Annotated in this window: 49 protein-coding genes (1 of these 49 running past the window's edge); 30 read left to right on the top strand and 19 right to left on the bottom strand. The window is 43.7% G+C overall.

What is annotated here, in order from left to right:
* Positions 1 to 255: the 5' portion of a RidA family protein gene (locus tag L4C33_RS03395; RefSeq protein WP_428811060.1), read on the bottom strand. The gene continues 93 nt to the left of window position 1, outside the view; 255 of the gene's 348 nt are visible here — the first part of the coding sequence; it begins with the start codon at positions 253 to 255; the stop codon falls past the left edge of the window.
* An 88-nt stretch (positions 256 to 343) separates the two neighbouring features.
* Here L4C33_RS03395 and L4C33_RS03390 point away from each other — a divergent pair, with 88 nt between their 5' ends.
* Positions 344 to 607 (top strand): DUF3624 domain-containing protein, encoded by a 264-nt coding sequence (locus L4C33_RS03390; RefSeq protein ID WP_428811044.1) that lies wholly within the window; start codon positions 344 to 346, stop codon positions 605 to 607.
* Between the two features lie 163 nt (positions 608 to 770).
* On the opposite strand, the gene argH is transcribed toward L4C33_RS03390, so the two are convergent.
* The 4 genes from argH to argC all read right to left on the bottom strand — a co-directional run bounded on the left by argH (position 771) and on the right by argC (position 6,097).
* Positions 771 to 2,645, bottom strand: coding sequence for an argininosuccinate lyase (argH, locus tag L4C33_RS03385; protein ID WP_428811043.1), 1,875 nt, complete (start codon positions 2,643 to 2,645; stop codon positions 771 to 773).
* 306 nt (positions 2,646 to 2,951) lie between these two features.
* Positions 2,952 to 4,163 carry an argininosuccinate synthase gene (locus L4C33_RS03380; RefSeq protein ID WP_428811042.1) on the bottom strand — a complete coding sequence of 404 codons (1,212 nt, stop codon included), beginning with the start codon at positions 4,161 to 4,163 and terminating at the stop codon, positions 2,952 to 2,954.
* A 128-nt stretch (positions 4,164 to 4,291) separates the two neighbouring features.
* Positions 4,292 to 5,080, bottom strand: a complete 789-nt coding sequence (argB, locus tag L4C33_RS03375) for an acetylglutamate kinase (protein WP_428811041.1) — start codon at positions 5,078 to 5,080, stop codon at positions 4,292 to 4,294.
* A 12-nt stretch (positions 5,081 to 5,092) separates the two neighbouring features.
* Positions 5,093 to 6,097, bottom strand: coding sequence for an N-acetyl-gamma-glutamyl-phosphate reductase (gene argC, locus L4C33_RS03370; RefSeq protein ID WP_428811040.1), 1,005 nt, complete (start codon positions 6,095 to 6,097; stop codon positions 5,093 to 5,095).
* Between the two features lie 154 nt (positions 6,098 to 6,251).
* On the opposite strand from argC, the gene argE reads away from it, so the two are divergent.
* The 3 genes from argE (at position 6,252) to L4C33_RS03355 (ending at position 11,167) form a co-directional block, all read left to right on the top strand.
* On the top strand, positions 6,252 to 7,388 hold the full coding sequence (gene argE / locus L4C33_RS03365) for an acetylornithine deacetylase (RefSeq protein WP_428811039.1): 1,137 nt from the start codon (positions 6,252 to 6,254) through the stop codon (positions 7,386 to 7,388).
* A 257-nt stretch (positions 7,389 to 7,645) separates the two neighbouring features.
* Complete coding sequence (ppc, locus tag L4C33_RS03360; RefSeq protein WP_428811038.1) at positions 7,646 to 10,276, top strand: phosphoenolpyruvate carboxylase; 2,631 nt, start codon at positions 7,646 to 7,648, stop codon at positions 10,274 to 10,276.
* 351 nt (positions 10,277 to 10,627) lie between these two features.
* Positions 10,628 to 11,167 (top strand): PadR family transcriptional regulator, encoded by a 540-nt coding sequence (locus tag L4C33_RS03355; RefSeq protein WP_428811037.1) that lies wholly within the window; start codon positions 10,628 to 10,630, stop codon positions 11,165 to 11,167.
* A 126-nt stretch (positions 11,168 to 11,293) separates the two neighbouring features.
* On the opposite strand, the gene metF is transcribed toward L4C33_RS03355, so the two are convergent.
* From metF to L4C33_RS03340, 3 genes are all read right to left on the bottom strand, one after another.
* A complete protein-coding gene (gene metF, locus L4C33_RS03350; RefSeq protein ID WP_428811036.1) occupies positions 11,294 to 12,193 on the bottom strand; it encodes a methylenetetrahydrofolate reductase in 900 nt (299 codons plus the stop codon).
* A 273-nt stretch (positions 12,194 to 12,466) separates the two neighbouring features.
* Positions 12,467 to 14,878, bottom strand: a complete 2,412-nt coding sequence (locus L4C33_RS03345; protein WP_428811035.1) for a bifunctional aspartate kinase/homoserine dehydrogenase II — start codon at positions 14,876 to 14,878, stop codon at positions 12,467 to 12,469.
* On the bottom strand, positions 14,878 to 16,062 hold the full coding sequence (locus tag L4C33_RS03340; RefSeq protein WP_428811034.1) for an O-succinylhomoserine (thiol)-lyase: 1,185 nt from the start codon (positions 16,060 to 16,062) through the stop codon (positions 14,878 to 14,880). The genes L4C33_RS03345 and L4C33_RS03340 overlap by 1 nt, the downstream gene beginning before the upstream one ends.
* Positions 16,063 to 16,271: 209 nt before the next feature.
* Here L4C33_RS03340 and metJ point away from each other — a divergent pair, with 209 nt between their 5' ends.
* Positions 16,272 to 16,592, top strand: a complete 321-nt coding sequence (gene metJ / locus L4C33_RS03335; RefSeq protein ID WP_428811033.1) for a met regulon transcriptional regulator MetJ — start codon at positions 16,272 to 16,274, stop codon at positions 16,590 to 16,592.
* 163 nt (positions 16,593 to 16,755) lie between these two features.
* Here the strand turns inward: metJ and L4C33_RS03330 are convergent, their stop codons facing one another.
* Together L4C33_RS03330 and rpmE are read right to left on the bottom strand one after the other, a co-directional pair.
* Positions 16,756 to 18,030 (bottom strand): malic enzyme-like NAD(P)-binding protein, encoded by a 1,275-nt coding sequence (locus L4C33_RS03330; protein ID WP_428811032.1) that lies wholly within the window; start codon positions 18,028 to 18,030, stop codon positions 16,756 to 16,758.
* Between the two features lie 213 nt (positions 18,031 to 18,243).
* Positions 18,244 to 18,459, bottom strand: a complete 216-nt coding sequence (rpmE, locus tag L4C33_RS03325; RefSeq protein WP_428811031.1) for a 50S ribosomal protein L31 — start codon at positions 18,457 to 18,459, stop codon at positions 18,244 to 18,246.
* 320 nt (positions 18,460 to 18,779) lie between these two features.
* On the opposite strand from rpmE, the gene priA reads away from it, so the two are divergent.
* From priA to rraA, 7 genes are all read left to right on the top strand, one after another.
* A complete protein-coding gene (gene priA / locus L4C33_RS03320) occupies positions 18,780 to 20,981 on the top strand; it encodes a primosomal protein N' (protein WP_428811030.1) in 2,202 nt (733 codons plus the stop codon).
* 215 nt (positions 20,982 to 21,196) lie between these two features.
* The gene (gene cytR, locus L4C33_RS03315; protein ID WP_428811029.1) at positions 21,197 to 22,204 is read left to right on the top strand and encodes a DNA-binding transcriptional regulator CytR; all 1,008 of its coding nucleotides are present in this window, start codon (positions 21,197 to 21,199) and stop codon (positions 22,202 to 22,204) included.
* Positions 22,205 to 22,316: 112 nt separating this feature from the next.
* Entirely contained in the window at positions 22,317 to 22,865 is a 549-nt protein-coding gene (locus L4C33_RS03310; protein ID WP_428811028.1) for an SPOR domain-containing protein, read from the top strand.
* 144 nt (positions 22,866 to 23,009) lie between these two features.
* Complete coding sequence (gene hslV / locus L4C33_RS03305) at positions 23,010 to 23,558, top strand: ATP-dependent protease subunit HslV (RefSeq protein ID WP_428811027.1); 549 nt, start codon at positions 23,010 to 23,012, stop codon at positions 23,556 to 23,558.
* A gap of 84 nt (positions 23,559 to 23,642) precedes the next feature.
* Positions 23,643 to 24,980, top strand: coding sequence for an ATP-dependent protease ATPase subunit HslU (gene hslU / locus L4C33_RS03300; RefSeq protein WP_428811026.1), 1,338 nt, complete (start codon positions 23,643 to 23,645; stop codon positions 24,978 to 24,980).
* A gap of 154 nt (positions 24,981 to 25,134) precedes the next feature.
* Positions 25,135 to 26,052: a 1,4-dihydroxy-2-naphthoate polyprenyltransferase gene (locus L4C33_RS03295; RefSeq protein ID WP_428811025.1), complete on the top strand. Its 918-nt coding sequence runs from the start codon at positions 25,135 to 25,137 to the stop codon at positions 26,050 to 26,052.
* Between the two features lie 73 nt (positions 26,053 to 26,125).
* Positions 26,126 to 26,644 carry a ribonuclease E activity regulator RraA gene (gene rraA / locus L4C33_RS03290; RefSeq protein ID WP_428811024.1) on the top strand — a complete coding sequence of 173 codons (519 nt, stop codon included), beginning with the start codon at positions 26,126 to 26,128 and terminating at the stop codon, positions 26,642 to 26,644.
* Positions 26,645 to 26,729: 85 nt separating this feature from the next.
* On the opposite strand, the gene zapB is transcribed toward rraA, so the two are convergent.
* Positions 26,730 to 26,972, bottom strand: a complete 243-nt coding sequence (zapB, locus tag L4C33_RS03285) for a cell division protein ZapB (RefSeq protein ID WP_428811023.1) — start codon at positions 26,970 to 26,972, stop codon at positions 26,730 to 26,732.
* Between the two features lie 320 nt (positions 26,973 to 27,292).
* Here zapB and glpX point away from each other — a divergent pair, with 320 nt between their 5' ends.
* The 3 genes from glpX to L4C33_RS03270 all read left to right on the top strand — a co-directional run bounded on the left by glpX (position 27,293) and on the right by L4C33_RS03270 (position 29,575).
* Positions 27,293 to 28,300 (top strand): class II fructose-bisphosphatase, encoded by a 1,008-nt coding sequence (gene glpX / locus L4C33_RS03280; RefSeq protein ID WP_428811022.1) that lies wholly within the window; start codon positions 27,293 to 27,295, stop codon positions 28,298 to 28,300.
* A gap of 193 nt (positions 28,301 to 28,493) precedes the next feature.
* Positions 28,494 to 29,111 carry a helix-turn-helix transcriptional regulator gene (locus L4C33_RS03275; protein ID WP_428811021.1) on the top strand — a complete coding sequence of 206 codons (618 nt, stop codon included), beginning with the start codon at positions 28,494 to 28,496 and terminating at the stop codon, positions 29,109 to 29,111.
* A gap of 128 nt (positions 29,112 to 29,239) precedes the next feature.
* The gene (locus L4C33_RS03270; protein WP_428811020.1) at positions 29,240 to 29,575 is read left to right on the top strand and encodes a DUF3135 domain-containing protein; all 336 of its coding nucleotides are present in this window, start codon (positions 29,240 to 29,242) and stop codon (positions 29,573 to 29,575) included.
* A gap of 62 nt (positions 29,576 to 29,637) precedes the next feature.
* On the opposite strand, the gene L4C33_RS03265 is transcribed toward L4C33_RS03270, so the two are convergent.
* Both L4C33_RS03265 and L4C33_RS03260 read right to left on the bottom strand, forming a co-directional pair.
* Positions 29,638 to 30,063: a DUF805 domain-containing protein gene (locus L4C33_RS03265; RefSeq protein ID WP_428811019.1), complete on the bottom strand. Its 426-nt coding sequence runs from the start codon at positions 30,061 to 30,063 to the stop codon at positions 29,638 to 29,640.
* A 48-nt stretch (positions 30,064 to 30,111) separates the two neighbouring features.
* Positions 30,112 to 30,459: a 5-carboxymethyl-2-hydroxymuconate Delta-isomerase gene (locus L4C33_RS03260; RefSeq protein WP_428811018.1), complete on the bottom strand. Its 348-nt coding sequence runs from the start codon at positions 30,457 to 30,459 to the stop codon at positions 30,112 to 30,114.
* Between the two features lie 249 nt (positions 30,460 to 30,708).
* On the opposite strand from L4C33_RS03260, the gene tpiA reads away from it, so the two are divergent.
* Positions 30,709 to 31,482, top strand: a complete 774-nt coding sequence (gene tpiA / locus L4C33_RS03255; protein WP_428811017.1) for a triose-phosphate isomerase — start codon at positions 30,709 to 30,711, stop codon at positions 31,480 to 31,482.
* Positions 31,483 to 31,659: 177 nt separating this feature from the next.
* Here tpiA and pfkA read toward each other — a convergent pair whose 3' ends face one another.
* The 3 genes from pfkA to L4C33_RS03240 all read right to left on the bottom strand — a co-directional run bounded on the left by pfkA (position 31,660) and on the right by L4C33_RS03240 (position 34,464).
* Positions 31,660 to 32,622 carry a 6-phosphofructokinase gene (gene pfkA / locus L4C33_RS03250; protein WP_428811016.1) on the bottom strand — a complete coding sequence of 321 codons (963 nt, stop codon included), beginning with the start codon at positions 32,620 to 32,622 and terminating at the stop codon, positions 31,660 to 31,662.
* A 318-nt stretch (positions 32,623 to 32,940) separates the two neighbouring features.
* Complete coding sequence (fieF, locus tag L4C33_RS03245) at positions 32,941 to 33,849, bottom strand: CDF family cation-efflux transporter FieF (RefSeq protein ID WP_428811015.1); 909 nt, start codon at positions 33,847 to 33,849, stop codon at positions 32,941 to 32,943.
* A 120-nt stretch (positions 33,850 to 33,969) separates the two neighbouring features.
* Positions 33,970 to 34,464: a CpxP family protein gene (locus L4C33_RS03240; RefSeq protein WP_428811014.1), complete on the bottom strand. Its 495-nt coding sequence runs from the start codon at positions 34,462 to 34,464 to the stop codon at positions 33,970 to 33,972.
* A 199-nt stretch (positions 34,465 to 34,663) separates the two neighbouring features.
* Between L4C33_RS03240 and L4C33_RS03235 the strand changes: the two genes are divergently transcribed.
* The 4 genes from L4C33_RS03235 to trmL all read left to right on the top strand — a co-directional run bounded on the left by L4C33_RS03235 (position 34,664) and on the right by trmL (position 37,995).
* On the top strand, positions 34,664 to 35,350 hold the full coding sequence (locus L4C33_RS03235; protein WP_428811013.1) for a response regulator: 687 nt from the start codon (positions 34,664 to 34,666) through the stop codon (positions 35,348 to 35,350).
* Positions 35,350 to 36,732, top strand: a complete 1,383-nt coding sequence (cpxA, locus tag L4C33_RS03230) for an envelope stress sensor histidine kinase CpxA (protein WP_428811012.1) — start codon at positions 35,350 to 35,352, stop codon at positions 36,730 to 36,732. The genes L4C33_RS03235 and cpxA overlap by 1 nt, the downstream gene beginning before the upstream one ends.
* 73 nt (positions 36,733 to 36,805) lie before the next feature.
* Positions 36,806 to 37,417, top strand: coding sequence for a superoxide dismutase (locus tag L4C33_RS03225; protein ID WP_428811011.1), 612 nt, complete (start codon positions 36,806 to 36,808; stop codon positions 37,415 to 37,417).
* Between the two features lie 98 nt (positions 37,418 to 37,515).
* Positions 37,516 to 37,995, top strand: coding sequence for a tRNA (uridine(34)/cytosine(34)/5-carboxymethylaminomethyluridine(34)-2'-O)-methyltransferase TrmL (trmL, locus tag L4C33_RS03220; RefSeq protein WP_428811010.1), 480 nt, complete (start codon positions 37,516 to 37,518; stop codon positions 37,993 to 37,995).
* Between the two features lie 109 nt (positions 37,996 to 38,104).
* On the opposite strand, the gene L4C33_RS03215 is transcribed toward trmL, so the two are convergent.
* On the bottom strand, positions 38,105 to 38,620 hold the full coding sequence (locus L4C33_RS03215) for an FxsA family protein (RefSeq protein WP_428811009.1): 516 nt from the start codon (positions 38,618 to 38,620) through the stop codon (positions 38,105 to 38,107).
* A 285-nt stretch (positions 38,621 to 38,905) separates the two neighbouring features.
* On the opposite strand from L4C33_RS03215, the gene aspA reads away from it, so the two are divergent.
* The 10 genes from aspA to L4C33_RS03165 all read left to right on the top strand — a co-directional run bounded on the left by aspA (position 38,906) and on the right by L4C33_RS03165 (position 53,388).
* Positions 38,906 to 40,357, top strand: coding sequence for an aspartate ammonia-lyase (gene aspA / locus L4C33_RS03210; protein WP_428811008.1), 1,452 nt, complete (start codon positions 38,906 to 38,908; stop codon positions 40,355 to 40,357).
* A 178-nt stretch (positions 40,358 to 40,535) separates the two neighbouring features.
* Positions 40,536 to 41,843: an anaerobic C4-dicarboxylate transporter gene (locus L4C33_RS03205; RefSeq protein WP_428811007.1), complete on the top strand. Its 1,308-nt coding sequence runs from the start codon at positions 40,536 to 40,538 to the stop codon at positions 41,841 to 41,843.
* Between the two features lie 163 nt (positions 41,844 to 42,006).
* A complete protein-coding gene (locus tag L4C33_RS03200; protein ID WP_428811006.1) occupies positions 42,007 to 45,537 on the top strand; it encodes a hypothetical protein in 3,531 nt (1,176 codons plus the stop codon).
* Between the two features lie 114 nt (positions 45,538 to 45,651).
* Complete coding sequence (locus L4C33_RS03195) at positions 45,652 to 47,463, top strand: protein-disulfide reductase DsbD (protein ID WP_428811005.1); 1,812 nt, start codon at positions 45,652 to 45,654, stop codon at positions 47,461 to 47,463.
* A 185-nt stretch (positions 47,464 to 47,648) separates the two neighbouring features.
* The gene (locus tag L4C33_RS03190; protein WP_428811004.1) at positions 47,649 to 48,284 is read left to right on the top strand and encodes a response regulator transcription factor; all 636 of its coding nucleotides are present in this window, start codon (positions 47,649 to 47,651) and stop codon (positions 48,282 to 48,284) included.
* Between the two features lie 171 nt (positions 48,285 to 48,455).
* Positions 48,456 to 49,079: a MarC family protein gene (locus tag L4C33_RS03185; RefSeq protein ID WP_428811003.1), complete on the top strand. Its 624-nt coding sequence runs from the start codon at positions 48,456 to 48,458 to the stop codon at positions 49,077 to 49,079.
* Between the two features lie 372 nt (positions 49,080 to 49,451).
* Positions 49,452 to 49,718 carry a DUF4212 domain-containing protein gene (locus tag L4C33_RS03180; RefSeq protein WP_428811002.1) on the top strand — a complete coding sequence of 89 codons (267 nt, stop codon included), beginning with the start codon at positions 49,452 to 49,454 and terminating at the stop codon, positions 49,716 to 49,718.
* 11 nt (positions 49,719 to 49,729) lie between these two features.
* Positions 49,730 to 51,433 carry a sodium:solute symporter family protein gene (locus tag L4C33_RS03175; RefSeq protein ID WP_428811001.1) on the top strand — a complete coding sequence of 568 codons (1,704 nt, stop codon included), beginning with the start codon at positions 49,730 to 49,732 and terminating at the stop codon, positions 51,431 to 51,433.
* A gap of 176 nt (positions 51,434 to 51,609) precedes the next feature.
* A complete protein-coding gene (locus L4C33_RS03170) occupies positions 51,610 to 51,990 on the top strand; it encodes a hypothetical protein (RefSeq protein WP_428811000.1) in 381 nt (126 codons plus the stop codon).
* 12 nt (positions 51,991 to 52,002) lie between these two features.
* Positions 52,003 to 53,388 carry a class II fumarate hydratase gene (locus L4C33_RS03165; RefSeq protein WP_428810999.1) on the top strand — a complete coding sequence of 462 codons (1,386 nt, stop codon included), beginning with the start codon at positions 52,003 to 52,005 and terminating at the stop codon, positions 53,386 to 53,388.
* A 62-nt stretch (positions 53,389 to 53,450) separates the two neighbouring features.
* On the opposite strand, the gene L4C33_RS03160 is transcribed toward L4C33_RS03165, so the two are convergent.
* Entirely contained in the window at positions 53,451 to 56,882 is a 3,432-nt protein-coding gene (locus tag L4C33_RS03160; protein ID WP_428810998.1) for a hybrid sensor histidine kinase/response regulator, read from the bottom strand.
* Positions 56,883 to 56,978: 96 nt separating this feature from the next.
* Positions 56,979 to 57,671 (bottom strand): 3-phenylpropionate MFS transporter (locus tag L4C33_RS03155; protein WP_428810997.1); only part of this gene is annotated, 693 nt, incomplete at its 5' end.

Raw genomic sequence — 57,671 nt, 5'->3', positions numbered from 1 at the left:
TGGTACCCATGCATCCCACACAGCGTTCATTTCTTGGAAATCTTTCATATCTTTAAGGTAGATGGTGGCTGACAGCATGTGTTCTTTGTCGCTACCGGCTTGCTCAAGCAATGCTTCCACTTTATCCAACATTGTTTGCGTTTGCTCTTGAATGCCTTTCGTTGCATCGGCACAAACTTGGCCACATAGGTAAATAGTACCGTTATGCTTAACGATACGGCTCATACGTTGTTTAGTTTCTTGACGAACAATCATGCTGGTTCTCTTCATTTCTTCTAATGCCAGAATAGGCATTCGACATGTTATAATTGGATAGATAAGGATAACGCGAATTGAGCCAAAGATGACATGCATTCATTGCAATAAAGAGAACAAAATTAGCCAAAAGCTCGGGCGCTGCCATCGCTGTATGATTCAGCTAGCGATATTGTCGGTGATCGGCTGGGCTCTTTGGTGGGGCTTACTCAAAGAGTCACCGAAAAGTATTAATTCAATTGCCCTGGTCATGGCCAATCTTGCCTTCAATGGCCTGCTTGTTCTCCACCTATTAATGAAATTCATCTTCATTCCGCTATCAAAGCCCAAACGACGCTCAAATCGCAGATAGAAAAAAGCCCCAAAACCAATCGGTTTTGGGGCTCTCCTAGATATAATTCTAAGAAAAAGCAGTGGTACTCTAATAGACCTAGCTCTTTCTTATTAGTTCCAAAAAAGATCGATCTTTTTTAATATTTTTTGGAACCTAGCATTTCAGATTTTAAATCAGCTCGTTACGCCACATTTACTTTCGCAATCACTTGTTCAACAAGGTTCACTTCTAGAGCAACTTCATCACAAGCATGCTGACGAGGACACTGGTCACAATCTTTTAGAACTTTCTCTGGCAACAGTGATTTCGACGTTGGTAAGAAATCATGCTTCATAAAGAACTCTGGAGTACGAGTCAGTACGAAGACTTTCTTAATCGCCATCTGACGAGCTTTATCAACTAAATGCTGAACAATCGCCGTGCCCTGACCTTGCCCCTGCCAACCAGCTTCTACACCCAGTGAGCGAATTTCAGCTAAGCCAGAGTCATACACGTAAAGTGATGCACAACCCGTTACCTCACCATGATGTTCGGCAACCGCAAACGAACCAATATCACGTACCAACTCATTACGAGAACGAGGCAGGTTTTCACCCATGTTAGCCCAGTAAGCCACCATGCCTTCCAACGCTTCGATATCCGTCAGACGAGCAGGACGAACCTTAACGATAGACGTATCACGCTGTGATAAACGTTTCTCTGCTTGGTCAACAGCGTAAGCTACCTGTTTAGGAGACACACCGCCCAGTGCGCTACGTTTTTCTAAACAAGATTCAATAGTTAAGATGTCATAAACATCGTCTTCAATCACTTCAGAGAATTCTTTCATCTCTGCGATGGTTAATTCTTCTAGTGCACAACCTTTCGAAATTGCAGCGACTACCGTTACACCAACAATATGGTGAGCTTCACGGAAAGGAATTCCCTTCGCTACTAGGTAATCAGCGAGTTCTGTAGAGTTTGCATAACCCTGTTTCGCCGCTTCCAGTGTACGTTCACCGTTCACTTTAATGCCGTCAAAACACAATGCCGCCATTTCCATACAATCGTTCCAAGTGTCTAAAGCGTCAAACAGACCTTCTTTATCTTCTTGCATATCTTTGTTGTAAGCCAAAGGCAGCGCTTTTACCGTCATCATCATTGCAGCTAATGAACCATAAACACGGCCGGTTTTGCCACGAATCAGTTCTAGCGCATCTGGGTTTTTCTTTTGTGGCATCAGAGATGAACCTGAAGTCACAGTGTCAGCTAACTCGATGAAATTCGATTCACCTGAGTTGTAAAAAATCATATCTTCCGCTAGACGCGAAAGGTGCAACATTGAAATAGAAGCAATCGACATTAGCTCCATAACGTGGTCACGGTCTGATACTGAATCTAAAGAGTTACGCGTCGCACGACGGAAACCAAGGTTGTGAGCTAGCTCTTCACGATCCATCGGATAAGCAGTACCCGCTAGAGCGCCAGAACCTAATGGACACGTATCTAAACGTTTAATAGCATCACTTAGACGAGAGTAATCACGTTCTAGCATTTCTACATACGCTAGACACCAGTGTGCAAATGTCACAGGTTGAGCACGTTGTAAGTGCGTGTAACCTGGAAGCACGGTTTCTTGGTGTTGAGAAGCAACATTAACCATCTGACTTTGAAGACGATCAAGTGCAAGCAGTAATTGATTACCTTGCTGACGACACCATAGTTTCAGGTCTGTCGCCACTTGGTCATTACGAGAACGGCCAGTGTGAAGCTTTTTGCCTAGATCGCCGACTTTACCGATAAGCTGTTGCTCAACCCAACTATGAATATCTTCAGCATCCGAACGAAGGATCTGCTCAGGGTCTTCCATTACTTCTAGCTTCAGTTCATTCAGTGCTAGTTCAAGCTTCTGCTGCTCTTCTTCTGTCAGAACGTTAACGGAGTGCAGAGCTTTAGACCAGGCAATTGAGCCAACAATGTCTTGCTCAGCCAATCGGTAGTCAAAACGAAGTGAATCGTTAAAGTCTTTAAACCGGGTGTCTGCTGCTTGGGTAAATCTTCCGCCCCATAATGCCATTGTGTCTCTCCTAAATGCTCAGTGCTAACTGTCTAGTGCAATGCTTAATTCTGATTATGAATTCAGTATTTTTCTGATGGTTCAAACTTACGGTAATTTTTGAGAAAAAGAAAGAATTAATTCATTATTTTTACATATTTATTCAAAATAATATCATTTAAACTCATTATACAGTCTAGGATGCGAAATGAAGACTGCAGACATAAAAAAACGAAGCCCATTTGATACTGTAAAAGTATTCAAACGGGCTTCGTTAGTCTCAGAGCCACTGGTTAGTGGCTCTGTAAGTAGTCGATATGTAAGCGATTACTTTTGGCTGTTCAATGCACGGATACGGCTTGATAGAGAGTAAAGACGGATGAAGCCTTCTGCATGGCTTTGGTCGTACACTTCATCTTCACCGAACGTTGCAAACTCTTCTGAGTACAAGCTGTTGTCAGAACGTTTTTGAGTAACAGTTGCATGACCTTTGTAAAGTTTAATCACTACTTCACCGTTTACATCTTGAGCAAGTTCTTCGGTCGCTGCAAGAATTGAGTTACATAGTGGAGTGAACCAACGGCCATCGTATACAAGGTGTGAAGCCTTCACGCCTAGCTCTTCACGGAATTCAAATGCTGCTTTATCAAGTACCAGCTGCTCTACTGCACGCAGTGCTTCCATCATGATAGTGCCACCCGGAGTTTCGTAACAACCTCGTGATTTCATACCTACTAGACGGTTTTCAACGATATCGATACGACCAACACCGTGTTTAGCACCTTTTTCATTCAAGTAAACCAGTGCGTTGTATGGCGTCATTGTTTCACCATCAACAGCTACCACTTCACCTTTTTCAACTTTCAACGTAACAGTCTCAGATTCATTTGGTGCTTGCTCTGGGTCTACAGTCCAAGCCCAGCAATCATCGTTAGGTGCATTCCATGTATCTTCAAGAACACCACCTTCTGTTGAGATATGCCATGCATTAGCGTCACGAGAATAAATCTTTGTAAGAGATGCAGTACAAGGAATGTTGCGCTCTGCTAGGTAATCTAGACACTCTTCACGGCTTACTAGATCCCACTCACGCCATGGTGCAATTACGTGTAGGTCTGGTGCTAGTGCTGCAAATGCACCTTCAAAACGCACTTGGTCGTTACCTTTACCAGTACAACCGTGACACAGTGCGTCAGCTCCAACTTTACGTGCAACTTCAACTTGTGCTTTAGCAATAATTGGACGAGCCATTGAAGTGCCTAGTAAGTATTTACCTTCATAGTAAGCACCCGTTTTTAGCGTTGGGTAAATGTAATCTGCAACCATTTCTTCTTTCAGGTCAGCGATGTAACACTCAGAAGCACCAGATGCTTTTGCTTTCTCTTCGATGCCGATAAGCTCTTCATCACCTTGGCCAACATCCGCAACAAACGCGACTACTTCACAGTCATAGTTTTCTTTCAACCATGGAATAATCACTGATGTGTCTAGACCGCCAGAGTAGGCTACTACAACTTTCTTTACGTTAACTTTGCTCATTTTCTTTCTCCTAGTTTCCATACTGCACATGGCGGTCAGCGTTGGAAATGACTTTAATCGTTACTTGCTAAAAATAGTGTGTTCAATTTATTTGTCTAAATTCTTTAAGTAGTGACTCGTTGTGAGACCTACTGAGGTAAAAACTGTGTTCCTATGCTCTTACCTGAAAACAGTTGTGTTAGCTTTTCTGGGTATCGCCAAGTTGCGACTTCAATTGGTCGTCCTAGGTCGTTAGCTGCTTCTAATGCTGCTTGAACTTTAACGATCATGCCGTCGGTAATCACTTTGCCTGCAATTAGGTCATCGGCTTGTTGTTGGTTGAGACTTGGAATCAAGTGACCTTTACCATCCAACACACCACTTACATCAGAAAGCAGTACCAACTCAGCATCAAGCGCTCCTGCTACAGCAACAGCGGCTTGATCAGCATTAACATTCATCAGCTGACCTTGCTCAGTCAGACCAATCGAACTAATGATTGGCAGTGCACCAGCGTTAAGGATGGCTTGCAGAACGGTTGAGTCACCCGGCTCAGCTTTACCTACCGCACCCAACTCTGGGTTTAGCTCACTGACTTTACATAAGCCACCGTCTGCTAGGCTCAAACCAACGGCATTAATACCGTCTTTAATCGCCTGACCTTGCAGTAATTTGTTAGCTGTGCCCGCTAGTGCACCAGCGATCAGAGGAATCTGGTCGTAAGGGGTAACACGTAGCCCTTCTTTCTTAACCGTTTCAAGGTTCAGCTTGTTCATCAAGTCATCGACAAGATAGCCACCACCGTGAACAATCACGATTGGTCGCTGTGCCTGTGTTTGGTAAGCAGAGATAGCACCGAATAACTTGCTAAGTGTTTCACCACAAGATAGCGCAGCGCCACCTAACTTTATGATTAATGGTTGATTATTAAGGCTCATATTTAGATTTCCTTACACTAGCGCAGTTAATGACTGAAAGCCATACCGTAAATTTAAACACTGCATCGCTTGGCTGGATGCACCTTTCAATAAATTATCAATCGCAGATACTACGATGATGTGTTGGCCTTGAACCTTCCACCCTAGGTCGCAAAATGGAGTGTTTTCAACATCTTGAATTCTTGGCAGCTTATCTGTTAGCAAACGTACTGCAGGTTTACCTTGGTAAGCTTGAGTAAAGGCTTGCTCGATTTGTTGCTCTGTTACGCCGTCAGCCAACTTCATCGTGATTGTCGCTAAGATACCTCGTTTGAAATTGCCCAGATGCGGTGTAAAAATCACATCGCAACCTAAGTGCGCTGCAATTTCAGGTTGATGACGATGATTAAATACACCGTAAGGTTGCAAGCTCACTTCACAAAAGCTATTCACCATACTCGCTTTGCGCCCTGCACCTGTTACACCGCTTGTCGCATTAATCACAGGCCATTGGTTTTCATCTAATAAGTTGCCTTCCACCAGCGGTTTAATTGCAAGCTGAGAAGCTGTTGGGTAACAACCTGCCACTGCAATTAACTGAGCTTGTTTTATTTCTTGTTCGTTCCACTCAGCTAAGCCATATGCCGCTTTATCTAGCCATTGTTCGTGTTGGTGTTCAAAACCATAAAATTCTTGGTAAAAGTTTTCACCCTTTACTCTAAAAGCACCGGATAGGTCGAAAACCTGACAATCGTTCTCAAGGAAAATCGGAGCTAAGTCATGACTAACTTCATGAGCTGTTGCTAAAAAAACCACATCAGAGTCTTGTGCGACTTGTTCCGGATTAACCAAAGGTTGAACTGGCATATCAATCAGACCAGCTAATTTACCGTGCAACGCTGCAATTGGTTTTCCCGCATCAACACTATTGGCGGATACATACAAACCTGATAGCGTGAGTTCAGGGTGTTTATTTATCATGAGAGCCAGTTCTGCTCCCGTGTAGCCGCTTGCGCCAATGATCGTGGTTTTCAACATCTCAACACATCCAATTTCTTGAGGTTATTCGTATTTAACTTTGACTATTCATACTTAATTTTTAGCTTTATTTGATTTTTTATTCATTAAATATGATTTAATATGTGTTTTACAGCCTTGCGGTTTTTCTGTCAATAGTAGAAGTGAAGATATTATGCAATTACCAAGTTTTCTTGAGGTCTATAAGGGCCTAATTTCCACCGACTCCATAAGTTCAACCGATCCTAGTTGGGATCACGGTAATGAAAAAGTCATCGAAAAGATGGCAACTTGGTTCAAAGATCTCGGCTTTAGTGTTGAAGTTGTTGAAGTTGAACCTGGTAAACACAACATGATTGCTAAGAAAGGCGAAGGTGAAGGTGGTTTACTGCTAGCTGGCCACAGCGATACTGTTCCGTTTGACGAAGGGCGTTGGAATTTCGATCCTCATGCTCTTACAGAATCGAACAATCGCTTTTATGGTTTAGGCACCGCCGATATGAAAGGCTTTTTTGCGTTTATTTACGAAGCCGTAAAGAAGATAGATTGGAGCAAGCAGACTAAGCCAGTGTATGTATTGGCAACCTGTGATGAAGAAACGACGATGCTTGGCGCTCGTCATTTCACTGAAAACGCCCCATTCAAGCCTGACTATTGCATTATTGGTGAACCAACAAGCTTAGTGCCAATTCGTGGGCATAAAGGTCACGTCGCTAATGCTGTTAGAGTTACAGGTAAATCAGGACATTCTTCAGATCCTGCACTCGGTGTGAATGCGATAGAAATCATGCATGAAGTACTGTTTGCATTAATGCAGTTACGAGACAAACTGATTAAAGAGTACCATCACCCAGGGTTTGCTATCCCAAGCCCGACGCTTAACCTTGGTCATATTCACGGTGGTGACAGCGCCAACCGAATTTGTGGCTGTTGCGAACTGCACTATGACGTGCGCCCTCTTCCTGGCATAAGTTTGGATGGGCTAGACAACATGTTAAGAGGAGCTCTTAAAGAAGTCGAAGCCAAGTGGCCAGGCAGAATCGAGATAACACCACTACATGAGCCGATTCCGGGTTACGAATGTCAGCACGACCACCCATTTATTGGTAGTATGGAGTCAGTTTGTGAAGTTGAATCTCAAACCGTCAACTACTGCACTGAAGCCCCGTTTTTACAGCAACTGTGCCCGACTCTCGTTCTAGGCCCGGGTTCTATCGATCAAGCCCATCAACCCGATGAGTTTCTAAGCTTTGATTTCATCGACCCTACAATTGATATTCTAGCTAAGTCGATCCGTAAATATTGTTTCTAGTTATTACTTACAATCTATGAATTGCATAAGAGTAAACTTCTTCACTTTGCTCTTATGCTGTTTTTTATTCTCTCTTATCAAGTTGTAATAAAATTTCAGCCCATTCACTGAGTAACGTAATTTCTTGCCTTACATCATACCAAAAGCTAATAAATACAAACTTAGAATGCTTTATTTGACTACAGACAGCATTTTTCGCTAGATTGTTATCTTAGCAAGGAACAATGGATGTAATTTTTTTACGAGGCAGGACGATAATGAACGAGAAATACGCCGCTCTCAAGAGTAACGTAAGTATGCTGGGACGCTTGCTCGGCAACACTATCCAAGACGCACATGGTGACGTGATCTTAGAGAAAGTGGAGACTATCCGTAAACTTTCCAAATCCGCACGCGCTGGCAACCAAGCTGATCGTGACAGCCTAGTTGAAGAAATCAAAAATCTACCCAATGAGCAGCTAACCCCTGTAGCTCGCGCATTTAACCAATTCTTAAACCTTACAAACATGGCCGAACAGTACCATACAATCTCTCGCCATTGTGAGGAGCACGTTTGTGAACCTGACGCACTTCAATCACTGTTTTCTAAACTAAATCAAAACGATGTTAGTAAATTAGATGCAGCTCAGGCCGTACGTGATTTAAACATTGAGCTTGTTCTTACCGCTCACCCAACAGAAATTACCCGTCGCACTATGATTAACAAGCTCGTTAAAATTAACGAGTGTCTATCAAAGTTAGAATTGAGCGACCTTTCAAACAAAGAACGTGTAAAGACCGAACGTCGACTAGAACAATTGATCGCACAAGGTTGGCACTCAGACGTTATTCGCCAACAACGCCCTACACCATTAGACGAAGCTAAATGGGGCTTTGCGGTTGTTGAAAACTCTTTGTGGGAAGCGGTACCAGATTTCCTACGTGAAATGGACGGTCGTTTAAAAGGCTACCTAGGTGAAGGGCTTCCGATTGATGCTCGCCCTGTTCACTTCTCATCTTGGATGGGTGGCGACCGCGATGGTAACCCATTCGTTACCCACACTATTACTAAAGAAGTTCTGCGTCTTTCTCGCTGGAAAGCGGCAGACTTATACCTAAACGATATCAACGAGCTTATCACTGAACTGTCGATGACCAAGTGTAACGATGCTGTTCGCGAGCTCGCTGGTGAAGAACACGAAGCTTACCGAGCTATTCTAAAAAGCCTACGTACCCTACTTGGCGATACGCTAGAAGTTTTAGATGCAGAAATTCACGAAGCTGATGTTCCAAAGAAAACCACACTACAGAATATTGATCAGCTTTGGAGTCCGCTGTACGCGTGTTACCAATCTCTACATGAGTGCGGCATGGGCGTTATCGCTGATGGCTCACTGTTAGACACTCTTCGTCGTATCAAAGCGTTTGGTGTTCACTTAGTTCGCCTTGATGTTCGTCAGGAAAGTACGCGCCATTCAGATGTTCTATCTGAACTAACCCGTTACCTAGGCATTGGCGATTACGACCAGTGGAGCGAACAAGACAAGATTGCTTTCTTAACCAATGAGCTGAGCTCTAAACGCCCGTTATTACCGCGCGACTGGGAGCCATCTGAACAGGTTAAAGAGGTTTTAGACACCTGTAAGATAATTGCTGCTCAGCCACGTGAAGCATTTGGTGCTTACGTTATTTCAATGGCACGAACCGCTTCAGACGTACTCGCTGTTCACTTACTACTGCAAGAGTCTGGTTGTCCTTACCGCATGGATGTATGTCCACTGTTCGAAACTCTGGACGACTTGAACAATTCAGAAGAAGTAATGAAACAACTAATGGGCATCGACCTATATCGCGGTTTCATCCAAAACCACCAAATGGTGATGATTGGTTATTCTGATTCAGCAAAAGATGCGGGCGTAATGTCAGCAGGTTGGGCACAGTATGACGCGATGGACAAGCTCGTAAAAGCTTGTGAAGAAGAAGGCGTAGAACTAACGCTATTCCACGGCCGTGGCGGTACTGTTGGTCGTGGTGGTGCTCCGGCACACGCTGCGCTACTTTCTCAGCCACCTAAGAGCTTGAAAGGCGGCTTACGTGTAACTGAGCAAGGCGAGATGATCCGCTTTAAGCTTGGCTTACCAGACGTAGCAGTGAACAGCTTCAATATGTACGCAAGTGCTATCTTAGAAGCAAACTTACTGCCACCACCGGAACCAAAACAAGAATGGCGCGACCTAATGGAAGTGCTGTCACAAGTCTCTTGTGAAGCATACCGCAACGTTGTTCGTGGTGAAGAAAAATTCGTACCTTACTTCCGTCAAGCAACGCCAGAGTTAGAGCTAGGTAAACTTCCTCTAGGCTCTCGCCCAGCGAAACGTAATCCAAATGGTGGTGTAGAAAGCCTACGCGCAATCCCATGGATTTTCTCTTGGAGCCAAAACCGTCTGGTACTTCCTGCATGGTTAGGAGCTGGTGAAGCTATTCAGTACTCAGTAGACCAAGGTCACCAGGCTCTACTTGAAGAAATGTGTCGTGAATGGCCGTTCTTCTCTACTCGTCTGGGTATGTTGGAAATGGTGTACTCGAAGTGCAACATGGAAATTGCTAAGTACTACGACCAGCGCTTGGTTGACGAAGAGCTATTGCCTTTGGGTGAGCTACTGCGCGAGCAACTGCAGAAAGACATCAAGGCAGTGCTTAATGTAGAAAACAACGAAAACTTAATGCAAAGCGACCCTTGGGGCTTAGAATCCATTCGCCTACGTAACATTTACGTTGAGCCACTAAACATGCTACAAGCCGAGCTTCTATACCGAACTCGTAAGTGTGAAACACCTCCAGCAGAGCTTGAAGAAGCACTAATGGTGACGATTGCAGGTATTGCAGCAGGTATGCGAAACACTGGATAGCCAGTAAATAACGTAGTTTATAAAGACAAAAGGTCGCAGATTGCGGCCTTTTATTTTGCTAAAACACCACTATTGAGTATTTTGTCAGGTTTTTGGGATATTTTGTCCATGTATTCTACTTTATGCTTATTATTTAGATATACTACTGCTCCGCTGTGAGAGCTAATAATAAAATATTCCACAGCTTGGGTTCGGGAAACCGACCTACCTAGGTGATAAACGGCTTTGTAAGGTGACATAACCAACATAATTGTTGGTGCTGCTTAAACGAGTTCCAACATAACGTGCCATTAGAAGCACACTTGATGTTTAAGCATTGTTTACTGTTTATTGACCATTTGGATTGAAGACATGTCATTACCACACGTTATCCTAACTGTTTTAAGTACGCGCGATGCTACTGGATACGATATCACAAAAGAATTTTCAGCAAGTATCGGTTACTTCTGGAAAGCTAGCCACCAACAAGTTTACCGTGAACTAAACAAAATGGCTCAAAACGAGCAAGTAACTTGTGTCTTAGAGCCACAAGAAGGTAAACCTGATCGTAAAGTTTATTCCATTACCGATGCAGGCCGCGGCGCTCTTGGGGAATGGTTTGAACAGCCAACAGCACATCCAACAGTACGTGATGAGTTTTCAGCTAAGCTGATTGCTTGCGCAGTACAACCATCAGATGCGTACCGCGCTCAACTATCTGAGTTAGTTGAAGAGTCTCGTAAACTTGTTTTACATTACAAAGAGATTGAATCGGCGTACTACGCAACACCAGCTACATTAGACAAGCAAGCACGCCTAGAGCGCTTAACGCTACGTCGCAACCTATTGATCCGTGAAGCATGGATTGTCTGGGCAGAAGAAGTGTTACTAGAACTTGGTGCTATGGCATAAGCTAGAAGCTAGAAGCTAGAAGCTAGAAGCTAGAAGCTAGAAAAGTAAAAGGCTTGAACTTAAGAGTTCAAGCCTTTTTTATATCTTTAAAATTGCTTTAATTCAGCACTGGTTCTAATCAAAAAATTACAAAGCAGCGCCTTGTGGGCGTACACCTAACGTGTGGCATAGCGCGTAAGTCATTTCTGCACGGTTTAGTGTGTAGAAGTGGAAGTCTTTCACTCCTTCGCGGCTTAATGTACGAACCATATCTATCGCCTGGCTAGCACCTACTAGCTGACGAGTTGTCGGGTCATCTTCAAGGCCTTCAAACTGCTGCGCCATCCAACCCGGAACTTTCACGTTATTCATCGCAGCAAAGCGCGATGCTTGCTTAAAGTTTGAAACAGGGAGAATGCCCGGTACGATTTCTACATCGATACCTGCGGCAACACAGCGATCACGGAAGCGAAGGTAGCTTTCAACGTCAAAGAAAAACTGAGTAATCGCACGGTTAGCACCTGCATCAACTTTACGCTTTAGATTCAGTAAGTCAGATTGAGCACTTTTCGCTTCAGGGTGAACTTCAGGGAACGCAGCAACCGAAATATCGAAATCATGACGAGACTTAAGCAGCTTAACTAAGTCCGATGCATACATCTCAGGTGCACCGCCTCCAGCAGGAATATCACCACGTAATGCAACGATGCTTTGGATACCATTTGCCCAATAGTCATCAGCAATCTGAATCAGTTCATCACGGCTAGCATCGATACAAGTAAGGTGAGGGGCAGCAACAAGACCCGTTTGGTCTTTAATTTCTTTAATGATTGAGTGCGTACGGTCACGCTCACCAGAGTTAGCACCGTAAGTCACAGAAACGAATTTAGGTTGAAGAGTTTTCAAGCGGTGAACAGAGTTCCACAGCGTTTCTTCCATCTTTTCACTACTCGGTGGAAAAAACTCAAATGACACATTGATATTGTCAGAAAGTTCAGCGATATTCTGATTTAAAGCGTCGATATGACTAGCGTGTGTGTATCCCATCTTACTCTCCCTGTGGCAAACTCAACCACGAAAAAAATCTTATCCTTAAACGACGTTTGGACGTCTATATGTCTACAGAATGTATTGAATACGATTTAATGTCAACAGATCCATTATGAATTTTTTTCAAGTAGACCGTGAATAAAGTTCAAGATAAGAAGTGGGAGAAATATGGGGATTAAGCTAGATATCGTAACGAATAAGGTTGAAAGAGCACTGTGCTGATTTCAACCTTATTCATGTCACATTAGTCCAGTTTGAAGCAGTAAGTCACTAGAATAAACTAGACATACGGTTTAGGTCTGACTGAATAGCGCCAGCCGTAACTTCTCGCCCTGCACCTGGGCCACGAATCACTAGTGGGTTGTCTTTATACCATTTACTTTCAATGGCAAAGATATTGTCACATGGTAGTAGGTTCGCTAAAGCATGTTCTTTCGCTAACGCTTCTACACCCACTGTCGCCTTACCGTTTTTCTCAAGGCGAGCAACATAGCGTAATACCTTTTGCTGTGATTGAGCTTTCTTCAAACGTTCAGCAAGTTCCTCACTGAGTAGCGATGCTTTATCAAAGAAATCATCCACCGATAAATCTTGAAGCTCAGCTGGCACCAATGATTCAACTTTTACATTTTCAGGTTCAATATCTAAACCCGATTCACGAGCAAGAATAACCAATTTGCGCATTACGTCAGAACCATCCAAATCAGCACGAGGATCAGGTTCAGTTAAACCTTGCTGCCATGCCAAATCAACAAGTTCACTAAATGGAACACTTCCATCAAATTGCTGGAACAACCAAGATAACGTGCCCGAGAAAATACCAGACAACGCAATAATATCATCACCGCTTTCACGTAAGTCGCGCACAGTATGATTGATTGGTAAACCTGCACCAACAGTCGCGTTATATAGCCAATGACGGCTGATTTTCGCAAAAGCATCTTGTACTTGATGGTAGTACTCACTTGATGCGCTGCCAGCAACCTTATTAGCAGAGATCAAATGAATACCTTGCTGAGCTATCGCTAAATACAGATCGGCAAGCTCTTTACTCGCAGTGACATCCAGTACGACAACTTCATCATAGCCTTGGATTGAACCTAAGCGCTCTAACCATTCATTACCATTGCTACTTACAGCTTCGTCATCAAAACGTTCTAGAACATCATCAGCTTCAATGCCTTGATCGTTATACCAATACGTTTGGCTACCAATCACTGCAACTAGGTCGAAACTCATTCCACGACGCTTTTCTAATTCATTTTTTTGTTCAGAGAACAGTTTTAACCAACTAGAACCAATATTGCCTTTACCACATAATGCGATAGCAACGCGCTTTTGAGCTTGGAATAATTGAGAGTGAACACCCTTAACCAGTAATGATGTATCCGCTTTTCGCATTACAGCGACAAGGCTTAAACCAGAAGAAGCTTCTGAAATAAACTCAACAGGCGAATGCTTTAATTGCTGATAAAAGCCATAACAATGATTTGGGTTCTTCGTTACACCAGCACCTACAGCAGCAACGAGCGAATACCCTTCCTTCAGCTTAATTTCTGCTTCAATGGCATGGTCTTGCAAGTACTCCAAAGCACCACCAGCAATTTCAGTGGTATAAGCTAATCGCAAGCTATTTTGGTCTGGCTGAAGTTCGTAAGCCAACGGCTCTAGCTGAGCGCGTTTTAACCCTTCAAGCACATCTACTTCAAGACGTTCAAAATCATGACCATGACCGAAGTTCAGCTGAATAATCAGAACTTCATCTAACGAAGTAATAATTTTTGCACCGCGACCTGAAGCCAGTACGCGTTCAATTTGCGTCGAGCCCGCTTCAGGCTGATAGCTGCAACGTAGGCTTAAGTCCATCGCACTTTGTGCTACAGGCTGTAATGTACGGCTATGTAGTACAGGGGCTGCTAAACGAGCGAGTTCACTCGCTTCATCAAGTCGAAGTAATGGTAATAAACAAGCATCAGACACTAAACGAGGATCAGCGCTGTATACTCCAGCAACATCACTCCAAATCGTCACACGATCGACTTCAGCCAGTGCACCAATAACCGTTGCAGAATAATCAGAACCATTGCGACCAAGCAGTACCGTTTCGCCTTCACCGTTCTGTGCCATAAAACCAGTGATCACAACTCGGCAATGAGTATGTTGAGCCAATACTTCTTTGATTAGCGAGTAAGAACGAGAACGATCCACTTCCGGTTGAGTACCAGCTTCAGCACGCAAAAATTCACGAGCATCTTGAGCCACAGCCTGCAGATCATTTTGAGAAAGTAACTCAGCTAACAAGCGAGAAGACCACACTTCACCGTGCCCTAGCACTTGTGCTTTTTGAGCTTCGGTTAATGGTGCAACGAGTTCGCCTAATGCCGTAAATTCTTTTTGAACAAGTTGAGTAAGTGTTTCCGCGCTATCGCCGACTAATAGACTTTCAATCAAATCTAATTGAAATTGACGTAGAGACTGTAGACATTCATGAGCCAAACGTCCGTCTTTATCTAACGCTTCAGTAAACTCAATTAATCGGTTGGTGGTTTTACCTGCCGCAGAAACCACAACCAGATCATTCTGCTGTGAATACTCTTTTAAAATTTTCACAACGCGCTGATAGCACTCAGGGTCAGCTAAACTACTGCCACCAAATTTATGCAGCTGACGTAAAACAGTCATTACTGTTTCTCCTCGCTATTAATGAAGCTTTGAGTTTTTGCAAACGCCTGTTTTAAATCATCAATCAGATCTTCAGCGTCTTCTAGGCCAACCGAAAGACGTAGCAATTGCTGAGAAACACCCGCCTCTGCCAGTGCTGCTTCACCCATTGCACGGTGTGTCATTGATGCAGGATGACAAATTAAGCTTTCTACTCCACCAAGTGACTCAGCGAGAGAGAATAATTCTAGCTCGCCGACAAAGTATTTCAGAGCTTCAAATGAACCTGCGAACTCAAAGCTCAGCATAGAACCAAAACCAGATTGTTGTTTTTTAGCAATCTCATGACCAGGGTGATCTGGTAGGCTTGGGTGATAAATCGTGCCTACAAGTTCCTGTTCTTCCAACGCAACCAGAATGTCTCGTGAACTTTCTTCATGCACTCGCATACGAGCGCCAAGAGTTCGGATACCACGCAAAGTCATGTAGCTATCGAATGGTGTGCCAGTCGCACCAATACAGTTACCCCACCAAGCTAGCTCTTCAGCATGCTCTTCTGTTTTAGTGATCACGACACCGCCAATCACGTCAGAGTGGCCATTAATGTATTTAGTGGTCGAGTGGATAACAAAGTCTGCACCAAGCTCCAATGGCTTTTGGAACACTGGTGTCAAAAAGGTATTGTCGACTGCGACTAATGCACCCACTTCTTTAGCTTTACGGCATGTTTCAGCAATATCCACCACACGAACGAGAGGGTTCGATGGTGTTTCTAATAAAACCAGTTTTGGCTTAAGAGCGATTGCAGCATCTAAAGCTGCTTGATCAGACTGATCAACAAACAATACTTTGAAGTCACCCTTTTGTGAGCGGGTATTAAACAGACGATAAGTACCGCCATAACAATCGTGCGGTGCTATGATTAAATCGTCACCGCCAAGGAAAGCCGATACCCAAAGATTAAGCGCCGACGTGCCACAGTTCGTTACAACCGCACCTTTGCCTGACTCTAGTTCAAACAGTGCTGTTTCTAGTAGACCACGGTTTGGGTTACCTGAACGGGTATAGTCATACTTTGGCACTTCTCCAAATGCAGGAAACCCATAGTTCGTAGACAGGTAAATCGGTGGTACAACGGCATGGTGTTGAGTGTCTGACTCGATACCAGTACGAACGGCAATAGTGGCTGGCTTCCGGCTGCTCATAGGTGTTTCCTTTCAAATTGGATACTGGATATTCACAGTAACTTGTCGCGTTTAAGCTGCTGTGTTAGATATATGTTATTCACTTTACTTACATTAGAATGAGCCGTCAACACTTCTAGACGTCTATATGTCTTTGCTTATGGCAGTAAATCCCGCTAAAATCACTATTCTAAATTTTAATCAAACAACAATAATGATGAAGGTGCGCAATGGCAGACTGGAATGGTGAATACATAAGCCCATATGCAGAGCATGGAAAGAAAAGCGAACAAGTAAAAAAAATTACAGTTTCTATCCCTCTTAAAGTATTAAAGGTGTTAACTGACGAGCGAACTCGCCGTCAAATCAACAACCTACGCCACGCCACGAACAGTGAACTATTGTGTGAAGCTTTCCTACACGCATACACAGGCCAACCTTTACCGACTGACGAAGACTTACGTAAAGACCGTCCAGATGAAATTCCGACAGAAGCGAAAGCTCTAATGACGGAAATGGGTATCGAATTCGAAAACTTCGACGACGAATAAAAATAAATCCAGTCACGAATTGTTACCTTTTTGCATCAACTGCCAGTGGTAAATCATTACATTTTGTTTTCGTTTGCAATAACGAGATCCCAAATATAAAAAAAGCCGACTAACTTATGTTAGTCGGCTTTTTCTTTAATACGAATTCAATTCCGAAGAATGATTACGCCATGTAATTTTCTGGCATCTCGATACGAGCAACACCGGATTCAACCGCTGCTTCCGCCACAGCTTTGGCAACGCGAGGAAGCAGGCGTGGATCCATTGGCTTAGGAATGATGTAACCTTTACCAAACTCCAGCGATGTTGCACCAGCTGCTGCAAGTACTTCTTCTGGCACTTCTTCTTTCGCTAATTCACGAATAGCTTTAACCGCTGCTAACTTCATTTCATCATTGATTTCACTTGCACGTACATCTAGCGCACCGCGGAAAATGAATGGGAAACAAAGTACATTGTTAACCTGGTTCGGGTAATCGCTACGGCCAGTACCCATGATTAGATCATCACGAACTTCATGAGCCAGTTCAGGTTTGATTTCTGGATCTGGGTTAGAACACGCGAATACCACTGGCTTGTCAGCCATTAGCTTAAGTGATTCAGCTGGTAGTAGGTTTGGACCTGATACACCAAGGAAAAGATCTGCACCTTCAATGACATCTTCAAGTGTGCGCTTATCGGTGTTATTTGCGAAAAGCTGCTTGTATTCATTTAAATCATCGCGACGAGTGTGGATCACACCTTTACGGTCAAGCATGTAGATCTTTTCACGCTGAGCACCACACTTAATAAGCAGTTCCATACACGCTACAGCCGCAGCACCTGCGCCTAAACAAACAATCTTAGACTCTTCAAGTTTTTTACCTTGAAGCTCGATTGCATTCAGCATGCCCGCTGCCGTTACGATTGCCGTACCGTGTTGGTCATCATGGAATACAGGTACATCACAACGCTCGATTAGGCGACGTTCGATTTCAAAACAATCTGGTGCTTTGATGTCTTCTAGGTTGATACCACCGAAGGTGTCTGCAATGTTTGCTACTGTATCGACAAACTCATCGATTGTGCGGTGTTTTACTTCAATATCGATAGAATCTAAACCTGCAAAGCGCTTAAACAGTAACGCCTTACCTTCCATTACCGGTTTAGACGCGATAGGACCTAGGTTACCCAGACCAAGAATCGCCGTACCATTAGAAATAACAGCAACCATGTTGCCTTTTCCTGTGTACTTATAAACATTATCTACATTTTGAGCAATTTCACGCACGGGTTCAGCAACACCAGGACTGTATGCTAAAGCTAGATCTTCAGCAGAGTTTGCTGGCTTCGTCAGTTCGACGGCGATCTTGCCTGGGATAGGAAATTCATGGTAATCCAATGCATCTTGGCGAAATTGTTCTTGTGGAGAAAGTTCTTGGCGAGTGTCGTCTGACATAAGTGTAGGTTTCCTGATTGATATTATAATATGTGGTAAGAACATTGATTTTAATGGATGTACTTCAAAGTTCCTAGACAGGAAAGCACTCTGTCTCATCAAAAAACGAGATTTGACTACTAATAAGACCAGTGGCCAGTTGAAATCTCTAAACTGCAGGCAACAAAAAAGGACACCGAAGTGTCCTTTTTAGGTTCTAAATAGCGAGTAAAATTACTTGCTAGAAAGAGCACCGAAACGCTTGTTGAAGCGATCAACACGGCCGCCAGTATCTACGATACGTTGCTTACCAGTGTAGAATGGGTGACATTTGTCACATACGTCTAGGTGAATACCTTCTTTACCTAGAGTAGAGTTGAATTCAAATGTGTTGCCGCAAGAGCAAGTAGCTTTAACAGCTTTGTATTCTGGGTGGATACCAACTTTCATGGGAAAACCTCAATTAGGCCGTGTCGCCATCCGATTCTAAGCCGGACACCACACGTAGTTTAAAAAATAGTAAAAGTACCGCATCGAAACTCAAGGTCACGAAGCCATACCTTCAAGGCGCAGTATATTAATGAATCTGTGAAGTAGGATCAACTGATTTGATACATTTTTCACCAATCATTCGGTGCTAGCGTATTCTTTCTACGAAAGCCTATTAAAAGACAGCGGCTTAGACGTTTCCGTTCTAACAGTATCTCGAATTTAAAAGGCGAATCCTTTAGACTGTCACTCCGTTCTTCCCTAGGTAAAGCTCTCTATTTATGCGTCCAACCATCGCTCGTGTTGCACTGCCCGTCCCTCTGGACAAACAGTTTGATTATAAGATCCCAGGTCATCTGTTTCCGATTATCGGTGGACGTGTTTCTGTACCTTTTGGACGACAGACTTTAGTAGGTATCGTTATTTCATTAGTTAATGAATCGGAGTTCGACTTTGACAAGCTAAAACCAATCAAAGCCATTCTCGATAATCAGCCAGTTTGGCCAGATTCCGTCTATTCATTACTAACTTGGTGTAGCCAGTTTTACCAGTACCCATTAGGGGAAACGTTAGCCAACGCACTACCAAGCGCTCTGCGCAAAGGGAAACCCGCAGATTTCGCAACTTTGGTTGAGTGGCAATTAACAACCCAAGGGAAAAACCAACTGATGCAGGGCTTTGGGCGAGCTGTCAAACAAGCCAAAGTCATGCACATGCTCGAAAACGGCGCAGTACCGCACCAAGAGTTTATTGACCAAGAAGTCGGAAGCGCGGTTCTTAAAACCTTACAAGAGAAAGATTGGGTTGAGTCCGTCGAGAAGAAGCCCAAGCAAGTAGCATGGCCTCAAGAGATTGAAACTGACCAATACAAGCCAAAGCTTAATGAAGAGCAAGCGATAGCGATAGCGACAGTTAACAGCCAAACGGACTTCTCTTGCTTCTTATTAGAAGGCGTAACGGGTTCAGGTAAGACCGAAGTTTACCTCAACATGATTAAGCCGGTTTTAGAGAAAGGTAAGCAAGCTTTGGTGCTAGTACCAGAAATAGGCTTAACCCCACAAACCATCAACCGTTTTAAGAAACGTTTTAACGTTCCTGTTGAAGTGATCCACTCTGGTTTAAATGATACTGAACGTCTTAACGCTTGGCTTTCTGCTCGTGACAATATTGCAGGTATAGTGATTGGGACTCGTTCCGCCCTATTCACTCCTTTTGCAGACCTCGGCATTATCATTGTCGATGAAGAGCATGATGCGTCTTATAAGCAACAAGATAGCTTGAGGTATCACGCTCGAGATGTCGCTATCATGCGAGCCCATAAAGCGCAGATCCCCGTAGTGCTTGGTTCTGCTACCCCTGCTTTTGAAACCATACATAATGCACAAGTTGGAAAATACGCTCACTTAACACTAACCAAACGTGCTGGTGTCGCCGTTCCGACGACAAATAAAGTGCTTGATGTAAAAGGCTTATATTTAGAAAGTGGATTATCTGCGCCTCTAATTGCCGAAATGCAGCGACACTTAAAAGATGGCAACCAAGTCATGCTGTTCCTCAATCGACGAGGGTTTTCACCAGCATTAATGTGTCATGAGTGTGGCTGGACTGCCGAATGTAAACGATGCGAYGCTTACTACACCTATCACCAAAACAGTAATGAGATCCGCTGCCACCATTGTGGTTCACAGCAGCCTGTTATTCATCACTGTCAGGGGTGTGGTTCACATCAATTAGTGACTCTAGGTGTCGGCACTGAACAATTAGAAACCCAATTGGGTCAATTGTTTCCCGAATACAAAACCATCCGTATTGACCGAGATAGTACCCGCCGTAAAGGCAGCTTAGAGGCCGCACTAGAGTCCATTCGTAATGGTGAGTACCAAATTCTCATCGGGACTCAAATGCTTGCGAAAGGCCATCACTTCCCCGATGTTACCCTAGTAACACTACTTGATGTCGATGGTTCACTTTATAGCAGCGACTTCCGCGCATCTGAGCGCTTGGCGCAGCTCTTTACTCAAGTAGCAGGCCGAGCAGGGCGTGCAAGTAAACCAGGCGAAGTGGTTTTACAAACACACCACCCTGAACATGGCTTACTTCAAGCACTACTACACAAAGACTATAGTCACTTTGCTCAAACGGCACTGGCCGAGCGTAAGCAGGCTATGTTGCCCCCTTATACCTTTATGGCATTGTTCCGAGCTGAGGCAAATGACTCACTACTGGTCGAAAACTTTTTACGACAAGTTCGCCACACGCTAGAGTCTCATCCGCTGTTTGATGGCTACTGTATGGTTCTTGGACCAACCCCTGCTCCACTGGCTAAACGAGCAGGGAAATCACGCTGGCAATTAATACTCCAAACTCAAACTCGTTCACAGATGCAAAAGCTCTTAGCCAGTGCAAAACCGGCTATTCACTTGCTACCAACATCGAAAAAAGTACGTTGGTCAATCGACATTGAGCCTCAAGATCTCAGCTAAGAAGTCGACCTAGCATCGAGATTTCATATTTATCGTGAGTCAGTTCACACTAGTAATGTAAATTTTGTTAATCTAGCCGTAACTTTCTGTGTGTAAATGAATAAACTGTTTCTGGCTTAACAAAGTTTACTCAACTTTGATGAATATTTATTTATAAAAACAATAATTAGATGCCTCAATGGATGGCATATACAAGGAATTTAAGAGGTCAACTTATGGCGACAATGAAGGACGTTGCCCAGCTCGCAGGGGTTTCTACAGCGACAGTATCACGCGCGCTTATGAACCCTGAAAAAGTATCATCATCAACACGTAAACGCGTAGAAGATGCAGTACTAGAAGCTGGCTACTCACCAAACTCGTTAGCGCGAAACCTACGCCGCAACGAATCCAAAACCATTGTCACCATTGTTCCTGACATTTGTGATCCCTACTTCACTGAAATCATTCGTGGTATTGAAGACGCAGCCGTTGAACATGGCTACTTAGTGCTACTAGGTGATAGTGGTCAGCAAAAGAAACGTGAAAGCTCTTTCGTGAACCTAGTATTCACCAAGCAAGCTGACGGCATGTTATTGCTGGGCACCGATCACCCATTTGACGTCAGCAAAGCGGAACAAAAAAACCTTCCGCCAATGGTCATGGCGTGCGAGTTTGCACCAGAGCTAGAATTGCCAACCGTGCATATTGATAACTTAACGTCAGCATTTGAAGCCGTTAACTACCTGACTCAACTTGGCCATAAACGCATTGGTCAAATCTCGGGGCCTAAAACTGCAGCCCTGTGCCAGTTCCGTCAGCAAGGCTACCAGCAAGCACTGCGCCGCGCAGGGATCACCATGAACCCTACGTTCAGTACTATCGGCGATTTCTCTTTTGAAGCTGGTGCGAAAGCGATTCGACAATTGCTAGCACTGCCTGAGCCACCAACCGCTATTTTCTGTCATAACGACACCATGGCGATAGGTGCCATTCAAGAAGCTAAAAAACTGGGTTTGCGAGTACCACAAGACCTTTCTGTTGTCGGCTTCGATGATATTCAGTTTGCCCAATACTGCGATCCACCACTAACCACGATTTCTCAGCCTCGCTACGAAATCGGTCGCCAAGCAATGTTGATGATGCTTGATGTACTCAAAGGACATGAAGTTCAAGCAGGTTCTCGCCTCCTTGAAACAGAGCTAATTATTCGTGGCAGTACTGCTCCACCAAGAATCCAATAACGTACCCTTATTTTAGCGGCACATTTTGATGTGCCGCTTCCATTTCTATACTGTTATCTGCGCACAATCTGGATTAACATGAAGACAGTATCAGTAACGATGAAAATGTCTTGTGGCCAATAGAGATTATGTAAAACGCGGTCGAGCTCCGAAAAAGCCGACAAAGAAAACATCCAGCAGACAAGCTCCTCGCCGTAAACCATGGCGTAGTGGTCTTTTGGCGATCTTATTATTAAGTGGATTTGGCTACGGCCTTTATCTGCTTAGTAACGACCCTGAGCCGCCAGCACCTACCGTCGTTACAAAACCAAAATCTAAGCCGAAACCAAGTAAGCCGTTACCACCTCCACCAGAAGAAAAGTGGGACTATGTGGAAACGCTACCCAACCGTCAGGTTGAAGTGAAAGCCAAGGAACAAAAGGTATCGGAAATTCCATACATCATGCAGTGTGGAGCTTACAAAACTCTAAGCCAAGCTGAAGCTCGTAAGCTGGATATCGCCTTCCAAGGTATCAACAGCAAAGTTCGTAAAAAAGAGAACAGCAGCTGGTTCCGAGTGGTACTAGGGCCATACAAGTTTAAGCGTGATGCCGAACGAGATCGCCATAAGCTCCAAAGAGCGAAGATCGAGCCTTGTGCGATTTGGAAAGAAACGCAATAACGATTTAGAAACAGAAAGCCTTCAGCGATGAAGGCTTTCTTCTATCCTTTACCTTGAAAACACCTCGCTTCCTTGAAAACCCCCGTATCGATCCTCATATAACGGTTATACCCAAATATAAAAACGTATTAAGAGGCCCTACTCGTGACTACCATTGTATCTGTTCGCCGTAATAATAAAGTCGTCATCGCGGGTGATGGACAAGTTTCTCTAGGCAATACAGTAATGAAGGGCAATGCCCGTAAAGTTCGCCGCCTATATAACAACAAAGTACTGGCAGGTTTTGCTGGCGGTACTGCAGACGCTTTCACGCTATTCGAAAAATTTGAAAGTAAGCTGCAAATGCACCAAGGTCACCTAACCAAAGCCGCAGTAGAGTTAGCAAAAGATTGGCGTAGCGACCGTGCACTGCGCAAGCTAGAAGCACTACTGGCTGTAGCAGATGAAACGGCTTCTCTTATCATCACAGGTAATGGTGATGTGGTTCAGCCAGAAAACGATCTAATTGCTATCGGCTCTGGTGGTAACTTCGCCCAAGCGGCAGCAACAGCATTATTAGATAACACAGACTTAGACGCGCGTGAGATTGCAGAAAAAGCGCTAACTATCGCTGGCGATATCTGTGTATTCACAAACCATCATCATACGGTTGAAGAACTCGACAGCACTGTTGAACTGCCTAAGCCTGAATAATCAGCCGCACTTAATCAACAACTAAATCGCTAACTAGATAGCTAAATAATCAACCGTATTTGTTAAAAGAATTAAGGAAACACCATGTCTGAGATGACTCCTCGCGAGATTGTTCACGAACTCAATCGCCACATCATTGGCCAAGACAACGCAAAGCGTTCAGTTGCCATTGCACTACGTAACCGCTGGCGTCGAATGCAGCTTGAAGAAAGCTTGCGCGTTGAAGTATCACCAAAAAACATTCTAATGATCGGCCCAACTGGTGTCGGTAAAACTGAGATTGCTCGCCGTCTAGCGAAACTAGCAAACGCTCCTTTCATTAAAGTTGAAGCGACTAAGTTCACTGAAGTTGGCTATGTTGGTAAAGAAGTTGAAACCATCATCCGTGACCTTACTGATGTAGCGATTAAGATGACGCACCAGCAAGCGATGGAAAAAGTACAATTCCGCGCTGAAGAGCAAGCTGAAGATCGTATTCTAGATGCTCTATTGCCACCAGCACGTGATGCTTGGGGTCAGAACGAGCAAACTGAAGATTCTTCATCTTCTAACACTCGCCAAATTTTCCGTAAGAAATTACGTGAAGGTAAGCTAGACGACAAAGAAATCGAAATCGACGTTGCTGCACCGCAGATGGGTGTTGAGATCATGGCTCCTCCAGGCATGGAAGAGATGACTAACCAGCTACAAGGTATGTTCCAAAACCTTGCGGGCGACACCAAGAAAAAGCGTAAACTGAAAATCAAAGATGCTTTCAAAGCACTGACAGAAGAAGAAGCTGCGAAGCTTGTTAATCAAGAAGAGCTAAAAGAAAGCGCTATCTATAACGTTGAGAATAACGGCATCGTATTCATCGATGAAATCGATAAGATTTGTAAACGTGGCGACAGCTCAGGCCCTGATGTATCTCGCGAAGGCGTTCAACGTGACCTACTACCTTTGATCGAAGGCAGCACGGTTTCGACTAAACACGGTATGGTTAAAACAGACCACATCCTATTCGTAACGTCTGGTGCATTCCAAGTCGCTAAACCGTCAGATTTGATCCCTGAACTGCAAGGCCGTCTCCCAATTCGAGTTGAACTAGAGGCGCTTTCAAGCCATGACTTCAAACGAATTCTGACAGAACCAAAAGCATCTTTAACAGAGCAGTACATCGCCCTAATGAAAACAGAAGATGTTGATGTCGACTTTACAGAAGATGGCATTACAAAAATCGCAGAAGCGGCATGGCAGGTTAACGAAACAACTGAAAACATCGGTGCTCGTCGTCTGCATACCATGATGGAACGCTTAATGGATGAAATCTCATTCGAAGCAACCGACAAGCCAGGCACTAAACTAACAATCGATGCAGACTATGTTCAGTCGAAGTTAGGTGAGTTGGTGGAAGATGAAGACCTAAGTCGCTTCATTCTGTAGCACATAAAATCAATACTAGTTGCTCTATCTCAAAGAAACTGCAGCTAATTGACTAAATACAAGCCCACTCCTGAGTGGGCTTTTTATTACTCAAAAAATGAGCGTATACTGAATTTACTTTATGAAATGACATTTATAATACAGTGTACTAACAATGAAAGAATCTCTGCGTATTTGGCTTGATGCCGCAAGACCAAAAACTTTACCATTGGCACTAGTTTCTATTCTTACCGGAAGTAGCCTAGCTTTTTCGGCAGGTCACTTTTCTCTTTCAGTCGCGCTCTTAGCGTTTATCACAGCAACATTGCTGCAAATACTCTCAAACCTTGCTAACGATTATGGCGATGCCGTAAAAGGTACCGACAACGAAAACCGTTTAGGACCAGTGCGCGCGATGCAGTCTGGCGCGGTGAATGCTAAAACCATGAAAAATGCCATCATTATCAATATTATATTCACTATGATCGCAGGGTTAACTTTGGTATTCCATGCTCTCACCAGTATCGAAAGTATCATGGCGTTTATCGGGCTAGGAGTACTCGCTATCTTCGCGGCAATTGCTTATACAGTAGGTAATAAACCTTATGGTTACATTGGTTTAGGTGACTTATCTGTTTTTATCTTCTTTGGTTTACTCGGTGTTTCTGGCACCTACTTTTTGCATACAGGGAATGTAGAAGCCAATCTGTTTCTGCCTGCACTCGGTTGTGGCTTACTTGCAGTCGCAGTATTGAACATCAATAACATGCGCGATATTGAAAATGACAGTGAGTGCGGAAAACGCACGATGGCCGTTCGATTAGGCCAGCACAAAGCTAAGCAGTACCACTTTGTGTTGCTAGCTGCAGCGATTATTTCATTCGCTAGCTACCTGATCATTCAAGACAAGCCCGTTTGGATAAGTTTGCCATTTTTGCTCAGCATTATCGCAGTTTCAAAGCACGGACGAGATGTATGGCATACAGTTCAACCTGCACAAATCGCCCCAATGATGCCTGTTATCGTAAAATGTTCGTTAATCACTAACCTATTGTTTGCTGGGGTTGTTGTAGCTCAAACTCTGCTCAGTTAATTGGTCGATATCATTGCATTGGCTTAATGCACCGATATACTCATTATTAAGCTCTTAGCCCTAAAGGTATGTCATGGAATACAACACGTCTGCACTGTGTGATATTTATTTGGACCAAGTCGATGTGGTCGAACCTATGTTCAGCAACTTTGGCGGCAGCGCTTCATTTGCAGGCCAACTCACCACTTTAAAGTGCTTTGAAGACAATGCGCTTATCCGCTCGGTTTTAGAACAAGACGGTATTGGCCGCGTGTTATTAATAGACGGCGGCGGTTCACTCCGTAAAGCACTTATCGATGCTGAAATCGCAACGCTTGCTGAAGAAAACGAATGGGAAGGGATTGTTGTTTACGGCTGCGTTCGTGAAGTAGACGAGATCGAAGATATGAGTATTGGCATTCAGGCTCTTGCCTCTATCCCTGTAGGAGCTAGTCAGCAAGGTGTTGGCGAACAAGATGTACCAGTCAATTTTGGCGGAGTGACTTTTCTACCAGAAGATTATCTGTATGCCGATAATACGGGCATCATCCTCTCCCAAGAGCCACTCGATATTGAATTAGACCTTGATGAAGAAGACGAAGAGCTTCTTTAGCTGATTCACGCTTATCAATGAATAAGAAACAAAAAGCCCGCTATCGAATAGCGGGCTTTTTAAATTCGGTGACGGTTAAGTAGAATTACTCTACTTCGTCCATTTTTCCTAGCATGCTACGAATGCGGTCTTGCCAAGCTGAGTGCTCTTCTTGCATCTGTTGAGATTTTTGCTCTAGAGCTTCACGGCTTGCTTTAAGTTCGTTAGCTTCTGTTGCTAGTTGATCTTTCTCTTCTTTTAGCTCTTCCACTTCCATCTGAAGAAGTGCAATTGTATCTACTGCTGTTTGAATTTTTGCTTCTAGTTTTTCTAGTACTTCAAAAGACATCTTAGCCTACCTTTAATTATCCGGTTGAGTTGAAGGTTACTCCACTTATTTCCCCATTCTACTCAGCACTGCGAGGATAAACACTCTCTATATTGTCTATTTTGTGTCATTCGGCTAAAAAAACAACGGAATTTACCTAAGATTGACTTTCATCAGCGTCAAATACGACACTCACCAATTCGTTAGCTGAATATTTCCTATTTCAGCCTTCATTTTGATCAAAGGCAAAGCCACTAATACAAAAAGGCAAACGTTTCCTTAGGGATATGATAAAATCCGCGCGAAATTTCTATTCCCCCTTTGAACATTTTGGAGTCCCCATGAAACGCGATTTAGCAATGTCATTCTCTCGTGTCACTGAAGGTGCAGCATTAGCTGGCTATAAATGGCTTGGTCGTGGCGACAAAAACGCTGCTGATGGCGCTGCAGTAGAAGTCATGCGTTGCCTACTGAACAAAACTGAAATCAGCGGTGAGATCGTTATTGGTGAAGGTGAAATCGATGACGCACCAATGCTATATATTGGCGAAAACGTAGGTGTGGGTGGCGACGCTGTAGATATCGCAGTTGATCCAATCGAAGGGACACGCATGACAGCGATGGGCCAATCTAATGCATTGGCAGTACTTGCGGCAGGCGAAAAAGGTAGCTTCCTTAAAGCACCAGATATGTACATGGAGAAGTTGGTAGTAGGCCCTGGTGCAAAAGGGGCAATTGACCTTGAACTACCACTAACAGAAAACCTAGAGAACATTGCTAAAGCACTAGGCAAGTCATTAGATACGTTAGTTGTGACAACGTTAGCGAAACCACGTCACGATGAAGTTATCGCGCAAATGCAAGCAATGGGTATTCGTGTATTCGCAGTGCCAGATGGCGACGTAGCAGCATCAATCCTAACTTGTATGCCAGACAGCGAAGTTGACGTTATGTACTGTATTGGTGGCGCTCCTGAAGGTGTTGTTTCAGCTGCTGTAATTCGCGCACTAGACGGTGACATGCACGGCCGCCTTCTTCCTCGCCATGAAGTAAAAGGTGACACAGAAGAAAACCGTAAGCACGGTGAACTAGAGCTTGAGCGCTGCGCCGAAATGGGCGTAACAGCTGGTATCGTTCTAAAAATGGAAGATATGGCGCGCAGTGATAACGTTGTGTTCTCAGCAACGGGTATTACTAAAGGTGACCTATTAGAAGGTATCACTCGCCAAGGCAATATCGCGACAACAGAAACGCTACTTATCCGTGGCCGTTGCCGCACTATTCGCCGCATTAAATCTATCCACTACTTAGAGCGTAAAGACCCAGAAGTTATTGGTCACATTCTTTAATTTTTTGCTGATTTAAGATTACCTCTAAAAGAGGCTGATAGATTCTATCAGCCTCTTTTTTATTATTTACCCTAAAATCTGCACACCGATTTTCCTACATAAGCCTTATTTCAAGCTATTACTCATATAGTAAATAGTTTGCTTTATAAACACCTTGCCTCATAATAGATAAGACGATAAAGGTAGGAAACACATGAAAACAAGCGATCGCATCCTAAATACAATTAAGCGCAACGGTGCAGTCACAGCAAAGCAATTGTCTGAAGAGTTTGGCATAACTTCAATGGGTGCTCGTCAGCACTTACAAAGCCTCGAAGATGACGGACTGCTTGCATTTCATGATGTAAAAGTAAAAGTAGGACGCCCAACCCGTCACTGGTCTTTAACTCAAAAAGGTCATGCGCAATTTTCTAATCGCCACGGTGAGTTAACCATTCAAGTCATTGATGCAGTAGAGAGTTTATTTGGCCAAGAAGGCTTAGCAAAAGTAGCCGCAGAGCGAGAAGCTCACACTCTGAAACAGTATCAAGCTGCGTTAGCAAGCAGTACAAACTTACCCTCTAAACTCAAAGCACTGACACAACTTCGTGAAGATGAAGGCTATATGGCTGAGCTCATAAATGAGAACGACCACTTTATCTTGATAGAAAATCACTGCCCAATATGTAAAGCTGCAACTCGTTGCCCAAGCTTATGCCAATCAGAACTCAATGTATTCAGAGAGTTACTTAAAGGTGAATGCGACATTTCACGTTCTGAGCATATTATTGCTGGTGAACGCCGCTGTACTTACGTCATCGTTCCAACCTAAACACTCCAAATGAAAGTGTCTCATTTTTAAGAAAGTCATAATCTGATTCAGTCAGGTTAAGGATATAATCCACATCCTCTCTTATGCTTAATAGTGTTAGTTATCACTAAAGCTTCGAGGACGTATCTATGGGACACCCGCAGCCGATTGAACAACCTTTACCACCATTTGATGAATTGGTTGAGTTGGCAAAAACCAACCCAGACGCATTTAACCAATTCAAACAAGATATGTGTGAAGACATGATTTGCTCAGCATCTATCGCTATGCAGGATAGGTTAAGAGCCCAGCAAAGCCATATCGACCTCGTCGTAAGCCGCTGCAAAAACCCAGACCATACTAACGTCATACTCATGCAAGAGCTAAGCTGCCAAATGTTTAAGTTTAGAGAAGTGCTAGAAGGCGACTGCTACAGTCAGAAATTGGATAGCGCTGAGGTTATCCCGTTTAAATTAAAAGATTAAAAAAGGAGGCTTAATAACATTAAGCCTCCTTTTATTTTGTCTTGTCTCGATTAAATCGGAACCTAAGCCACAGGATCTGAACCGTATTCGTTCTTACCTTCAGTGCCCTTCATAAAACCACATTCAACCAATATCCATAAGCCACAGCCAAGTGCAGCCGTTGTTGCTACCATCTGTAAAGTCGTTGTCGCCTCAGCAGATGGAGAAGCCATTGGAGTGGCTAATCGGCCAAGTACTAATGGAATATTCATTAGTAGCCATAGGTTTGATTTACCACGGTCATGCCAACGTTTTGCTGTTACTGCTAGGTCTGGTACCAGTAAAAAAATCAGAAACGCTGGTAGTAAAATGTAAGCATACGCTGGGAACAGCACGCTAATACCAGAAGCAAAACCAAATATAGAAATGTAGTAAATAATATTCCAAGTCCAGAATGTCTTACGACCAATTCTACCCTTGAAAGAAAACAGCAGTTCTTTCATCGACATCTTAAGTACCTAATATACAGTGCCACCTAAATGTTGATGGCTAAAAATTTAGTTAATCACTTTTTGAAAACAGCTCTTATCCATATCTCGTATATTAACGGTTAGACTGCGAATATGGCTAGCCTGTTGCTGTAAAACTTCCATCAATTTTCTGGAAAGGTCGCGCTTCTGTTCTTCTGTTCTTCCGGAAAGCAACTCGAAGCTGATATGAATAAAATCTACGTTATCCCCCTCTTCACCTACCAACCAATTATGGCAACGTAAAGAACGCGACTTCACTGAATCTACATCAAACAACCCACATTTCATTGTGACTTCATGTAAATCTTCTAACAAACCTTGCACATTAATTCGTTCATCCGCTGAGTTTGAATACTCTAAAACCAAGTTTGGCATTCTCAATTCCTATACTGATACGCAATCGTTTGTCCTTTAATAGCAATTAACTGTAACAAATCCGAGAGCTTCACTATTATTCTGTCTGTTGGATCACTGATATGCTGTCAAAATCAACTCTGACCATTGAATAAGATCCAAGAAAGACATGACCACAGTCATGATCTGTTGGACTTAATCTGTTATATTATTTCGTAATAAAGTTTATTTTTTACATTCAATTTATTTTAAATACTTGGAGATATTCCTATGCGTCATCCTGTAGTTATGGGTAACTGGAAACTAAACGGCAGCAAAGAAATGGTTGTTGATCTACTTAACGGTCTTAACGCTGAACTTGAAGGCGTTACAGGCGTTGACGTTGCAGTAGCTCCACCAGCACTATTCGTAGACCTTGCTGAGCGTACACTTACTGAAGCGGGTAGCGCAGTAATTCTAGGTGCTCAAAACACTGACCTTAACAACAGCGGTGCATTCACTGGCGACATGTCTCCAGCTATGCTTAAAGAGTTCGGTGCAACTCACATCATCATCGGTCACTCAGAGCGTCGTCAATACCACGCTGAGTCTGACGAATTTGTTGCTAAGAAATTCGCATTCCTAAAAGAGAACGGTCTAACTCCAGTTTTCTGTATCGGTGAGTCTGAAGCTCAAAACGAAGCTGGCGAAACTGAAGCTGTATGTGCACGTCAAATCGACGCTGTAATCAACACTTCTGGCGTTGAAGCTCTTGAAGGCGCTATCATCGCTTACGAACCAATCTGGGCTATCGGTACTGGTAAAGCAGCTACAGCTGAAGATGCACAACGCATCCACGCTTCTATCCGTGCACACATTGCTAAGAAATCTGAAGAAGTGGCTAACAAAGTTGTTATCCAATACGGCGGTTCTGTTAAGCCAGAAAACGCAGCTTCTTACTTCGCACAACCAGACATCGACGGTGCTCTAGTTGGCGGCGCAGCTCTAGACGCGAAAGGCTTCGCAGCTATCGCTAAAGCAGCAGCTGAAGCAAAAAAAGCTTAATTTAAACCACTCGTTTAAATTAGATAATAGGTCAACTTAGGTTGGCCTTTTTTATTACCTGTCATTTAGCGTGACTTAAAAATTCACTCTGGCAGGTACAAAAAAACCGCTGATAAGTCAGCGGTTTTTAGTATTTTCAGACAACCATTGAGCTTGTCTTTAACCTTTAAAGTTATCTTAGAATAACTCTTCAGCAACCTTAAATAGGTCTGCGCGATCTGGGTTTTTCATGTTCTCGATACAGTCGATGATATCGTGGTGAACAAGTTGTTCTTTCTCGATACCAACACAACGACCACCGTGACCTTCTTGAAGAAGATGAACAGCGTAGTTACCCATGCGAGAAGCAAGAACACGGTCGAATGCCGTTGGGCGACCACCACGTTGAATGTGACCAAGAACTGTTGCGCGAGTTTCGCGACCAGTTGCGCTTTCAATGTCACGAGCTAGCTCATTGGCATCCATCATCAGCTCAGTCAGAGCAATGATTGCGTGCTTCTTACCCTTTGCAATACCATCGTTGATGTTCGCAATTAGCTGATCTTTATCTAGGCCTGTTTCTGGAGTAATAATGTACTCACAGCCACCAGCAATTGCAGACATAAGCGTAAGATCACCACAGTGACGGCCCATGATTTCTACAATTGAAATACGTTGGTGAGAAGAAGATGTGTCACGTAGGCGGTCGATGTTATCGATAACAGTGTTTAGTGCTGTTAGGTAACCGATTGTGTAATCAGTACCAGCGATATCGTTATCAATAGTGCCAGGAAGACCGATACATGGGTAACCCATTTCTGTCAGTTTCTTCGCGCCCATGTAAGAACCGTCGCCACCGACAACAACCAATGCTTCAATGCCGTGTCTCTTTAGGTTTTCGATACCCTTTTTACGTACTTCAACATCTTTGAATTCAGGGAAACGTGCAGAACCTAAGAATGTACCACCACGGTTAATTACATCAGACACGCTTGAACGGTCTAACTGTTCAATGCGATCTTCAACTAAGCCTTGGTAACCATCGTAGATGCCGTAAACTTCAATACCAGCTGATAGTGCAGTACGAACAACGCCACGAACTGCTGCGTTCATACCTGGTGCGTCACCGCCACTTGTCAAAACACCGATCTTCTTAATCATGCTCACCCTCGATCTTTGAGAATCTATTATTGATTTTTTGTTCTTGCTGATTTGTATATCAACAAAACACTCATTCTATATTCTGTGCGTTATGTTACATTTCCTAAACAGGAATGCTACTCAAATCGCATTAATTTATGTAACTTTTCTACTTATGTAAGAGTATTACAGTTTTCATCTTTCACTTTGTTGATTCACATCAGAATCAACATAAATTGTAATGTGCCGGCGTAAAGTTAACCGCGAGCGATCGTACTTTAGCTCAATGTAGTTCATATCCTGAGCAGTTACCAACCTCAAACCTACCCCAAAACTCATCTACCATTTCTGTGATTTTTGCGCTTGCTCTGGGCCAAATACAACAGAGTATGGGTCTTGATGAATTAATACATCAGCAGACGGGAAAGTCGTTATAAGCTTGCTTTCAACTTCATCAGAAATGCGATGCGCTTCAATTAATGGGATCTGATCTTCGAGCTCTAAGTGCAATTGAATAAAACGAACCGGGCCTGACATTCGTGTTCGCAACTGGTGAACACCAAGTACCCCTTCAACACTTAGAGACACTTCTTTAATCTGCTCAAGTTCTTCATCTGGCAACTTACGATCAAGTAGCGACTGAATCGCCTCCATCGCCATTTGATAGGCACTATAAAGAATGTAAATACCAATACCGATTGCAAATACCGAGTCAGCTTGAATAAATCCAAACCAACTTAACCCCAGCGCTAACATTATCGCCGCGTTCATGTATAAGTCGGTTTTATAGTGAAGGGAGTCTGCAGCAATTGCTTGGCTACCCGTTCTCTTTACAACACTTTGCTGGAAACGAACTAAACCAAAAGTCATTACCATCGCGAAGAAACTTACATAAATCCCAATTTCAGGAGTGTTGAGTTCATGTGGTCTGAAGAAGCGTTCGACACCATTCAAGATCAAGAAGCAAGCAGAACCAGAAATAAACATAGCCTGAGCCAAAGCCGCTAAGGATTCAGCTTTACCATGTCCAAATGTATGCTCTTTGTCGGCAGGTTGCAGTGCATAGCGCACTACTAAAAGGTTAACGACGGAGGCTGCAATATCGAGCATGGAATCGACAACCGAAGCCAGTAAACTGACAGACCCGGTTTCCCACCATGCGATGATTTTTACAACCAAAAGTATGGTTGCGATAATAGTTGCTGCCCATGCAGCAAGTGTAACGAGACGTGCGTATTCTTGTTTCATATTTCAGTTTAAAAATAGAACAGATACAAAAAGTATAACTCGCAAATCAACACTTTAATATGACAATAAAAAAGCGACCATCGGCCGCTTTTCTTCTTGGTAGGAATTTGTACAGGGAAGTTACTGGTGCTTCGCCATGCGCTCTTCCATTTTTTCAGAGCATTTTTGCATGCGTTCTTGCTGAAGAACTTTTAATTCTTCTTTTTGCTCTGGCGTTAGAATGCTCATCATTTGGTGCTGATTTTTAAGCATTGCGACACGACGCTCAGACTGCTTTTCTACCATCTGCTGCGCAAGCTCATTCGCTGCAGCTTCATCAAAGTTGTCGGCCAGAACTAGTTCTTGTACTTTCGCGTGGTTTGCCTGCATATCTGCAAACTTATCACCATGCTTACCTTTCATTTCGCTGCGGCTTGCTTCACGCATCTCTTTAAATTGTTCTTTTTGAGCGTCTGTCAGATCCAATTTATGCATCATTTTTTTATCGAAGCCACCGCACTTACCACGCATATCTTTATGGTCGCCTTTACCGCCACCAAATGCGTAAGCACTTGCAGTACCAAAAATAAGAGGAAGTGCTGCAGCAGCTAATACAAGTTTCTTAGTCATTTTCATAATCATCGCCTCGATTCAAAATAAGGTTAAGCGTATCTGTTCGTATACTGTGTTTAGGGGCTGTGTTGTCAGTGCTTGAGTATAGAATAGGGGCTGGTGCGTAAAGCAACGTTGAGAAATCGTAAAGAATCGTAAAGACTATAAATCCATTGTAAATTCACAGTAAGATTAAATGGTACACAACAAGGTAAGGTAACCCATGGCACATATACTTCTTATTGATGACGACACTGAACTCACTAGCCTATTAAAAGACATTCTTAGCTTCGAAGGTTTCACTATTTCTGAAGCTAACGATGGTTATGCTGGGCTAGAAGCTATTTCAGAAGAAATTGATTTGGTGTTGCTTGATGTCATGATGCCAAAACTCAATGGCATGGAGACGCTAAAAAAGCTCAGAGAAAACTGGGAAACTCCGGTATTAATGCTGACAGCAAAAGGGGAAGAGATTGATCGTGTAATTGGCCTCGAACTAGGCGCAGACGATTACCTACCAAAACCTTTTAGTGACCGAGAGCTACTAGCTCGTATTCGCGCTATTTTGCGTCGAACTCAAACGAGTTCAGCCAAAACAAACAGCGATGCTATCGTGTACCAAGACATTAAGGTCTACCCAGGTAAACAAGAAGCTTATTGTTGTGACCAATTAGTTGACCTAACGACTACGGAGTTCGCCTTACTCAGCCACTTAATCCAAAACCCAGGTACGGTAATTACCAAAGAAAGCCTCAGTTTAGATGTTCTAGGAAAAAGGCTTGCGGCATTTGACCGTGCCATTGATATGCACATCTCCAATTTACGTAAAAAGTTGCCCGAGCGTCGCGATGGTAAATCACGAATTAAAACTTTGCGTGGTCGTGGCTACCTGCTAATTGAGGAAGATTAATGCGCCTGCCAAAAATCACTAGCTTATATGGACGCATTTTTGCCATCTTTTGGTTCACCATGTTACTGGTGCTATTAGCGGTTTTGTCTTTACCACATCTCGACCCAAGAAAAGCTCGAGATATTCCGACCGATCATTACGAACGACTTGTTAAAATAAAACAAAGCGTTGAACAGCGTTATCAAGACGAAGAAAAGTTAGGCAACATCGTTTTTCAATTGGAAGCGCCTCGCAGTAAGCGAGACAAACGTCCTCGCATGTTTTTAACCGATTTAGATGGCAATGTGCTCACCACAAAAAAGCACCCTGATTTTAAGTTGAAGGCAATCAAAAACTTTGTCACCACTATTGATACTCCAGCCCAACCAAAGCAGAAGCTTTATGGGCACTATATGGTTGCTGGGCCACTTCCCGTTGAATTGGCCAATCAAGACCTGCTGCTTTATGTAGGAGTAAAATGGAATCAGCCGCCTCCTTTCTTACTAAAGTTGTTTGATAAACCATTACAGCTATTACTCGCGGTTATGTTCGTCAGTACCCCGCTACTTCTATGGTTAGCTTGGGCCTTAAGCCAACCCGCTAGAAAGCTAGAACGAGCAGCAAAACGTGTTGCCAATGGCGAGTTTGAGGTTGACCCTCAACTTGAAAAAGGAACTTCAGAATTCAGACAAGCTGGGGCGAGTTTTAACCAAATGGTTGAAGCTGTGAATCAAATGATCTCAGGTCAACAGCGTTTATTGTCCGATATTTCTCACGAATTACGTTCGCCGCTCACTCGTCTCAGAATGGCAAATGCACTCGCGACTCGTAAACAAGGTGAAAGCCAGGAATTAGAGCGGATCGAAACAGAAGCACAACGTTTAGAGCAAATGATTGGTGAATTACTTACTTTATCGCGTATGCAAGTCGATAGTCATCTCAATCGCGAAGTACAGCCACTCTCGATCTTATGGGAAGAGATTCTCAAAGATGCAGAGTTTGAAGCAGAACAAATGGGTAAAACACTTTGTTTCTCAGAAATCCCTGATCGATCAATTTCAGGAACGCCGAAACTGCTCATGAGTGCCGTCGACAACATCACTCGTAATGCTATCTATTACGGAAAAGATCATGTCGATATTCAAATGCATGTAGCTGGTGACCAACTAACGATCCTAGTCAACGACAATGGCGAAGGTGTACCTGAAGATGAGCTAGAGTCCATTTTCAGACCATTTTATCGTGTGTCTACCGCTCGCGATCGTCATTCCGGCGGTACTGGACTGGGCTTAACCATCACCGAAAGTGCCATTCGCCAACACAGCGGCACAATTACAGCTTCGCGCAGTCAATTAGGCGGATTACAAGTAGAGTTAACGCTGCCTATTATTCCAATCAAATAACCTTACAAAGATCATAGTTGATAATGATAGTCATTATCAACTATGGTAAATCCTCAATTACGGAGGATTTACCATGTCACACTCGTTTCCAGAACTTCCCTACGCATACGATGCACTAGAGCCTTACATCGATGCTCAAACGATGGAAGTACATTACAGCAAGCACCACAAAACCTATTACGATAAGTTTATGGTCGCCATTAAAGGCAGTCCGCTTGAGACAGATACCCTTCGCAATATCTTCGCCAACATATCTTCACATGCACCAGCGATCCGAAATAACGGTGGCGGCTACTACAATCATGTTTTGTATTGGTACTGTATGTCTCCTGACGGCGGCGGAGCACCAGCGGGCACTTTAGGTAATGCTATCCAAGACACTTTTGGGAGTTTTGATGCGTTTAAAGAAGCTTTCTCACAAGCTGCAATCAACACCTTTGGTTCAGGCTTTGTTTGGTTAATCGTTAAAGATAAAAAATTACATATCACCTCAACACCTAACCAAGATAACCCTTTGATGAATGCAGCCGCTGAACAAGGCGAACCGATTCTTGCACTTGATGTATGGGAACACGCTTACTACATCAGTTATCAGAACCGTAGACCTGACTACATCAGCGCATGGTGGAATGTCGTTAACTGGAATGCTGTTGCTGAAAACTATGAAGTAGCGCTGGCTCAATAGTTATATTTACTTGCACTAAGCTAAGCTCTGGCTGCTTGTATTGAAACAATAAGCCGCCTTATACTCTAGCGACTTTTCTTCTATTAATAGTGACTCGCATGTTTGATATTGCACTTTACGAACCAGAAATCGCCCCAAATACTGGCAACATTATCCGTTTATGCGCCAACTGCGGTGCAAACTTACACTTAATTGAACCACTAGGGTTTGATTTAGAAGAAAAGAAAGTCCGTCGAGCAGGTTTGGATTATCACGATCTAGCTCGTGTTAAGCGACACAAGAATTTAGAAGCTTTCATGGAGTATTTGGAAAATGAACGCGAAGGTGACTTCCGCATTTTTGCATGTACCACCAAAACAACAGGCCACCATGTTGATGCGAAATTTCAGCAAGGCGATGTTCTAATGTTTGGCCCTGAAACTCGTGGTTTACCCGCTGAATTTATTGAAAGCATGCCAATGGAACAACGTATCCGCATTCCAATGATGCCTGATGCTCGTAGCCTAAACTTATCAAACGCAGTCGCAATTATCGCTTTTGAAGCATGGCGTCAAATGGGCTTTGAAGGGGCAGTTTAACGCTCGAACTATGTTTCTAATTGAACGGTTATGTACGTCGTAATAAATAAAAAGCCCCTAGAATCATCTAGGGGCTTTTTAATATTCGAGAGAAAGCTGAATTCTTGTGTTAGTTCAGCTTATTGATGTCATCATCGTTCTTTCGCTCATACTCACCTTCAAAGGTATTGCTGTCTTGCGACTTATTGAACGGGTCACGATGGAACGGGTCTTGTTCAAATGGGTTTTGGCCAAATCCCGCCTGGAAACCTCCAGTACCAGACATACCCTTCACAACCATTTTTTCCATCATTTTTTTTGCAATGATAGCGCGTGGAGCTGGTAGAAGAACCAACATGCCTAAAGCATCGGTCATAAACCCAGGAGTTAGCAGTAGCACACCCGCAACTGCAAGCATTACGCCTTCTAAAATTTGCTGAGCTGGCATCTCACCTTGCTGTAAACGCCCTTGTACCGACATTAACGTCTGAATACCTTGGCTACGAACCAATGACGCACCAACAAATGCAGTGACTAATACCAGTGCAATAGTCGGCCACAATCCTAGAAAGCCACCAACCTGAATGAAAAGTCCGATCTCAATAATAGGAACGAAAATAAAAAGTAATAATAAGATAGGAAACACACGCCCTCCTTTGTTATTGCCAGTGTACGCTTAAAGAGGTTGTAAGCTCAAATTTATCCTGTAAATAAGCGTGATTATTGCTCAAAAATAACTTTACACAAGATTGACTAAACAAAAGCGAAAAAGGTGATCAACTTACTATTTTTATGCGCTAAGTACAGTATCATGTGCCACATAAGTCAGGACGGATTTATCAGCCTAAAATTCTAGCGAACGGAGTATTTGCACAAAGAATGGGCTAATAACTTACTATATTATCAGAACAATTCTCTAAGGAATTCTGTTATGACTACCCTATCTAAAGCGCCTCAAACTACAAATTCAGCAACACGTCTAGAAGAAGACCTACTAGGTCAACGTCACGTACCTGCGGACGCGTATTACGGCATTCACACTTTACGCGCGATTGAAAACTTCAATATCTCTAACGTAACAATTTCTGATGTTCCAGAATTTGTTCGTGGCATGGTAATGACAAAGAAAGCGGCGGCTTTAGCAAACAAAGAGTTAGGTGTTATCCCTAGTGAAGTAGCTAAATACATTATCCAAGCATGTGATCTAATTTTAGACACAGGTAAATGCATGGATCAGTTCCCATCAGATGTATTCCAAGGTGGTGCTGGCACTTCAGTAAACATGAACGCTAACGAAGTGGTTGCAAACGTTGCTCTTGAGCTTATGGGTAAAGAAAAGGGTCAATACGAGTTCATTAACCCAAATGACCACGTAAACAAGAGCCAATCGACAAACTGTGCCTACCCAACGGGTTTCCGTATCTCTGTTTACAACAGTGTTCGCAAACTGATTGATTCAATCGAATACCTTAAAGGTGCTTTCGAGCTGAAGAGCCAAGAATTCAACACTATTTTGAAAATGGGTCGTACTCAGCTTCAAGACGCAGTACCAATGACAGTTGGCCAAGAGTTCCACGCTTGGGCTGTAACCATCAATGAAGAAATCAAAAACCTAGAATACACTTCAAAGCTACTGCTTGAAGTAAACCTAGGCGCAACCGCGATTGGTACTGGTCTAAACGCAGCACCTGGTTACCAAGGCCTAGCAGTTAAGCACCTGGCTGAAGTTACTGGCCTAGAGTGTGTGGCAGCTGAAGACCTTATCGAAGCAACGTCTGACTGTGGCGCATACGTAATGACGCACGGCGCACTTAAACGCCTAGCGGTAAAATTGTCTAAGATTTGTAACGACTTACGTCTTCTATCTTCAGGCCCGCGCGCTGGTCTAAATGAATTAAACCTCCCTGAACTGCAAGCTGGCTCTTCAATCATGCCAGCTAAAGTAAACCCGGTTGTTCCTGAAGTCGTAAACCAAGTTTGCTTTAAAGTTCTAGGTAACGACAACACGGTTTCTTTCGCTGCAGAAGGTGGTCAACTTCAGCTGAACGTAATGGAACCTGTCATCGCACAGAGTATGTTTGAGTCTCTAGACATTCTTACCAACGCATGTGTGAACCTACGTGACAAGTGTGTTGATGGCATAACAGTAAACAAAGAAGTATGTGAAGCACACGTATTTAACTCTATCGGTATCGTGACATACCTAAACCCATATATTGGCCACCATGAAGGTGACATTGTTGGTAAGATTTGTGCCGAAACTGGTAAGAGTGTACGAGAAGTCGTTCTTGAACGCGGTTTATTAACCGAAGAAGAGCTAGACGACATCTTCTCTGTTGACAACCTCATGCATCCTCAATATAAAGCAAAACGCTACGAGTAAGCATTTAAGTAGGGCTCCAAACGGAGCCCTTTTTTAGGCTTGAATACGGTTAACCCTGTTTTATCTATGGGTTTAACTTAGTAACTCTTTTGCCCAATGAAATCGAAACAATAGAACTATTATGTAAACACTCCGTCGACGAATGTTCACATAATAAAATCTAAATGAGGTGTTACTTATGATTGCAGTAGAACTATTTGTCGTCCTGCTCTTTATCTTTTTAGGGGCCAGAATTGGCGGCATCGGTATCGGCTTTGCCGGTGGTGCTGGTGTTATTGCCCTTTCACTTATTCTTGGTGTTCCAACCAGCCAATCTTTCATCCCTATCGATGTAATCTTGATCATCATGTCCGTTATCACCGCGATAGCAGCAATGCAAGTTGCCGGCGGTATGGATTGGTTGGTACAGCTTGCAGAAAACTTTTTACGTAAGCACCCAGAACGTATTACTTTTTATGCGCCTATCGTTACTTTCGTCATGACACTAATGGCGGGTACAGGACATACTGCTTTCTCTACACTCCCAGTGATCGCTGAAGTAGCAAAAGGCCAAGGTGTTCGCCCTTCTCGCCCGCTTTCTATTGCCGTTGTAGCGTCTCAAATAGCTATCACAGCTTCGCCAATTTCAGCCGCAGTTGTGGCTTTCGCAGCAATGCTTGCACCATTTGGTGTTGATTACTTAACGCTACTAATGGTTTGTATCCCAACAACCTTCATCGCTTGTATGGTAGGTGCAGTTGTCGCGAACTACATGGGTAGCGAACTGAAAGACGATCCTGTTTATCAAGAACGCCTAGAGAAAGGTCTGATCAAACTAGCAACAGAAGAGAAACGCGAAATTCTGCCAACAGCGAAGAGAGCGACTTACATCTTCCTAGCGGCGATTGGTTTCGTAGTTTGCTACGCAGCGGCTATCTCTAGCTCTGTTGGCCTAATTGAAAACCCAGCACTGGGCCGTAATGAAGCGATCATGTCTGTAATGCTTGCAGCTGCAGCTGCAATTGTTATGTTCACTAAGATTGATGCAGCGAAGATTTCTTCAGCGCCAACATTCCGCTCAGGTATGACAGCATGTGTATGTGTACTGGGTGTGGCTTGGTTAGGTTCAACGTTTGTAAATGCACACGTTGCTGAAATCAAAGATGTAGCAGGCGCTCTACTGGCTGACTACCCTTGGATGCTGGCTCTTGTCCTGTTCTTCGCTTCTATGCTGCTTTACTCTCAAGGCGCAACAACAGTTGCACTGATGCCTGCAGCTCTAGCGATTGGCGTAGCACCACTAACAGCCGTGGCTTCTTTTGCTGCAGTAAGTGCGCTGTTCGTACTTCCAACTTACCCTACGCTACTGGCAGCGGTTGAGATGGATGATACAGGCTCAACTCGAATCGGTAGCCTAGTCTTCAACCACCCATTCTTCATCCCAGGTGTAGCAACCATCAGCACTGCGGTAGCACTCGGCTTCGCTTTCGGCGGTCTGTTTATCTAGTCTAAAACCTTAAGGCATTAAAAACCCTACTTCTTTTAATGCCTTCCCCCCTTCTTTCCTACTAACGAATGCTGATCACAAAACAACCAAAGCTATCCTTGCCAAAATAAACAAAACGGAATACTGTTAATCTTAGTAAGTGGATTATCAAGGATAAGCATCTATGAAACGGAATTTCAAATATAGCTTTCTGAGCACAGTAATAACTTCAGCGCTTGCCGTAAGTGGCTGCAGTGATATCGATAATGGAAGCGGAAGCAGCAACGTCAGTACTCAAGAACTTAATGTCTCTGGTGCAATCGCACTTGGCCCAATCGCAGAAGGCTCAGTCAAGATTTACAGTATGGGCGGTGAGCTATTAAGTGAAGGGGTGACTTACGGTTTCGATGAAGATAGAGATACAATACTTGTCAACGAAGCTAATAACGGTGGGACTCGCTACCTAAAACCACTTTCAGAAGGTCGACTTGTCGGAGAAATTAAAGAACTCACTCTGACTATCGATGACACATTCACCGACGATACCCTAGTAAAAATTGTAGTCACAGGCGGTTACGACATCGACTCCAATGATGATGCGATAATTACAAATAACAACTACGATTCGCTCCATGGTGAAGTCATATCTTTGGTGACAATCTCCGACATAAAAAATGGTCGAGTTAATGCTAATGCGTTCACAACCTACGCTTACGCAATGATTGAACCACAGCTTACCTCAACGGAATCAAATGAAGAGCTAATCACTAGCTTAAACACCATTGCACAGTCCTTACTAAAAGGGGGTGTGCATGGAGACATCACCGGTGATGATTATGTCGACTATCAAGATATCATTTCATTTAACCCATCAAGCTTAGAAGATAATCATAATGGGGGGTTCCACCCTAAACACGCGAAGTTCGTGCAAGGTGGAGCTGAAGGTGCATGGGCAGTCGACCACATGGAAACCAGCACTTATACCTCACTGTCTCAGCCGACAGAAACAGGGCAGGTTTCGTTTATCGAAGCCATTTTAGCTGGCCGAGACAGCCATAATGATATGTTAGATCGACTAAGGCATGGTGACGTTAAGAATGCATTGAACAATAACCCATTATCAAAAGATACCGACGGTGATGGTATTGAAAACGATCAGGATTTAGACGATGACAATGATGGCTTACCTGATGCATGGGAATTTGCAAAAGGTACCAACCCTTATTTAAACGATGCCGACGTTGATTACGACAAAGATGGACTAACCAACACACAAGAATATTGGACGGATGAAATATCACGAACCTCCTTTCTTAACGGAGCAGTAGATAACATCATCGACCCTATAACAGGTAACATCAGTTCAACAACCCCTACAACTGTTGCTGCAAGCCCAGTACTAACAAATTGGGAACAAATATTTTCAGCTGGGGGACTGACCTATGATGCGTCTAGATCACTCGATCCTTTCTCCGCCGATACTGACAATGATGGACTGTCTGACTTTGAAGAGTTTTATATTCTTCAAAATCACTTCGGCAATGCATATACAGAGATCAATGACAGTAATCCTAACAAAATAACTTATACCAATACCAAAACTTGGGTAGCGGCATTCGAAGCAGGCGAAGTGAATTACTTACCATCACCAGCTACTTCTGACGCATCAAAAGATGTAAATGGTGATGGAAAACTCGATACTGATTTTGACGGCGATAACATCCCAGATCAGTACGAGATCCGTAGTAGAGTATTCAGCATTGGTCACTTAGACAACGATATAGACAAAGATACTGACGGAGATGGTCTATCTGACCTTTCAGAGATAAGTGTCGGCTGTACTATTGGTAGCACTTATCAAGACCATAGTGGAAAACACTTATCCTTAATTGAATCGGTAGGAGAAACTCTATTTACTAACCCTGAGCTTGCCGATACCGACTTTGACTCAATCAGCGATAGTAGTGAGTGCCACGTACAAATTGACATTGCTGCGGACATTAATGATCCAACAACCATTACACGTGCAGTATTCACTAACCCACTAAAACGTGACTCAGATGACGATGGTATGCATGATGGGATTGAGATAAGCAAGTTTTTAGATACTAATCTTGATAACCACCTCGTTGAATACATCAACCCTGTTGAACCTATTCCTGAAATTGAAAAAGATAAAGATGGCGATGGTAAATCTGATATTGAGGAAATTTTAGCTTACCCATCAACTCATGCAGACCACAAAACTGCCTATGACGACAGCTCCATCAGCTACAGCTACGTATTTGAAACGGATTACGGTCGCGCAATGATCGATGCTGGATTCAGCTATGTACCTGGAGGTTGGGACCTAGATGGAGACAGTAATGGTGATGGCACCGTCAAAGGGGAATCAGGTTTTTGGGTTTCTAAGCATCACGCCCGCAAAGATACCAACCAGACAGTTACAAGTAGTGGACAATACACTAAAGAAACGTTTGATGATGATGCAGATTATCGACAATTCTTGAAAGAAAACTTTATTGTTTACAACACAGGCAAGCAAGCTTGGAGTGACGTGTTATGTAACAACGGAACTGTCGATGGGACAAACGACTCGGATTGTCGCAAGAACAATTATAGTACCCTGACAGCCCTAGCTGCAGGAGAAGGCCACGGAGGAACATCAACTGATAAACTACTGCAACGCCTACCCTTATTAGCTGCGATTAAAGATTTCTCAGCTCCAGATGGAACAGCTGAACAGCTCTACCGAACTCTAGACAGTGTTGAGGCACAGTTTCTCCTATCTCAAACAAGCATTGCAGGAGGAGCAGATCAATTAGGCTTACCAACCGTTCAACAATGGGCTCAAATCTCTCATACTACACTACCAAATAGAGCGAATTGGGTAGATCCAAAAGGTATCAACCATTATACCGCTGGAAGCTCATATACAATGGTGACGGGATATAGCAATGAAGCGGGTACCGCTATCATAGATAGCGAGGATGTTACTTTAGATACTGGCGCATCTGGAGATGTCATGTCCTTAAACACTTCTCGTCGTTCTGTCTTCGTGCAAAACTCTACAGCTGGCAGAGACCCGTTTGTACCAAAAAACTTTGGTAAACTGGTACTCACCTCGGAGCTTAACAACGACCTATCTCTCTGTGGTTACAAAGATAGTGCTCAAAAGGCGGAGTTCAATATCCAAGTAGCCAATGGTTATTCTGTTTGTTTCGGTGAAATCGCCATAATTTGGGATACCAATGGCCTCATATCGGACATGAGTCGCTGTCTTGTAGCCACAACGGCTAAGACATCCACTTACCCAGACGTTGATGAAGGAACAGCGCAAGCACATCTATCTAAAGGGGCAACTAAATCACATGATGGTTTTTCTAGAACAGTACCAAAATACCTTAACCCAGACTTCATGCTTGATTTTTCCGTAGGTGACAGCCAAGCAATTTCTCAATTGCCTACAGAGCGACCAAATGACTTACCCTTTGCTTCCTGGTCTAATAATATCGGGGGAGACTCTAGTGCTGAATCCAACCCTAATGGTGGTTTTTGGTCAGTCACTTTAGGTGGAGGTGCTAACCGAACACCAAGTACAAGCGTACATARATTTACAATGATATTAGGGTTACGATCTAATGGTGTTGTATTGACAGGCTTTAGAGCAACCGCAGCTTCAGAGGCGAAAGGAGACTTACTCACCCCACCTTAATCTTTGATCGCTCACAATTTAAAGGCTTAGCATTGTGCTAAGCCTTTTTTATTTGACACTTATTCAGTCCTATTGAGTTAAGATACATTTAACTTAATATCGACGAATCCTCTTATGCGCGCAGTCATTTCATTTATCTTTATTGGGCTTCTTACCTTGTCCAATCCCGCTCTAGCCTTATTTGGTAAGAGTGATCAGACTCTGAACCTAGGTAACAGTAACAACACTTTTGTTCCTGTAGACCAGGCTTTCCCATTTAACCATTTTCAGCAAGGCAATAAAGTCTTACTCGATTGGCAGGTAAAAGAGGATTACTACCTTTACCAAAGTCGCTTCTCTTTTAGTGCTGAAAATGCAATCGTCGGTGAGCTTAATTTCGAAGATGGACAACCATATCAAGATGAGTTTTTCGGTAAGGTAAATATTTATACTCAACCATTATTCGTTGAAGTCCCACTTTCCGATTATCAGACTGGCGCCAAGCTTATCGTGCAGTATCAAGGTTGTGCCAAAGCAGGGTTCTGCTACCCACCAGAAACACGCGTGATCGATCTACAACCATTTACAACGGGTGATACTGCGAAGACTCTTCCAAGTAAGAGCCAACCACCAGCTAAAAATGACGTTTCTCAGTTAACAAGCGCCCCAACACCCATTACCCAAGAAAATACATTAGCTGATAACCTTGGTGACAATTGGTGGACACCTTTCTTATTCCTAGCACTTGGTATTGGACTTGCTTTTACGCCTTGTGTGTTACCGATGTACCCCATCCTTACTGGTATTGTTTTGGGTGGCGGAAAGCTAAACCAACGTCGTGCATTAGGGCTTTCGTTTATCTACGTGCAAGGTATGGCGCTTACCTACACCTTATTGGGTTTAGTCGTCGCATCAGCAGGAATGCAATTCCAAGCAGCTATGCAACACCCTTACGTATTAGTAGGCTTAAGTGTGTTGTTTGTCGCGCTTGCGATGTCAATGTTTGGTGTTTACAGCCTGCAACTTCCTAGCAGCGTACAAACCTGGCTGAATAACCTATCTAACAAGCAAAAAGGCGGCAATAGCCTCGGCGTATTTGCAATGGGGGCAATTTCAGGCTTAGTTTGTTCACCATGTACGACAGCTCCTTTGTCTGGAGCGTTATTGTATGTCGCGCAAAGTGGCGATTTACTCACTGGTGGTATTGCTCTGTATGCTTTGGCGATGGGAATGGGGATTCCGCTGATTTTAGTTGCTGTGTTCGGTAACAAGTTACTACCTAAAGCTGGTAACTGGATGGACAAAGTAAAAATTGTCTTCGGCTTCATTTTACTGGCAGCACCAATATTCCTACTTGAACGTATCCTTCCAGAATTGTGGTCAACGGTACTTTGGTCAGCACTAGGGTTCGTCGCTTTTGGATGGCTTTACCACAGTAAAAATGCCCTACCATTTGGTGGGTGGAAACAAAGCGCAGTAGGTATCATAGCGATGCTTGGCCTTTTTGCTTCCGCACAACCGGCATTAAATTACTGGTTCGCTGGTCAAGCTCAAGAAAGCGTTCAACCCCAAGTGCAGTTCACTCGAGTAAACAACACCCAAGAGTTAGAAGAACAATTAGCACTGGCTAAAAAGCTTGGAAAGCCGGTCATGCTCGACTTCTATGCTGACTGGTGTGTAGCTTGTAAAGAGTTTGAGAAATACACCTTTCATCAGGCTGATGTAGAAAACAAACTCCGTGCATTCGTATTGCTACAAGCTGATGTCACGCGCAATCAGCCACAAGACATTGAATTATTGTCTCAGCTAGAAGTTCTAGGGTTACCAACCATAGAGTTCTGGGATGAAAATGGTGAGCATGTGCCAAGCGCACGAGTAACAGGCTTTATGAATGCGGAGAAGTTCTTAAGCCATATCAATGCTCATCAACTATCAGCAGCTGAATAGCATAATCCGATCGTATAACCTAGCCGCACGACATTGTGCGGCTTTTTTATGACATCAATGAAAGCCTTATAGCAGCAGGGAGTCAAAAGTCGATTGAGTTCAGACTTTTAGTGCTTAGATATTGTCCACGTGCGCAATCAGGACAATAATGAATCCAATTAAATCACTAAGAAGTGTTTACCGTCATGGATTCGACCTACACCATCATCATCGCCGATGATCATCCCCTTTTTCGCAACGCACTGTTTCAATCCGTGCACATGGCAATTAGTGGCGCAAACTTATTAGAAGCCGATTCACTCAGTGCGCTTCTCGAACTATTAAAGAAAGAAGACGAACCCGATTTATTACTGCTCGATCTAAAAATGCCGGGCGCAAATGGCATGTCAGGCCTGATCCAATTACGTGCAGAATACCCTGATTTACCTATTGTTGTGATTTCAGCTAGTGAAGACGCCAGCGTGGTAACACAAGTGAAAAGCCACGGTGCTTTTGGCTTTATTCCTAAGTCGAGTGACATGCGTGAACTCATCAGCGCTCTTAATCAGGTACTCGATGGCGACCCGTTCTTCCCAGAAGGTTTAATCACAAACAATGCAGCTTGTACCGATCTGGCAGAAAAAATATCAACCCTGACACCGCAACAATACAAGGTGCTAGGGATGCTTTCAGACGGCCTTCTCAACAAACAAATTGCCTACGAACTGAATGTATCTGAAGCCACAATTAAAGCTCATATGACGGCGATATTCCGTAAGTTGGATGTGAAAAACCGTACTCAAGCAGTTATCTTGCTACAACAAATGGAACCTGAAAGTTAACTGTTCACTAAGCTAATTGCTTAATAAACGAATAATTTACTTAATTAATGGCTCACTAAAGCCAGTCTTCACACAATGATGACTTAAAAGGAATAGTGAACGCTATAATAAAGAGGCTGCCGATTGGTGGCCTTTTATCCCTCTGTAACCAAACTCTGGGAGGCTGTACCCTTGCTTAGTATCATCATCACCCAATTCGTTGTCTTATGGGCCGTAATCGACCCTATCGGTTCTGTACCTGTTTACCTATCGCAAACTCAACACCTTACTCCGAAACAAAGACGCCTAGTTGCTTTAAAAGCTGTTGCCATATCTACGGGTGTACTGCTGTTTTTCCTCGTTGCAGGTCAACTACTGTTAGAAGCAATGCAAATTCCATTGCCTGCATTCCAAGCTGCAGGTGGACTCGTTCTCCTTCTATTCGCACTAACCATGATTTTTGGTGAGAGCAAACCAGAGCAAGAACAAAAACTAACAGAAGATGTCGACCACTCTCAGCTCGCCGATCTTGCTGTCTACCCACTGGCGATCCCGTCGATAGCTTCTCCTGGCGCGATGATGGCAATTGTTATGCTTACCGATAACCACCGTTACTCATTAATAGATCAAAGCATTACAGCTGGAGTCATGGTCGGAGTGCTACTTATTACACTCCTTTTATTATTAGGGGCAACGACGATTCAAAAAGTCATCGGTAATGTAGGAGCCGCCATTATTAGTCGAGTCATGGGCCTGATCCTAGCCGCTGTAGCCGTCAACAATTTACTCATGGGTATCAAAGACTTTTACCTCTAATCCCCTTATTCTCAATCGAGTGACTCTCATCGAGTGACTCGATTTAAGCCCTCTTTCCCCCAACCCTATTACGTCCATTCACCTTTATTTTCACTCAAAACAACATCCGCAAAATATTTTTCGCCAATAGTCGTATAAAAATCCCCTCTTTTCGTTAGACTTTTGGCTAATTTAACAACAAATTAACATCACACTTTACATTCATATTTTATATAACACCCCATAAAATGGGCATTCTCCGTTTTTTCTGCCCCGACTAAAGTTGCACAGATCCCTTGACTTATCCTTGCTACATTTCAAATCGTAACATTACGTTAACAATAATTTTCTAAAGAAATGGTTTCTACGGAAATGAAATAAAGGAGAAGGGCCATGGCGTTCGAATCAACAGAACATGCTCAAGCCTATTGGAAGGAAAACTTGGGAATAATGGGGACACTACTTGCGATTTGGTTTGTCGTGTCTTACGGAGCTGGCATCTTGTTTGTCGATGCGCTCAATACCATTCAATTTGGTGGCTTTAAGCTAGGATTTTGGTTCGCACAGCAAGGTTCGATTTACACCTTCGTCGCCCTAATCTTTGTTTACGTGTCTCGCATGAACAAGCTAGACAAAAAATACAACGTACAGGAAGACTAGAGGTTTAGAAAATGGATATTCAAACTTGGACGTTTATTCTCGTCGGTATTACTTTTGCAGTATATATCGGCATCGCAATCTGGGCTCGCGCAGGGTCTACAAGTGAATTCTACGTAGCTGGCGGTGGTGTACACCCAGTTGCAAACGGCATGGCGACAGCCGCTGACTGGATGTCGGCAGCATCATTCATCTCAATGGCAGGTATCATCTCATTCGTTGGTTACGATGGTGCGGTTTACCTTATGGGTTGGACAGGTGGTTATGTACTACTTGCGCTATGTTTAGCACCTTACCTACGTAAGTTCGGTCAGTTTACGGTTCCTGATTTCATCGGTGAACGTTACTACTCGAAAACGGCACGTATGGTAGCGGTATTCTGTGCAATTTTCGTATCATTCACGTACGTTGCAGGCCAGATGCGTGGTGTAGGCGTAGTATTCTCTCGTTTCCTAGAAGTCGACATTAATCTAGGTATCATCATTGGTATGGGTATTGTGTTCTTCTACGCAGTACTTGGTGGCATGAAAGGCATCACTTATACGCAGGTAGCTCAATTCTGTGTCCTCATTTTCGCCTTCCTTGTTCCAGCAATCTTCACGTCAATCATGATGACAGGTAACCCGCTTCCACAAGTTGGTATGGGTTCTACTATCTCAGGTACTGATGTTTACTTACTTGATAAACTGGATGGACTCACAGAAGAACTCGGATTTACCGCCTATACCGAAGGTAACAAGAGCATGGTGGATGTATTCTTCATCTGTGCGGCTCTAATGGTTGGTACTGCGGGTCTTCCACACGTAATCATTCGTTTCTTCACAGTACCTCGTGTACGTGATGCTCGTATCTCAGCAGGTTGGGCACTACTGTTCATCTCATTGCTATACACAACAGCACCAGGCGTTGCCGCATTTGCTCGTGTAAACATGATAGAGACGATTAACGGCCCTGACATGCAAGGTGTTCCAGCAGCGGAAGCACCAAGCTGGTACAAAAACTGGGAAAGCACTGGTCTAGTTGGCTGGGAAGATAAGAATGGCGATGGCAAGATGTTCTACTCGGGCGATGAACGCAACGAGATGAAGATTAACCGTGACATCATCGTACTGGCTTCTCCAGAACTGGCTAAACTACCAAACTGGGTTGTAGCACTACTTGCAGCCGGTGGCCTAGCAGCAGCTCTATCAACAGCCGCGGGTCTACTACTGGTTATCTCAACGTCGATTTCACATGACTTGTTGAAGAAAGGCTTCAGACCAAACATGACCGACAAGCAGGAGCTGTTAGCCGCTCGTTTGGCAGCCATGGTCGCAATTGTAGGTGCAGGTTACTTAGGTATTAACCCACCAGGCTTTGTAGCACAGGTAGTAGCGTTTGCCTTCGGCTTAGCCGCAGCATCCTTCTTCCCAGCGATTATCCTAGGTATCTTCTACAAGAAGATGAACAAGGAAGGTGCGATTGCAGGTATGTTGACAGGTATTGCCTTCACAGCAAGTTACATCATTTACTTCAAGTTCATTAACCCAGCGGCAAGCACACCTGAAAACTGGTGGTTTGGTATCAGCCCAGAAGGCATCGGTACGCTAGGTATGTGTCTAAACTTCATAGTTTCAATCGCTGTGAACAAAGTAACTGCTGAAGTTCCTCAAGACGTACAAGATATGGTTGAGAACATTCGTTACCCTAAAGGTGCAGGTGAAGCTCACGACCACTAGTCAGTGTCGAGTAAACTAAACCTTACTGCTCAAAATTCAGTTTTGATTGTAGGGATGAAAACTGAAATATAACTTTAAAGCCGATACCGAGTGTGTCGGCTTTTTCTTTTTAAAAAAGAGGTTGTTTTAAAACACCCAAACGATAATAATTATCATTACATTATCGAGAGGTTTTTATGGAAGAACAGCAAATTCTCTACTCAATGTTTTACAAAGCACAAGACCGCTTTACTCAAACTTATACCCCACCAGGCTTTGAACCAGATATCGTTCAAGAATATATTCACTGTGGGCTTACGCTTGCTTCGTATTACGAAAAGCACGCCAAGAATGAAAACCTTCTGCTTTGTGAGCTATTTTTAAGGCAGCTCTTCTTCCATCTTATTGATGCTATCGAATCTCCACAGCGCTCGCTTGCCTTCAGGCAAGTCTGTTTAGACGCAACCTACTCTCCATTATTCAGCTTAAAACGCCACTATTGCCAACAAATTGAAGGTAACCCGCGATTTATCTCCCTACAAAAAACATTACAACAAGTCCAAGCACCACTTGGCTAAAAAGGATAGAACATGACCCAAGAATTCAGAATAGAGAAAGATAGTATGGGAGAGGTAAAGGTTCCTAAAAATGCCCTTTACCAAGCTCAAACGCAACGTGCTGTCGATAACTTTGCGTTTAGCTCTCACACTATGCCTAGTCGTTTCATTCAAGCTCTCGCGTACGTGAAACAAGCGGCAGCAGCAACCAATGCTCAATTGGGGCACTTAGAAGGTGATATTGCCAGCGCGATCATAGATGCGAGCCAAGAAATCATTGATGGACAGCATTTAGAGCACTTCCCTATCGATGTATACCAAACAGGCTCAGGGACGAGTTCGAATATGAATGCCAACGAGGTCATTGCAACCTTGGCGACGTTACAACTTGGCGGGAACGTTAACCCTAACGACCACGTGAATATGGGACAAAGTAGTAACGATGTGGTTCCTACCGCTATTCAGGTAAGCGTAGCATTAGCGATTGAGCACAACCTACTGCCCGCGCTAGCGCATTTGTCCGCTTCTTTAGGTACTAAGCAAAAAGAGCTTTCGGAGGTTGTGAAAACTGGTCGAACCCACCTAATGGATGCAATGCCCGTCACTTTTGCTCAAGAGCTAGGTGGTTGGCAATATCAAATTGAACACGCCAAACAAGGAATTGAAAGCAGTCTAAAATTCGTAAAAGCGTTGGCTCAAGGTGGCACTGCCGTGGGCACTGGTATTAATGCAGACCCACGATTCGCAGGCAAATTTTCAGACTCTCTTTCCCAAGCAACAAAGGTTCCGTTTACTTCAAGTGAAAACTTCTTCTTTAGCTTAAGTAGCCAAGACGCGATCGTCGCTCTTTCTGGTCAACTAAAAACCGCAGCCGTTGCGATCATGAAGATCTCAAATGATCTTCGCTGGATGAATTCAGGCCCACTTGCAGGTTTAGGTGAAATAGAGCTGCAAGCTTTACAACCTGGCTCGTCCATCATGCCCGGTAAAGTAAACCCAGTGATACCTGAAGCTGCAGCAATGGCAGCGGCGCAAGTGATTGGTAACGACACAACGATTACGGTTGCGGGTCAATCTGGTAACTTCCAACTAAACGTGATGCTTCCAGTCATTGCTCACAACGTATTAGAGAGCATTGAGCTGCTTGCAAATAGCTCAACGGCGTTAGCAGACAAAGCGATAGCGACCTTTACTGTAAGGCAAGACAACCTTGACTTAGCGCTGTCTAAAAATCCAATATTGGTAACTGCGCTCAATCCTGTGATTGGCTATTTGAAAGCAGCAGACATTGCTAAAAAAGCTTACAAGGAAGGTCGACCGATTCTTGATGTCGCGGAACAAGAAACCGATATTAGCCGTGAAGAACTAGCGCGATTACTTGACCCTAAAAAACTCACAGAAGGCGGTATTGCCGACTAGCTCTTATCCATCAATAAAAAAGACCTCAATCGAGGTCTTTTTTACTAGCTGATGCATTCAAGTTAAGCAACGCGATTTAAAACAGAACGCAATTTTAAAGGCTTCACTGGTTTAGGTATGAACCCAAAACCATTTCCCTTAATCGCTGACATCATATCGTCAGTTCTATCCGCGCTAATAATCACGCCCTCAAAAGAATCCCCCAAACGCAACCTACATTGCTGCAATACTTCCAATCCGGTTCTGCCGTTATCCAATCGATAATCTGAGAAAATAACATCCGGCACCCAACCCTCTTCCAGTGCTTTCAAGCTTTCGACTAAATCAAGGGCGGTCTTCACCTCACAACCCCAACGGCCTAGTAGCTGCTCCATACCGACTAAGATTTCACTTTCATTATCGACACACAGCACTTTCAAATGATCTAATTCACCATTAGGAGCAGAGGCATTGGCCTGCGGCAGTGTTACAACTGCAGCGGCTCGGTTAAGAGTGATGGAAAATACGCTCCCTTCCCCCGGCCATGAACGCATTGATATTTGGTGACCGAGTACATGAGCAATACCTTTCGATATTGCTAGGCCAAGCCCTAATCCCTGATCTGAACGAACCTGGCTACCCCGTGTGAACTCTTCGAAAATCTCTTGCTGCTTATCTTCATCAATCCCAGTACCGTTATCCCACACATCTAACCTTACTTGCCCTGCGACACGGCGAGCCCCCAAAATGACTTTTCCTTTTGGATTGTAGCGAAATGCATTGGTTAAGAAGTTCTGAATCACACGGCGTAATAACTTAGGGTCCGACTGCACAAACAAAGTCGAAGGGATCATTTCAAAATCGATCTCTTGCTGTTTCGCCAATGCACTGAACTCTGCGTTGAGATTAGAGAATACGTCGTTGATCGCAAATGGATGTACATTCACTTCAAGCTTTCCGGACTCTAAACGAGAAATATCTAACAAATCACCAATCAAATCTTCAGCGGCTTCTAAAGCACTCTCGATATGAGAAGACAGTTGTTTCACTTCCTGCTCTTTCGCGACTTCAGACAAGGAAGATGCAAACAAGCGCGCTGCGTTTAGTGGCTGCATTAAGTCATGACTAACAGCCGCTAAGAAGCGTGTTTTAGACTGAGATTCATGTTCTGATTTTTGGGTAGCACGCACTAGCCGATGATTAAGCTTTTCTAATTCCTGCGTACGTTCATGTACCCTAAATTCTAAGTGCTCATTGGTTTCTTTCAGTGCCTGCTCAGCTTCTCTAAATACCGTAATGTCGGTAAAGCTCATCACAAACCCGCCTCCCGGCATTGGGTTACCTTGAACTTCAATCACCCGCCCGTCAGGTCTGATCCTCGATGAGGTATGGCGGCTTCCTTGCTCTAAGTGAAACACTCGGCGACGCACATGATCTTCTGGGTCTCCTGGGCCACATAAACCTTGTTCCGCATTATGGCGAATCACATCAGCGATAGGTCTACCCACTTGGATAAGGCCTGCGGGGAATTCAAACAACTCTAAATATCGTTGGTTCCACGCCACCAGCCTCATTTGTTTATCAATAACAGCAATGCCCTGTCCAATATGTTCAATCGCACCTTGCAGTAAACCTCGGCTGAAATCGTACAATTCAGAGGCTTCATCAACTATGGTGGCCACCTCTTCAAGCTGCATGTTTTTACCTTGCAGGGCAGAAGTGAGTACTAACTTGGCTGATGATGCACCAAATACCCCCGCCAATACTCTTTCAGAGTGGCGAATCAAACCAGCAGGGGCTTGTTGATTAGGTAGCAATACTTGTTCTTGTTGCTGCCAGTAGGTTTGAAAAGCACTTTTCGCACGAGTCCTTCCCACGAAACGAGACGCCAGCATTTCTAACTCAGCGACAGTAACTCGGCTTTGATACAAACTGATATTTTCACTTTCAGGCAACGGAGTACCGACAAACGATGCCGACTGTAAGCGTTCACTCAAGCTGGCTCGAGTAAGCAAAGAAATCACGACATAACATAAAGTATTAATGCTTACACTAAGTACGATACCCCAATCAGAACTCTTAATATTCCAATCACTTAAAAAGTCGGGCGGAGTGACAATCCATAATAGAGGGTTAGTTTCACCGCTTCCTGCCAGCATGTCAGTTTGGCTCATCAATGTAATAAGCCAGATTAAGAAACCAAACATCAAGCCAACATAGACACCTTTTCGGTTACCCACTCGCCAGTACATGCCCCCAATAAGAGCCGGTGCAAATTGCGTGATAGCAGCAAAAGAAAGAAAACCAATAGCTGATAAGGAATGAATGCTATCTAGCGCTTGATAGAACCCCCACGCACCGAGCAATAACAATAGAATCAACGCGCGACGAATGATGAGCAATAGCCCAGAGAAGTGGCGATGATTTCGATTTGTTAGGCGCATTCTCCGCAGTAGTAAAGGCATCACTAAATCATTAGAAACCATGATTGCCAATGCAATCGTAGAGACAATCACCATCCCACTCGCAGCAGAAGTGCCACCTAAAAAGGCTAACAACGCAATATGGTTAGCACCCACTTCCATTGGAACACTGATTACGTAAGTGTCTGCCGGTGAAGTTGTCAGTAGCCCTTGTCCTGCCCACGCGATTGGCAAAACAAACAACCCCATCAAAATCAGATAAACAGGAAACAGCCAGCGTGCAGTATGAAGATCTTGAGGGCGTTCATTTTCCACCACCATAGTGTGAAACTGGCGCGGTAAACAAACAATCGCCAACATGGTAAGTACAGTATGGATAACGAGAGTTGGAATATTAGGGGACTCGTAGGTAGACGCCGCGACCTCAAGCAAATTAACGGTATCGTGATTCCATGCTAAATAGATAATAAAGATGCCGACACAAAGGAATGCCACCAGCTTAACAATCGATTCAAAAGCAACCGCCATCATCATGCCGCGGTGATGCTCGGTATTATCAACGTGTCTAGTACCAAACAGCATGGTAAATATGGCAAGTGCACCAACCACGAACCAAGAAACATGGTAATCCTGATACCCAAAATCAGCCGCTAAGTTAGGTGCGACGATATCGAGCCCCATGGTGATACCACGTAATTGCAGTGCGATATAAGGCAAAATACCTGCGACAGCAATTAAGGTAACAACCACAGCCAGACCTTGTGATTTACCATATCGAGCAGCAATAAAGTCAGCTATCGAGGTTATGTGTTCGCGTTTCGCAATTAGGATAAGTCGAGCGAGGATCCGCCAACCAAAGGTAAACACCAATATTGGTGCCAAATAGATAGGTAAGAAAGACCAAGGGTTGTTACTAGCTTGCCCCACGGTTCCGTAGAAAGTCCATGAAGTACAGTACACTGCAATCGACAAGCTGTAGATCCACGGACGCCAGCGAGAAAGCCAACGAGTTTGCCTGTCGCCATACCAAGCAATAAGAAACAACACCCCTAAATACGCCAGAGATACTGGTACTACGATCCAACCTTGCATTCACCATATCCTTATGAAAAAGCCTGCAATACGCAGGCTTTCATTATGCTTAGTTTCATTTAACTAAGGATGGATATTGAACACAATCAGTACAGGTTAATTCTGTGCTTTAGGCTCTAATTCCGTGACATTACTTCGCCCTTCGACCTTAACAAATAGCGCCAAAATACCCATAACGGCCATTGCCCAGAATACGTTCGAACCCCAAAGTTCATAACCCCAACCACTCAGCGTGGTCATAAGTGCAATAAATGCCCCTAAAGGAATGGCGTTATAAAGCGCTTGTAACGCCACCATTCGACTTGGTTCTTGCGATTGAATGTATTGAATTGCTGCAATATGTGCCATCGCAAACGTAACACCATGTAGCAGTTGTACGGCAACTAACGCAAAAATGGCTGTCGTTGAAGCTGTAATGCCCCAACGCATCATTACTCCAATGGAAGCCGCAACAAACAACGCACGCAACGACCATCCGGCGAATAAGCGTTTACTCAAAGCGAAGACCGCTACTTCCGCGACAACACCTAAGCTCCATAGATAACCAATGATCGCTTCTGAATGACCGGACTCTTTCCAATAAATAGCACTGAAACTGTAATAGGCCGCGTGGCTCCCTTGAATCAAGGCGGCTAACGCTAAAAACTTCACCACAGACGATTCACGTAGCAATTGAGACAACTTAGGTCTTGGTGCGACTTCTTCTGATTTTGTCACGGGCATAATATTTGGGTTGCGCATCGCTACAATTAACGAGAACAAAACCCCTGCGATTGCCGTATACAGAAT

The organism is Vibrio makurazakiensis (genome assembly GCF_050337375.1).
GTDB lineage: Bacteria > Pseudomonadota > Gammaproteobacteria > Enterobacterales > Vibrionaceae > Vibrio > Vibrio makurazakiensis.
Note: the sequence above shows the minus strand (reverse complement) of the source record. Positions and strands in the feature narration are given on the sequence as shown.

Bases quoted from the DNA above. Each gene is read 5' to 3' on its own strand.
- L4C33_RS03390 (WP_428811044.1), top strand. From the start codon at position 344: ATGACATGCATTCATTGCAATAAAGAGAACAAAATTAGCCAAAAGCTC.
- argH (WP_428811043.1), bottom strand. From the start codon at position 2,645: ATGGCATTATGGGGCGGAAGATTTACCCAAGCAGCAGACACCCGGTTT.
- L4C33_RS03380 (WP_428811042.1), bottom strand. From the start codon at position 4,163: ATGAGCAAAGTTAACGTAAAGAAAGTTGTAGTAGCCTACTCTGGCGGT.
- argB (WP_428811041.1), bottom strand. From the start codon at position 5,080: ATGAGCCTTAATAATCAACCATTAATCATAAAGTTAGGTGGCGCTGCG.
- argC (WP_428811040.1), bottom strand. From the start codon at position 6,097: ATGTTGAAAACCACGATCATTGGCGCAAGCGGCTACACGGGAGCAGAA.
- argE (WP_428811039.1), top strand. From the start codon at position 6,252: ATGCAATTACCAAGTTTTCTTGAGGTCTATAAGGGCCTAATTTCCACC.
- ppc (WP_428811038.1), top strand. From the start codon at position 7,646: ATGAACGAGAAATACGCCGCTCTCAAGAGTAACGTAAGTATGCTGGGA.
- L4C33_RS03355 (WP_428811037.1), top strand. From the start codon at position 10,628: ATGTCATTACCACACGTTATCCTAACTGTTTTAAGTACGCGCGATGCT.
- metF (WP_428811036.1), bottom strand. From the start codon at position 12,193: ATGGGATACACACACGCTAGTCATATCGACGCTTTAAATCAGAATATC.
- L4C33_RS03345 (WP_428811035.1), bottom strand. From the start codon at position 14,878: ATGACTGTTTTACGTCAGCTGCATAAATTTGGTGGCAGTAGTTTAGCT.
- L4C33_RS03340 (WP_428811034.1), bottom strand. From the start codon at position 16,062: ATGAGCAGCCGGAAGCCAGCCACTATTGCCGTTCGTACTGGTATCGAG.
- metJ (WP_428811033.1), top strand. From the start codon at position 16,272: ATGGCAGACTGGAATGGTGAATACATAAGCCCATATGCAGAGCATGGA.
- L4C33_RS03330 (WP_428811032.1), bottom strand. From the start codon at position 18,030: ATGTCAGACGACACTCGCCAAGAACTTTCTCCACAAGAACAATTTCGC.
- rpmE (WP_428811031.1), bottom strand. From the start codon at position 18,459: ATGAAAGTTGGTATCCACCCAGAATACAAAGCTGTTAAAGCTACTTGC.
- cytR (WP_428811029.1), top strand. From the start codon at position 21,197: ATGGCGACAATGAAGGACGTTGCCCAGCTCGCAGGGGTTTCTACAGCG.
- hslU (WP_428811026.1), top strand. From the start codon at position 23,643: ATGTCTGAGATGACTCCTCGCGAGATTGTTCACGAACTCAATCGCCAC.
- L4C33_RS03295 (WP_428811025.1), top strand. From the start codon at position 25,135: ATGAAAGAATCTCTGCGTATTTGGCTTGATGCCGCAAGACCAAAAACT.
- rraA (WP_428811024.1), top strand. From the start codon at position 26,126: ATGGAATACAACACGTCTGCACTGTGTGATATTTATTTGGACCAAGTC.
- zapB (WP_428811023.1), bottom strand. From the start codon at position 26,972: ATGTCTTTTGAAGTACTAGAAAAACTAGAAGCAAAAATTCAAACAGCA.
- glpX (WP_428811022.1), top strand. From the start codon at position 27,293: ATGAAACGCGATTTAGCAATGTCATTCTCTCGTGTCACTGAAGGTGCA.
- L4C33_RS03275 (WP_428811021.1), top strand. From the start codon at position 28,494: ATGAAAACAAGCGATCGCATCCTAAATACAATTAAGCGCAACGGTGCA.
- L4C33_RS03270 (WP_428811020.1), top strand. From the start codon at position 29,240: ATGGGACACCCGCAGCCGATTGAACAACCTTTACCACCATTTGATGAA.
- L4C33_RS03265 (WP_428811019.1), bottom strand. From the start codon at position 30,063: ATGTCGATGAAAGAACTGCTGTTTTCTTTCAAGGGTAGAATTGGTCGT.
- L4C33_RS03260 (WP_428811018.1), bottom strand. From the start codon at position 30,459: ATGCCAAACTTGGTTTTAGAGTATTCAAACTCAGCGGATGAACGAATT.
- tpiA (WP_428811017.1), top strand. From the start codon at position 30,709: ATGCGTCATCCTGTAGTTATGGGTAACTGGAAACTAAACGGCAGCAAA.
- pfkA (WP_428811016.1), bottom strand. From the start codon at position 32,622: ATGATTAAGAAGATCGGTGTTTTGACAAGTGGCGGTGACGCACCAGGT.
- fieF (WP_428811015.1), bottom strand. From the start codon at position 33,849: ATGAAACAAGAATACGCACGTCTCGTTACACTTGCTGCATGGGCAGCA.
- L4C33_RS03240 (WP_428811014.1), bottom strand. From the start codon at position 34,464: ATGAAAATGACTAAGAAACTTGTATTAGCTGCTGCAGCACTTCCTCTT.
- L4C33_RS03235 (WP_428811013.1), top strand. From the start codon at position 34,664: ATGGCACATATACTTCTTATTGATGACGACACTGAACTCACTAGCCTA.
- cpxA (WP_428811012.1), top strand. From the start codon at position 35,350: ATGCGCCTGCCAAAAATCACTAGCTTATATGGACGCATTTTTGCCATC.
- L4C33_RS03225 (WP_428811011.1), top strand. From the start codon at position 36,806: ATGTCACACTCGTTTCCAGAACTTCCCTACGCATACGATGCACTAGAG.
- trmL (WP_428811010.1), top strand. From the start codon at position 37,516: ATGTTTGATATTGCACTTTACGAACCAGAAATCGCCCCAAATACTGGC.
- aspA (WP_428811008.1), top strand. From the start codon at position 38,906: ATGACTACCCTATCTAAAGCGCCTCAAACTACAAATTCAGCAACACGT.
- L4C33_RS03205 (WP_428811007.1), top strand. From the start codon at position 40,536: ATGATTGCAGTAGAACTATTTGTCGTCCTGCTCTTTATCTTTTTAGGG.
- L4C33_RS03195 (WP_428811005.1), top strand. From the start codon at position 45,652: ATGCGCGCAGTCATTTCATTTATCTTTATTGGGCTTCTTACCTTGTCC.
- L4C33_RS03190 (WP_428811004.1), top strand. From the start codon at position 47,649: ATGGATTCGACCTACACCATCATCATCGCCGATGATCATCCCCTTTTT.
- L4C33_RS03180 (WP_428811002.1), top strand. From the start codon at position 49,452: ATGGCGTTCGAATCAACAGAACATGCTCAAGCCTATTGGAAGGAAAAC.
- L4C33_RS03175 (WP_428811001.1), top strand. From the start codon at position 49,730: ATGGATATTCAAACTTGGACGTTTATTCTCGTCGGTATTACTTTTGCA.
- L4C33_RS03170 (WP_428811000.1), top strand. From the start codon at position 51,610: ATGGAAGAACAGCAAATTCTCTACTCAATGTTTTACAAAGCACAAGAC.
- L4C33_RS03165 (WP_428810999.1), top strand. From the start codon at position 52,003: ATGACCCAAGAATTCAGAATAGAGAAAGATAGTATGGGAGAGGTAAAG.
- L4C33_RS03160 (WP_428810998.1), bottom strand. From the start codon at position 56,882: ATGCAAGGTTGGATCGTAGTACCAGTATCTCTGGCGTATTTAGGGGTG.